Raw genomic sequence first — 57,671 nt, forward strand, 5'->3', positions numbered from 1 at the left:
TCACAAGAAACGCCGCCCAGTAATAACGGCTCAGACACATTTTCGCTCTGTCTTTTAATTCTGCCCTTGTCCACATACGCTGTTCCTCCTTCTGTTTTCATCATCAAAGTATGACCAGTTGCCAGATATTTTTCTTTTTCCTGTTGCTGTTCGGGGATTTTTCATTCATAAACAGCAACTTTTCTTACAATGATTGTACCATATTTGCAAATAAAAGACCTTACTTTTTCCTTGCAATATGGTATGATTTATTACAATATGTTACTGTTCCCGCCTTGCGCAGGCAGCAGCCGAAAATCCAGAAAGGACATAATTATGGAAATCGAACGCAAATTTCTTGTCATGACCCCGCCTGAAAACTATGAGTCTTTCCCCTGTCATGAAATCGAACAGGCCTACCTCTGCACAGAGCCGGTAATCCGGGTACGTAAGGAGGATGATACCTGCTACCTCACCTACAAATCCAAAGGACTTCTCGCCAGAGAGGAATATAATCTCCCACTGACAAAAGAAGCCTACACCCATCTTCTCACAAAAGCTGACGGAAATATTCTCACAAAAAAGCGCTACCTGATCCCGGTTCCGGGTCGTGAGGATCTCACTGTGGAATTCGATGTCTTCGAGGGAAAATTCGCCGGTCTCATGCTTGCGGAGATCGAGTTTACCTGCGAGGAGGATGCCAGAGAATTCCCGCCTCTCTCCTGGTTCGACCGGGATGTAACCTGGTCCGGGGAATACCAGAACAGCAGGCTCTCAAAAATGCCCTGAACTGTTCGTATTTTTATATGACAGGGAATTTCCTGTTACATGAAAAAGGCCACCGACGGCTCACAGAACCGCCGATGGCTTTATTAATTTTCCTAAAATTTTGCAGTTTCGGAGATGGATTACATCATTCCGCCCATTCCGCCTGCACCTGCCGGCATTGCCGGAGTCTCTTCTTTGATGTTTGCAACAACAGACTCTGTTGTAAGAAGTGTGGAAGCAACGCTTGTTGCGTTCTGTAATGCACTTCTTGTAACCTTAGCCGGATCAAGGATACCCGCTTTGATCATATCAACAAAAATCTCATTGTAAGCATCGAAGCCCTGGCCAACCGGGAGCTCTTTAACTTTGTTAACGATCACAGCGCCCTCAAGGCCTGCGTTGGATACGATATGGAATAACGGAGCTTCAAGAGCCTTTAAGATGATCTTTCCGCCTGTCTTCTCATCGCCTTCCATCTCATTTACAACAGCTGCAACCTTCTCTGCTGCGTGAACATAAGCAGATCCGCCGCCTGCGATGATACCTTCCTCAACAGCTGCCTTCGTAGCTGCAAGAGCATCTTCCATACGGAGCTTTGCTTCCTTCATCTCTGTTTCAGTAGCAGCACCTACGCGGATAACTGCAACGCCACCGGCGAGTTTCGCAAGTCTCTCCTGAAGTTTCTCTCTGTCGAAATCGGACTTTGTCTCTTCGATCTGGCCCTTGATCTGGGCAACTCTGTCAGCGATCTCTTTCTTGTCGCCGAGACCGTCAACGATGATGGTGTTCTCTTTCTGAACCTTAACGGATTTTGCACGGCCAAGCTGCTCCATTGTAGCATCCTTGAGGTCAAGACCAAGCTCATCGGAGATCACAGTACCGCCTGTTAAGATCGCGATATCCTTTAACATCTCTTTTCTTCTGTCGCCGTAGCCCGGTGCCTTAACACCTACAACGCTGAATGTACCTCTTAACTTGTTGACGATAAGAGTTGTGAGAGCCTCACCCTCGATATCTTCAGCGATGATAAGAAGCTTTGCGCCTGTCTTTACGATCTGCTCAAGGAGCGGAAGGATATCGTTGATGTTAGCGATCTTCTTGTCTGTGATCAGGATATACGGATCGTCAAGAGTTGCCTCCATCTTCTCCATATCTGTGCACATATATGCGGAAATGTATCCACGGTCGAACTGCATACCTTCTACAAGGTCAAGCTCTGTCTTCATTGTCTTGGACTCTTCGATGGTGATAACGCCGTCGTTTGTAACCTTCTCCATTGCGTCTGCAACCATCTCACCGACCTCATCGCTTGCTGCAGAGATTGCTGCAACTCTTGCGATCTGGTCTTTGCTGCTGATCGGCTCGCTCATCTCTGCGATTGCTTTGACAGCCTCGTCTGTGGCTTTCTTCATACCCTTTCTTAATACGATCGGGTTAGCGCCTGCAGCCAGGTTCTTCATACCTTCGTTTACCATCGCCTGTGCGAGAACGGTAGCTGTTGTTGTACCATCACCGGCAACATCGTTTGTCTTTGTGGCAACCTCTTTTAAGAGCTGTGCGCCCATGTTCTCAAACGGGTCTTCTAACTCGATCTCTTTCGCGATGGTAACACCATCGTTTGTGATCAGCGGAGCGCCGAAGGATTTATCGAGAACAACGTTTCTTCCTTTCGGTCCGATCGTTACGCGGACAGTATCAGCAAGTTTATTTACACCAGCTTCAAGAGCTTTTCTGGCTTCAACGCCATATTTAATTTCCTTAGCCATGTTAAAATTCCTCCAATCAAGATTTCCTGTAACCATTTTCTGGTTACTTCGTTCTGAATTCTGAATTTCAGACCGCCCTGAGCGCTTCGCACACGCGGTCCCGGATATAATTTCTCCGATTATTCGATCACTGCAAGGATATCATTCTGCTTAACGATGATATAATCCTCTTCCTCTACCTTTACTTCTGTTCCGGAGTACTTGGAGTAGATTACCTTATCGCCCGGTTTTACCTGCATCTTGATCTCTTTGCCGTCAACAACTCCACCAGGACCAACAGCGATCACTTCTGCCTGCTGCGGTTTTTCCTTTGCCTGACCCGGAAGAACGATACCGGATTTTGTGGTCTCTTCTGCAACTAACTGTTTTAAAACAACTCTGTCAAATAATGGTACTAATTTCATTACTGACTCCTCCTTGTCATTTTACAAGCTCTTGCGACTATCCTGTAATTTCAGTCACAATTCTTTTTCATTTTTATCTTCTTCAGTCTGACTCAGGTCTTTTCCCTGACCCCTCGTCACAAGTCATGTTATAGCACATGTTGTTAGCACTGTCAAGTCACGAGTGCTAATTATTTTATGAAAAATTTGTGAACCTCTCTGCGGGTCTGCATGCCGCTGTGCTGTCTAGTTCCCGTTTTCTGGTGAAATCCGGCAATTTACTTGAATAATTTATACATTTTTTTAACTTTTTTCATAATTATGTCTTTCATTTTCCCTGGAATTCGATTATGATTATAAATAGCAGACTGGCGGCTGCAGGCGGAATCCTCAGATTTTCGGAACCGCGTAATGCAGCGGAAAGGAGAATAAACCATGTCAAAAAAGAAATCAGGCCTTCTTATCGCATTTGGCGCGATGCTCGGCGGCGCAGTTGCGGCCGGTATCTCCTACTATCTGAAATTAAAATCCTTCAACGATGAGCTGGACCAGGATTTTCATGAATACGAGGAAGAGGAGACCCCTTCTGAGGAAACAGAAGAAAAGACGGAACCTGCTCCAGAGAGAACTTATATTACGATCAATTCCGGAAAAGACACAAACGCTGCGGATGATTCCGTAAAAAAAGAAGAGACTAAAGATTCCGAAGAGACGGCATGTCCGGAACCCACAGACGAAAAAGACTCTGTAAAAGAGGAAAACGTACCGGAAGAAAAAACATCCTCCGTTGTAGTTGAGGACGATACGGAGGAAGGAAAAACCGAATGATACAAAGTCTTCTCCGCTCCATGGAGCTATTGGAAGTCCTGAAAGAAAAAAACCGCAATTTCTCAATTGCGGAACTGGCGGAGGCGATGGATCTGCCCCCGAGCACGGTTCACCGGATTCTGCAGACATTCTGTGAGAAGAAATATGTGATCCGCGACGACAGATCCCACACCTACCGTCTTGGCCCGGCGCTGATTCCTCTGGGAAAAGCCGCTGCAAGAGGGATCCGTCTCCAGGATGCCGCCCACGGTATCCTGGCACAGCTGGCAAAACAGACAAAAGAAGACGCATACCTCGTAATTCCAGTGGGAAATAAGGGACTTGTGATTGAAAAGGTAGATGGTCCGAGCCACTTAAAAGTTGTTGAAGAGTTCGGCTATGAGATGTATATGCACTGCGGCGCGATCCGTAAGGTCCTCCTCGCATGGCAGACACCGGCCTTCATCGACGAATACTTCAAAAACATTATTCTCCACGATCAGGCTTTCCCTCATGTCCGCCCGGATGACCTGCGCGAGGAATTAAAAAAGATCCGCCAGGATGGCTACGCCATCACTCACGGAGAGTATGTCACCGACGCCCTTGGAATCGGGGCACCGGTCTTCAACTCCGACGGTGAACTCGCCGGTTCCATTGGAATCATCGCCCCGGAGATCCGGGTCGATACTCCGGAGTTTCTTGACACCCAGAAAGATCTCGTACAGTTCTACGCATCATCCCTCTCCGCCGATCTCGGATATGAGAAGCATGATGTGTTCCAGTAAACGGAATCAATCCTTGGGATACGCATTTTCGGATGCGTATCCCGTTTTTTTGCGCTTTGTTCCCATGCACGCCTGGTCACAAGCATATGCCCTGTCCCAATCTCTCCCCCAGTGCAGCTGTCTGTAAAACCTAATCTTGACTTAAGTCCGAAAAAAGCTGGCGCGCGTCTTTGCATACCAGCTTTCTTCTATCCAATCCGCTTATTCTTTACTCAAGAGCTTTCCGTAAAAGGTCTACTCCTTTTCGGATTTCCTCCTCCGTGAGTCCTGCATATCCGAGAACGATCGTACTCATCTCCTTCGCCTGCGCTCTCTCCATATAGAACCCGGAAAGTCCGTAGACGCGGACTTTTTTTTCTGCTGCTTTTTCTAAAAGCTGCTGTTCCGGCTCCTTCTTCCTGTCTTTTAAGAGCACATGAAGTCCCGCGAATTCTCCTGTGATCTCAAACCGCTTTTCCAGCGGCTTTAATTCCCCTAAAAGCGCGTCATGTTTTCCCTTATAGATCTCGCGCATCCTGTTCAGATGGCGCTCAAAATATCCGCCGGAAATAAATTTCGCCAGGATCCTCTGGTCGACCCTGGACACGGTGGAGGAATAAAATCTTCCTTTCGCCAGGTATACCGACAGCAGCGCCTCCGGCAGCACCATATATCCCACACGGATTGCCGGAGCAATGGCCTTCGAGAATGTTCCCATGTAGATGACACATCCGTTCTGGTCCATCCCCTGAAGTGCCGGGATCGGTTTTCCCTTGTAACGGAATTCACTGTCATAGTCATCCTCGATCAGGTATCTTCCGGGTTGCTCTCCCGCCCAGAAAAGGAGCTCCTGTCTTCTTCTCACCGGCATTACGGTTCCTGTCGGGAACTGGTGGGACGGCATCACATAGGCTGCCTGTACATCCTGCCCCTCAAGTTCCTTCACGCAGAATCCATTCTTATCGATCCCCACCGGCAGTACCTTATGTCCCACACCGGATAGCACCCGGTATGCCTGGCGGTAGGTGGGATTCTCCATGGCGATCACCGCGTCCCTTCCGATGATCTGGGAAAGCAGCATCAGAAGATATTCGTTTCCCGCGCCAATGATGATCTGGGAAACATCGCAGTTTACGCCGCGGGCTGCATGGAGATACTCCCGGATCGCCTCCCTGAGGATCAGATCTCCCTGGGGCTCTCCCTTCAAAAACAGCTCCCGGTCCTCTTCTTTTAAGACCGAGCGGCTGATCTTTCTCCAGGTCGCATAGGGAAATCCTTCCAGATCGATGCCTCTGGGAGAAAAATCGACTTCAAATTTTTCACGAAAAAGCTGCCCCCGGACACTTTCCTTTTTCATGCCCAAAGACAGCTCTTTTTTCTGATCCGGCCGGGCAGCAACAGACTGCGCCACCGGCGGAAAGATTCCGTCCAGTGACGCCGCAAAATAGCCTTTTCTCGGAACCGCCTCAAGGTAGCCCTCGGACACCAGCTGCTCGTAGGCGAGCTGCGTTGTGCTCCGGCTGACCTTCAGGCTCTTCGCAAGCTCCCTGGATGAAGGAAGCTGCTTTTCCGGCCTGATATTGCCCTTTCGGATCTCATCTTTGATATACTGATAGATCTGTTCGTACAAGGGTCTCCCCCCCTGTACGTTTAACGGTACGATCAATTCCATAAATCTTTATTTCGGAAGCTTGAAGGAGCTCTTTAAGGAAACGATACGGTTATATACCGGCTGTCCTTCCTTGCTGTCCTTGCAGTCTACGCAGTAGTAACCGTTTCTCATGAACTGGAAGCTGTCGTATGCCTTTGCTTCCATGAGTTTTGGCTCTACATAGGCAGTTGTGATTGTCTTGGAGTTCGGATTTAAGTTCAGGGTTCCGTCAGCGTTCAGCTTGCCTTTCTCCTCATCGACGATATTCTCGTAGAGACGGCACTCTACCTTTCCGGCTGTCGGAGCGGATACCCAGTGGATCGTTCCTTTTACCTTTCTGCCGGTAAAGCCGGAACCACTCTTTGTCTCCGGATCGTATGTGCAGTGGATCTCTGTCACATTTCCGTTCTCGTCCTTCTCGAAGCCTGTGCATGTCACGAAATATGCGCCCATGAGACGTACTTCGTTGCCCGGGAAAAGGCGGAAATACTTCTTCGGCGGATTCTCCATGAAGTCCTCACGCTCGATATAGAGTTCTCTGGAGAACGGAACCTCACGCTCGCCCATCTCTGGATTCTCAAGGTTATTCGGGATGCTCAACATCTCTGTCTGTCCTTCCGGATAGTTGTCAATGATCAGCTTTACCGGATCAAGGACAGCCATCATTCTCGGACGTTTTAACTTCAGATCCTCACGGATACAGTACTCCAGCATCGCGTAGTCTACGGAGCTGTTTGCCTTGGAAACGCCCACGAGTTCTACGAACATTCTCAGAGCTTCCGGTGTGTATCCTCTTCTTCTGAGGGCTGCGATCGTTACAAGACGCGGGTCATCCCAGCCGTCTACGATTCCATCCTCAACGAGCTTCTTAATATAACGCTTACCCGTTACCACGTTTGTCAGGTACATCTTCGCAAACTCGATCTGGCGCGGCGGGTTCTCGAACTCGCACTCTCTTACGACCCAGTCGTAGAGCGGTCTGTGATCCTCGAACTCAAGAGTACAGATAGAGTGTGTGATGTGCTCAACCGCGTCCTCGATCGGATGAGCGAAGTCGTACATCGGATAGATGCACCACTTGTCACCGGTATTGTGGTGTGTCATGTGAGCGACACGGTAGATGACCGGATCACGCATGTTGATATTCGGCGATGCCATATCGATCTTTGCGCGGAGAACCTTCTCTCCGTCCTTATACATGCCGTTCTTCATGTTCTCAAATAACTGGAGGTTTTCCTCGACAGAACGGTCACGGTACGGGCTGTTCTTACCAGGTGTTGTGAAGTCACCACGGTATTCCTTGATCTGATCAGCAGAGAGATCACAGACGAAAGCTTTTCCCTTTTTAATTAACTTTACAGCGCACTCGTACATCGTATCGAAGTAGTCGGAAGCAAAGAACAGTCTGTCCTCAAAGTCAGCTCCGAGCCACTTTACATCCTCCGTGATGGAGTGCACGAACTCCGTCTTCTCCTTCGTCGGGTTCGTATCATCAAAACGAAGATTGAACTTTCCGCCGTACTCTTTTGCGAGACCGGAGTTCAAGATGATCGATTTTGCATGTCCGATATGAAGGTAGCCGTTTGGCTCCGGTGGGAACCGGGTCTGGACATGGTCATATACTCCTTCCGCAAGATCTTTATCGATTTCCTGCTCGATAAAGTTTTTGGAAACTACTTCTTTTGTTTCCTCAGCCGGTGTCATATTCTCAGCCATATCAATTCCTCCATTTCGTTTTTTCAATAACATGCCCGTACATCTTTCTTCTATTATTTTAACTCCTGCCATTTTCCAGCAGGACCAGATATCGAACTGTTATATATAATATTTAATACTATCACACTTTTCCGAAGAATTAAAGGGGAAATTTCACATGTTTTTCTCATGTTTCCATCAAATTGATTCCTGCATCTGCATTCCGGTCGGTTCTTTCAGTTTTCTTGAAAATTATAGGCAAAAAACACTGAAAATCCTTTGACGAATTCCGTTTCTGGGATTATACTGTGAATATAGTATGCTAAAAATTTCACAAAACATATAGAACCCGGAGGAAATGATATGGATAAGAATTCTTTCGATCTGATCACATTTGGCGAGATTATGCTGCGTCTCTCCCCGCCGCGCCATGCCCGCATCGTCGATGGCGATATTTTTGAAAAACGTGCCGGCGGAGCAGAACTCAACGTTGCTTCCGGCGTTGCCCTTTTGGGACTTCGTACCGGTATCGTTTCCAAGCTTCCGCAGAATGAGCTCGGAACTTTTATCAAGAACAGGATCCGTTTTGTCGGAGTATCCGATGACTATCTGGTCTACGATGATACGCCGGACGCAAGACTCGGTCTCTACTACTACGAGATGGGCGCCGCTCCGAGAAAGCCTACGATCGTGTATGACCGCCACCAGGCTTCCGTCACAAGGATCAAGATGAGCGAGATCCCGGAGGACATCTACCACTCCGCGAGAATGTTCCACACAAGCGGAATCTCCCTGGCTCTCTGCCAGAACATGCAGAATGTCGCTGTGGAGCTGATCCGAAGGTTCAAATCTGCCGGAGCTACGATCTCCTTCGACGTAAACTACCGTGCGAACTTATGGGGTGAGGAGGAAGCGAGAAAAACCATCGAGGAGATCCTTCCGTTAGTCGATGTTCTCTTCGTATCTGAGGAGACAAGCCGCCGCATGTTCAAGAAGACCGGTGACCTGAAGGATATCATGAAGAGCTATGCCACTGATTACGGCGTAAAGATCGTTGCCACCACCCAGCGCACGGTCATCAGTCCAAGAAAACACAACTTCACCTCCATCGTCTACGATGCCCGCTCCGATAAATTTTACACGGAAGCGCCGTACAACGATATCGATGTGATCGACCGCATCGGTTCCGGTGATGCCTATGTCGCCGGTGTTCTCTTCGGTCTCTTAAAATATGGAGATCCGGAAAAGGCCATGCAGTTCGGAAACGCCACATCCAGCGTCAAGAACACCGTTCCGGGCGACCTCCCGTCCTCTGACTTCAAGGAAATCGACCGGATCATCCATGAGCATCATTCCACAGGACCTGTCAGTGAGATGAACCGGTAATTACAAATTTGCTCCGTATGAGAGAAAAGGTCTGAGTTTCAGCAGAAATCAGACCTTTTTCTTTTTCATCCAAATTTTTCTTTTTAAATCGATCTGATATACCGTTCTGATGCCGCTGAAAAATTGTTGCCAATAGTTTGTTTCGAGTACGCGACAACCGAAAAATGCCGTGAGAAGATTGCTTTTACCTCTCACGGCATTTTTATTATACTCTTTTACAGATCCAGATCGATAAACTCGAAGTCATCGTCATCCTCGTTCCTCTTCTCAGCCGGTGCCGCTTTCGGCGCTGCCTTCGCGGCCTCCTTCGCGAGGTTCTTTGACAGATCTTTTTCCATATCCGCCACATTCTTTCTCACCGGTCTCTCCGGAGTGTCTGTTCTCTCTGGAACATTCTCTGTCCTCACAGCTTCCCGTCTCTTCGCTGCCGGCCGGCATGTCTCGGCTGCCTCCGGTCTTCTTCGCGGGATCTGGATTTCTTCCTCTTCCTCATCGAAAAGCTCTTCCCCGCGGGCAGCCGGTCTGGACGCAGCTCTTCTCTCCGGCGCTTTCTCGGACTTTCCGGTCTTCTGCGCCTTTTTCGGCTCGGACTTTCTGTTTTTCCGTCCGCCCTCGTAGTCACCGTAATCGTCATCATATCCGCCGCGGCCCGGATTCTTCGGTGCCTTCGGCTTTCTGAGTAAGAGAACGATAATGATGATCACTAAGAGAATACTGAGTGCAAAAAGCCCGATCACGAACATTCCGCGGATCTCGTAATCCTTAAGCAGACTGTTGTAATCCTCAGCAACCTTTAAGTACTTGCTGCGGGCATCTGCTGCGTCCGGATCCTGGAAGTAACGCTGGAGCGTCATCTCCTTCTGATCGTAGCGGTAGAAGCCTTCCTCACCGTTCTCGTTACGTCCGTAAACGACACAATACTCCGGTGCGGAATCTCCGCTGTCTTTCCAGATCCAGCCGTGGACTGTGTGATCTCCGATATCAATGGTGCACTCGGCAAAACCGTCCGGGAGTGCTGTTCCCTCCGGGATGCACTCAGGCGGAAGCACTACGACTGTCTTCTCTGCCATCTTCACGACTACATAAGCAGATAAAGTGCCTGTCTCGCTGTTGTATACAAAGAAGTCCCCGTTGCCGGAATCATCTGTCATATAAAGTAAGGTCATTCCAGAGTCATCTGTAGCTGCCTTTACGCTTCTGCCCTCATACTCGATCTCCGTCGCTGTAAATCCTGACGGAAGTTCAGAATCATCAAAGGTATCCGCAACAGTCCAGCTGCCGTCCTCACCGATGACTCCTGCGTTTGTCTCTGCAGAACCCGCATCTGTCTCACTGTTGGAAGCCGCTGCATCGTCAGACTTTGTGACCATGATGGTGTAGGTCTTTGTTGTCTCCCCATCCTCCGCTGTTACGGTACAGGTGATAGTGTTCTCTCCGTCCTGGAGATCATCATTTCCGCTGACAGCCACCTTCGCGACGCCGTCCTTTGCCGGCGCACTGACCGTGATGGATGTCACATCACTGGGAACCGCAGCGGTATACTCGGTCACATCCGCGGAGAACGCAGGTTTTAAAGTACCCGGTGAGATCGTGAGGGACGCTAAGGACGCGTCCTTGGAAGAAGTATCCGCCGCATTGATCTTTACGGAAGAGCTTCCAATATGGTCGAGAGTCACTGCTTTGGAGTCGGCATCGTAAACTTCCTGGGATTTCACCGTGATAGAGGAAGTTCCAGCCTTTAAGGCATTAAATTTTAATGTAAAGCTGAACGTCTTCTGGTCCGCAGCCTCCGCAGAACCGATGACGCGGACAGATCCTGCTCCGCCATTGGAGTTCGTACCGCTGACAAATTCAAGGGCATCCGCATCATACTGAAGCATCACATCGGAGGAACCGAGTGCTGCGTCCGCGGCAATCTTCATCGTGACGGATATCTGGTCTCCCACCGAAGCGGTCGGGTCGGAAAACGAAAGTTTTCCGCTGGCCGCAAATGAAACCACCACGCCAGCCGGCAGCAGCATGACCATCAGCGCGAACGCCAACAGCCCCGCCGCCAGTTTTTTCATGTATTTATTCATATTTCTTTATCTCCTATTCCAGCTTTTTCCAGGCTGGGCATTATCTTGTTTTCATAATTTCCGCCTGTTCTTCTAAGCATAGTCTTTCCAGAAATGGATCTTATTATGACCAGATATTCCCATATCAGTTACCGATCACAAGTTTTCCGCTGCCGGTCGCGCCCTCCGGATAAGAACCACTCGTTCCCGTCGATGACGTCACTAGCTTTCCAGACCCGGATGCGCCTTCCGGATAAGAGCTCTGTGATCCGGAATTTGTGCTTCCAGGGCCAGTGGTGCCGAAACTGCTCCCGCTATTGGATATTCCGGTCGATCCGCCAGGGCCTACCGTAGATCCGGTCGTCGTAAAGCCCGAGGACGAAGAACCTGTGGAACTTCCCGTCGACGGGGAAACTACGGTGGTGCTGCCGTTTCCGTTTCTTTTCGCAATGGAAACCTGGTATGTGCGGACATCACCGTTCTCTGCCTTCACCTGAATCTTCACGATCGTCGTTCCGCTTCCGAGGCTGATCGCTCCCGCTCCGCTGACTGTTGACTTGGAGTCGATTGCCGTTGCACGGATATTTACAGAGGAAACAGAAGAGTCCACAACGAGATCATACTTCTCCGTATCTTTATTGAAGGTTGGTGTCAGGGAATATCCGTCGATGGTGATTCCTGACAGCTTGTTGTTCGGGCTTCCCGTTACGGTCGGCTTCGCGCAGGCAGTTTCCGGCATATTGTTGAATACCGGGATCTTGAACACGAGCGCCTGTTTCTTCATCTCATCTGTATAGGCCCTCGCGAGCTTCGCGCCCTCCCCGGCCGCTCCTTCCACGTTTGTCATATACTGATGCTTGTAGGGGCTGCTGCCCTGCACATTAAATTTCTTTAAATAGAAGGTATCCTGTCCATTTTTCAGGAAATTCTCACTGTAGTAGGTCGCGCCGCCGATGATGGACTTCTCGATAGAATTCCACGGTCTTCCGTAGCTTCCCGACTGGGACGCGTACCAAAGACCTCTCGTGACGGCTGACATGGAGCCGGAAGCGAAAGCGCCGATATTAAAGAAATTATAGTAGCCTTCATAGCCGGAGGTCTTTCCTGAAATACTTCCGGATTTACCCGTTCCCTGCTCCTGAAGGATCATAGCGCCGAGGACATACGGGTTGACGCCAGTCTGAGCCGCCGCCTTCATAATAATATCCACATAAGTCTGCCCCGTCGGTACCGGTGAAGTGTTTGATGCACCGGTATTGTCATCAGTGATGGCAGACGCGTCCATTCCCGGACCATACTCTACCTCCGGGAGTGCCGTCGTATACATCCTTCTCTGGCTGATCGTGGAACTCACCGTGGATCCAGGTCCCTCAAGGCTCACGCCCTGATTTTCGCTGCCAGAGCTTATGTTGCCGCTTCCATAAGGACTTCCGCCGGACGTTCCAGAACTCATTCCCGGTCCGTAGTTTTCCCCCTGCTGCAGGGAGCCGGAAGCTTCAGTATTCGTTTTACTGTTTATGACTGCCGCTGTACCGGACCCCGAAGTCTCCTGGATACTCTGGGCTGTCGTCGTCTCCTCCGGCGTCTTTTCCAGGAATGTTCCCGTGATCAGGCTCGTAAGTCCCGCTCTCGTCTGGGTATTGCTGTCGAAGGCGTGATGCAGAAACTGGAATACATAGGTATCGTTTAGGAAATTTCTCGGATCCATATAGTAGGCAACAATGTCCTTGGATGCCGCCACCCAGGAAGAACCGTCGAATCCGGTCCAGGTGCTTGTATTCCAGTCGTAAGCGCCGTAGTCTGTGGATTTCCAGGATGAAATGCTCGCCTTCGATACCAGATTCGTTCCGACTGCTCCTTCCGCCTCCATCACATCACTCCAGTTAAGCCCCGTCTTCTGGGCCTGGAAGACCCAGGTCGGATGTTCCGTGTGAAGGGTCCGCAGAGACGTCTTGTAGCTTTCCGGGAATCCCTGGCTGTTTAAATAGCTCTCAAAGTTCGCGTCATAGCTGTAGGATACCGGGAATTTGATATAGTCTGAACGGACATAGCCTCCCTGTGTCCCTGAACTGGAGGAAAACTGGATCTTATACCAGATCTTCCCGTCGGATCCCGTTGTCTCGGAAACCACGGTCACAGCAGCTCCGTAGGCAAGTTTTTTTACGATAGATCCCGTCGTCCCCGGTGTACTCCGCACATTCAGAGTCGTGGCATTTACTGTCGCCGAGCCTGTCGCCGCGTATACGGAAGACAGCCCGGATATCATCGTTCCGGTGTGAGCCGCACAATCTCCCAAAAGGACCGCCCCCAGCATCAGCGCCAGAAATCTTTTTTGTCTCTTTGTCATGTTTTTCTTCTCTCCCACTGCCGGTTTCGTGAAATTTTGCATAAAATCGACATCATATCCATTATAATGATAAAGGCACTTTTCTGTCAACCGCGCAGGAGAAACTTCACACAAATTCCAAATATTGCCGCATTTTCTTAATAAAAACTTAAAAAAGAAACGATAACCTGCAGAAGCTTCCACCGCCAGTTTCTTTCGAATGCATGACAGCACAAAAGCCCGGCATCTCCTCATGGAAACGCCGGGCCTCATGTTTTTTCGTCAATTACACTTCAGATTTACTGCAAAATTATACCGGGTAAGCTTTATTTGCTTTGTCTGCAGTCTTCTGGTCAACCTTCGTCTGCTGGGCTTCACGGTACTCGAAGAAGTCTTTTGCTACAGCCGGGAACAGAGCATAGGATAATACATCCTCATCCTGCTGCTTCCACTGTGCGCATTCCTTCTCGAATTTCGGCAGCTGCGGCTCGATCAGGTCTGCTGGACGACAGGTGATCGGAGTTGCATCGCCGATGATCTTCTTCTGGACTTCTTTGTTGAACGGTTTTACCGTCTTACCAAATTCGCCCATCATGATCTTCTTGGACTCCTTCGGAACCATCTTATATCTCTCGCCGGCAAGAACGTTCAATACAGCCTGTGTACCAACGATCTGGGAGGACGGAGTTACAAGCGGCGGCTCACCGAAGTCTTTTCTTACTCTCGGGATCTCCTCAAGCACTGCGCGGTACTTGTCTTCCTGGCCAGCTTCCTTTAACTGGGAAACAAGGTTGGAAAGCATTCCGCCCGGTACCTGATACTGGAGCGTCTTGATGTTTACACCGAGAACCTTCGGGTTCAGAAGGCCGCTCTTTAAAGCTTCCTCACGGATCGGTGTGAAGTAATCGGTGATCTCTGCAAGCAGATTCTGGTCATAGCCAGTATCATACTTGGTGCCGCGGAATGTCTCAACCATAACTTCAGTTGCCGGCTGGGATGTACCGAGAGCCAGCGGAGACATTGCGCAGTCAATGATATCGCAGCCTGCTTCCACAGCCTTTAAATATGTCATGGAAGCAACACCGGAGGTATAGTGCGTGTGCAGGTCGATCGGCAGCTTTGTACCCTGTTTTAATGCCGTAACAAGCTCAGTAGCCGCATACGGAGTTAACAGACCTGCCATATCCTTGATGCAGAGGGAATCAGCGCCCATGCTCTCGATCTCGGAAGCGATATTCTTCCAGTAATCAAGTGTATACGCATCGCCTAATGTATAGCAAAGGGCGATCTGGGCATGTCCGCCTTCCTTTTTTGTTGCCTTAACGGCAGTCTCAAGGTTTCTGATATCATTCAGGCAGTCAAAAATACGGATAATATCAATACCATTTGCGATGGATTTCTGTACAAAGTACTCAACCACATCATCTGCATAATGATTGTATCCAAGGATATTCTGACCACGGAACAGCATCTGGAGCTTCGTGTTCTTGAATCCAGCTCTCAGTTTTCTGAGTCTCTCCCACGGATCTTCCTTCAGGAAACGCAGGCAGGCATCAAAAGTAGCGCCGCCCCAGCATTCTACTGCGTGGTAGCCAACTTTATCCATTTTGTCAACGATCGGAAGCATCTGATCAGTCGTCATTCTTGTTGCAAGGAGAGACTGATGCGCATCACGAAGAACGGTCTCAACGATCTTAACCGGCTTTTTCTGAACTTCTGCCATTTTATTATCCTCCTACCGGGAGATCTGCCCGGGCAGACCTCCCTATATTAAAAGTTTCGGTTCCAATTAAACTCCGAAGATAGCCATGAAGGTACCTGCAGCAACTGCTGTACCGATAACGCCGGCTACGTTCGGTCCCATTGCGTGCATAAGAAGGAAGTTTGTCGGATCTGCCTCAGAACCAACCTTCTGGGATACACGGGCTGCCATCGGAACTGCGGATACTCCGGCAGAACCGATTAACGGATTAACCTTACCACCAGTTACCTTGCACATGAGCTTACCAAAGATAACGCCGGCTGCTGTACCGAACGCGAACGCGATAAGTCCAAGGATAACGATCTTGATAGTTGTAACTTTTAAGAATCTCTCAGCACTTGTTGTAGCGCCAACGGAAAGACCGAGAACGATTACAACGATGTACATAAGAGCGTTGGAAGCTGTCTCCTGTAACTGTTTAACAACGCCGGACTCACGGAAGAGGTTACCAACCATAAGCATACCAACGAGCGGAGCTGTTGTCGGAAGGATCATACAAACTACGATCGTAACGATAACCGGGAAGAGGATCTTCTCAAGTTTGGATACCGGACGAAGCTGTTCCATCTTGATCTTTCTCTCTTCTTCCGTTGTTAAGAGTTTCATGATCGGCGGCTGAATGATCGGAACGAGAGCCATGTAGGAGTAAGCTGCTACGGCGATCGGTCCCATGAACTCAGTCTGTCCAAGCTTACCTGCAAGGAAGATGGATGTTGGGCCATCAGCACCACCGATGATGGAGATCGCTGCGGCTGCCTTGTCATTGAAGCCCATGAAAATAGCCATAAAGTAAGCGGCGTAGATACCGAACTGTGCGGCAGCGCCTAAAAGGAAGCTCTTCGGGTTAGCGATCAGCGGACCGAAGTCTGTCATCGCGCCTACACCCATGAAGATCAGGGACGGAAGAATACTCCACTCATCCAGTAAATAGAAGTAGTGAAGAAGTCCTCCAACTCCGTTAGAAGAATCTTCAATGCTCAGCATAATATCCGGGTAGATATTTACAAGCAGCATACCAAAGGAAATCGGTACAAGAAGAAGCGGCTCAAATCCTTTTCCGATCGCAAGGTAAAGGAAGATACACGCAACTAAGATCATGATCAGGTTTCCTACGCTTAAATTCAGGAATGCTGTCTGCTGAAGAAGATTCAAAAGTGTATTTTGAATGTATTCCATGTTAATCCCTCCATGTGGAATCTGCAGTCAGCAGAAAATTAGTTTAATGTAGCGAGTGTAGCACCCGGCTCTACGGAATCACCAACAGCAACATTGATTGTTGCAACAGTGCCGTCCTGCGGCGCAACGATCTCGTTCTCCATCTTCATAGCTTCAAGGATCAGGAGAACCTGGCCTCTCTTAACAGCCTGACCTGCAGATGCCTTAACGCCAAGGATCTTACCCGGCATCGGAGCTGTAACTGCTACTGCGCCTGCTGCGCCAGCCGGAGCTGCCGGAGCTGCTGCCGGTGCCGGTGCTGCCTTCGGAGCTGCTGCCGGTGCTGCCTTCGGTGCCGGTGCTGCTGCCTTCGGTGTGGAAGCTGCGCCTGTGAAGCCCTCTTCTACTGTTACTTCATATACATTACCGTTTACTGTGATTGTATAATTTTTCATTGTGATTTCCTCCTGATAATATTAATTCCAGTTTCTGTTAGAAACACGTTTGATGGAGCGGACTACAAGTCCGTTGTCAACAGTCTCTTTTCCCTCGTAAGCTGCAATCGCTGCTGTAATCACGGAAACGAGCTCTGTGTCGTCGGTGAGGTTCTCCTCCTCAGCCGGTGCTGCTGCCGGTGCCGGAGCCGGAGCTGCCGGTGCTGCCTGCGGTGCTGCCGCCGGTGCCGGTGCTGCTGCAGCCTTCTTTGCCTTCATCTTTGCCTCAAATACGTTGATGTATTTGAACATGCTGATCAGCCAGCTGATGAAGATCAGGACTGCGAATACAACGCCCATACCCATTAAGGTATTCATTCCGGCTTTCGCCATCTTCTCGCCTGTTGTGTAAACCGGAGAGAAGGAAATTGTCTCAACCTTGTTGAGGTCCTCGTCTGCGATCAGAGTGAATTCCATCGCTCTCTTCTCGTAAACAGTGTTCATTCTTGCGACATAGCCGTCATCACTTTTTGTAACGACTGCTGTCTCGCTGGAAACGAACGCGCCAAGGTCATCCTTAATGGAATCCCAGGATTTTAACGCATTCTCCATAACAGTATCTTTGTTCTTTACGCTTGTTGCAAGGGCCTGTTCGATGGAAGCGTCATCCATCTGGTTGAACAGATCCAGGTACTGCTGGGAGCCGGACTGCATCGCCATTTCGATCTGCGGATCGATCGTTTCAGCGGTGTCAACGGCTGCAGAGCATCCTGCAAGCGCGAAGAGGCAAACTGCCATGCAGAGTGCAAGCCAGATTCTTCTAATTCTCTGTTTCATATTTCAGCCACCTCATATTAGATCGTTCCGTGCTTTTTGGACGGACGATCCTCTCTTTTTGTGAACAGCATCTCAAATGCAGCAGCTACACGCTGTCTTGTCTCGGAAGCCTCGATGATATCGTCTACATATCCTCTCTTTGCTGCCGCAAGTGCGCTTGCCTGCATCTCATTATACTGTGCTGCTTTTTCATTGATCAGGGCTGCCGCATTGTCAGCCTTTGTGATCTCGTCAGCATACATGATCTTCACAGCCGGTACTGCTTCCATGACACCGATCTTCGCGTTCTTCCATGCGTATACAATGTCAGAACCGATGGACTTGCTGTTCATGGTAAGACCTGCTGTTCCGTTTGCCTTGCCGACAACGACAGTTACCTTCGGAACGTCAGCGTTTGCGAATGCGTAGGTCAGGCGTGCTGCCGCCTTCGCGATCTTCTTCTCGTTGCATTTGCAGTTCTTGTAACCATCTACATTGACGAGTGTAAGTACCGGGATCTCGAAAGCGTTGCAGAAGTTTACAAATGCTGCTGCTTTCTCACATCCTGCTGCGGTAAGGGCTGCGTCATAAGTAGCAGTCTTCTCGCCGTCTGTATAAACTTCGCTGCGATTTGCAACACAGCCAACGGTAGCTCCGTTTAAGCGGATAAATGCCGTTACCATCTCCGGTGCGTAGTCCTTCTTCATTTCCATGTAGAAGCTGTCATCAGAGATCATGGACAGTGCGATGGATGTATCGCCTGCGCAGTTCTCGATATCTGTGCAGATTCTGTTTAAGTCATCCTCACATTCGCTGTAAGACATGTCATCCTCGTTGTTAGCCGGAAGGATGGAAACAAGGTTTCTGATCTCTGTGAAAATTTCTTTCTCGGAGCCAGTCGCGCATACGTTTCCTGTCTCTTTTGCCTGATACTCAGCGCTGGAATTATCAGCATCGTTCTCAGCGATTACAAACGGAGCATTCACAAACATTTTTGCGTCCTGTTCCATAAATGTGAAATCAGCCATTTCAGATGCCACAGCCATTCCGCCGCCGCAGTTTCCAAACACAGCCTGGATCTGCGGGATCACACCGGATGCCATTGCCTGGCAGACATAAAGTTTGCCGAAGCCGTCCAGGGCATCCATGCTTTCCTGGAGTCTGAATCCTGCACAGTCAACCAGACCAACAATGGGTGCGCCCATTTTCATAGCCATACTATAGAGCTTCTCGATCTTCTCTGCGTGCATTTCGCCGATGGATCCGCCCATTACGGACGCGTCCTGGCTGTACACATAGACGAGAGCGCCATTGATAGTACCATAACCGGTAACAACACCATCTGCAGGGGTTTCCTGAGACTGCATGTTGTAATCAGTGCTTCTGGCAGTAATATAAGCACCAACCTCAACAAAGCTGTTGTCATCAAGCAATTCATGAATTCTGTTGATTGCCGACGTTTTTGTCATTTTGCTGTCCTCCATTATTCCTTAAATTGACGAAAATCAAATTTCTGCCTAGTGTAATAATAAACGGATTTGATGTAAAATTCAAGGAGTTTTTCCCTGCCTTAACAATATTTTTATGCTTTTTCGTCAGAAAAAATTAAGAAACTTTTTTTCTAACGTGGTCCTGTAACTGCGCTTAATTTTTTAAACCAGCTGCTTCCAGATGGCGTTTCACATCCGTAAATCCGCGTCCCCGGACCTCTCCGACCTGATGAACGACCATGAAGGCCTCGCTGTCGATGTCCATGACGATGCGGTTTAATTTCTGAAGTTCCCTGCCGGAAACCACGGTGATGACGGCCATGGACGACTTTCTTAAATGCCCGCCCTCGATCTGGAACAATGTGGTTCCACGGTCAAGCTGTTCCTGCACCGCGATGTTGATCTCCGCGTATTTCTCGCTGATGATCTTCGCCTGTACCTGCTTTTTGCCCATCATAAGCATCTTGTCGAGGATCACGGTGTAAACCATGACCATGATGATTCCGTAAAGGATCTTTTCCCGGTCGCGGAACAAAAGCTGGGATAAGAGGATCGCCACATCGAAAACATACATGGACACGGATACCGGGAACTTAAAGCGTTTCTGCAGGACAAGCGGAGGGATGTCCATGCCGCCGGTGGAGGCACCGGAGCGGATCACGAACCCCAGAGCGAATCCGATCATGATCCCAGCAAAGATGGCACAGAGCATGGGATCCGTTGTGAATACGAAGTCTCCCGCCAGGGCGGTCAGGCGGTCAAGGATGAACGGGTAATAAAATGTCGCAAGCAGGGTCGTCGCCGCAAATTTTTTCCCCAACTCCAGCCAGCCGAGACCGAACATGGCGATATTGAAGACCGCCACGAAGCCGGAAAGAGGGATCCCGAAGAAATGCTGTGCCATAAGACCAAGTCCTGTGGTTCCCGCGGCGATCATGTCCAACGGCAGAATGAAGAGGACGACTCCCGCAGCGTAGACCGTGAGACCGAACAGGATAACCGCAGTCTGGATAACGACAGATGCCGCCTTGTTCTGTTTTGTTTCTGATGTTTCCATTTGTTTTGTTACCTTTCTCTTTGTGTGCTGTTTATTGTTGTCTATTATTGTTTGTATTGTTTATGTATTTTGTATTATTTGTATCTGTTCAGTAGGTCTGCGCACTTGCTGCGCTGACCGTAAGAAAACCTAGGCTAAAAGGCAAAAATCCATCGGCGTAGCCGATTTGGAATGGATTTTTGCATGTAACTGTGAAGGTACTGAACAGTTACTATTATTTAAATTTTCCGCCTTCGCAATTTTTCGCGTTTTCTGTTCTTTCCACTACCTCTTTATCACAGAAAAGCGCACAAAAAAAGGACGCCCGAAGGCGTCCTCATGAATTTTCCTTATTTGCCGAAAACTGCTTCATAGTCTTTACGGAATTTCTCAATTCCCTGGTCAGTTAACGGGTGATGTGTCATCTGCTCGATTACTTTGTACGGAACCGTCGCGATATCGGCACCTGCGAGTGCGCACTCTGTTACATGCATGGTGTGTCGTACGCTTGCCGCGATGATCTCCGTCTCAATATCATGGAGAGCGAAGATCTCTGCAACGGTGTCGATGAGGTCGATACCCGGCTGGGAAATATCATCGAGGCGTCCTAAGAACGGGGATACATAAGCTGCGCCTGCTCTAGCTGCGAGAAGCGCCTGATTTGCAGAGAAGATCAGAGTCACGTTTACCTTGATTCCTTCCGATGCAAGAACTTTTGTTGCCTTTAATCCTTCGATCGTCATCGGGATCTTAACGACCATATTCGGGTGGATCTTCGCGATCTCGCGGCCCTCCGCGATCATTCCCTCCGCGTCAGTTGTTGTTGCCTTTACCTCACCGCTGATCGGTCCGTCTACGATAGAAGCGATCTCTTTTAAAGTCTCAACATAATCTTTTCCTTCTTTTGCGATCAGGGACGGATTTGTTGTAACTCCGCAGATCACTCCCATGTCATTTGCTTTGCGGATTTCATCCACATTGGCTGTATCAATGAAAAACTTCATTGGTTCCCCCTCCTGTATTTCAAATAATCGTAACTGCCTGGTATTTTCACAGCTACAAATCGTCATATAAGTCCATTTTAACATGAGGATATGTTTTGTCAATGCATTTCGACGTTTTTCCCGGATTCCGCCCGTTCCTGAATGCGTGTTCGCGAAAAGTTGCAGATCACAGCAGGCGAGCGCGTTCGGTGTGGAAATTCACCATGACACATTCTTTTTATCCAGCATACGGGATAAATTCAAAACAATCCTCTTCATACACCCCGTCGATCTCGAATCCCCATCCTTTATCCGACTTTTTCACTGCCAGACGGCATCTGCGTCCATCGGAGAGCTCCATGTCCACAAAGTTTTCCAGATCTGTCGCCCGGACATAATACTTTGTTCCCGCTGGAAGCCTCTCCTCTTTTTCACTGCCGCCTGCTTCCAGCATCGTCACCGGAAGCTCCCTCGTGGATACCAGCGCCGCCTCGTCCTCCTTCGAGTCGCAGACATTGACTTTTGTATACACATCATTCTCTGCCACCGGCATCCCGCTCTCACCCACATGGAATTTCCGGTAAGCGTCGTATGTTCCCAAGGCGTCCACCCTGCGGGTAAGGTAAAATCCATCCGGATCATTTAAGAGGGCACCATGAGGACTGTCATTCGATGTACCAACATGACGGATCTCTTCTCCCTTCAGGTCAAAGACTTCCATGGTCCTCCAGTCATTCTCACTCTGAATCTCCGTGTAGAGATATGGGTGCCCGTCATCTGTCATGACGATCCAGCCTTCCTGGGGCTGTCCATAGAGTTCCATCGTGAATTCTTCCTTCTTTCCACCCTGTTCCCGCTCGATCGTGATATTTCTCGTGCCATACCCGTCCGCAGTATCATCAAAATGATAGCTCACCGACGTATCGGTTTCCCCCTTCTCATACGTCACAGTCTCCCAGGGACTGGTCTTTTCTGCCCAGCCTTCTGAGACTTTCCCTATATAGTCTGTCCGGAACATCGCTTCATTTCCGGCGAACGGAACCTCCACATCAACAGCTCCTGCCGCATATGAGGCGATAACATACTGGTCAAAATGAATGCACACACCTGTTTTTGTGATGCACCATTCCAATGGCCCATATCCATCCGTCCCCGCAAACAGACTGTCCACGGTCGTTTCATAATCTTCGAATAATCCTTTCTTCTCTTTCTGGTCAGAAAGCTCCTCCTTCACATATTTCCGGAATCCCGGAAGATCTTTTACTACATCGCAAAGTTCCAGCTCTTTTCCTGTCTGCGTATCGAAATTGTGGTATTCCGTCACAGAGCTTGGATGCGCGCCTCCCAGATCATAATATTTCAGCCAGTACATACTGACGACCGTATGGTCGAAGCGGACCGGATTAAATTCATAATTGCAGACATATGACTGCTTCATATCCGGGTAATTGTTCCGCATATCCTCAGCTTCTTTTTTATAGGAGGCATACTCCTCTTTATTCTGGCTGACCAGGTTTTTATTCAGGGAAATGAGCGACTGCTTCAGCGCATCATATCCGTCCCCCTGTACATAGACCTTGTCGCAGCGCGATGTGATGATCGGAGTCTGGTCTGCGTCATCCCATTCCCCGTCATATTCCCCGTTTACCGCGATGGGGATTGGGGCGAGACGGTCCGCCCTGGCATCCACGTCCGTATTCCCGTTCTGATCTGTGCCCGACAAGTTCTCCGCCGTGCTTTCCGGCTCACTTTCCGCCTTGAGTCCTGTCTCGCTGCTCTCCTGTGTCGTCTCCGCTGCCGTATCCACCGTCACTGTATCTTTTTTCTGGCAGCCAGTCATGAGACTCACCGCGATCAGAAGATATAATCCATATTTTCTCATACTTTCCCCCTCTTTATCAATTTTTATAACCTCTCGATTTTATTTGCGTCAGGCATGCGGCATTCATGTTCTGTTTCCCTTTGCAGCTGAAATTCACCTGTATCAGGACTATTTCTTTTTACATCCTTATCTTACCGCATACACTCAAAGGAATCCATTTCTTTTCCCTTACGAATTCTTAAAACAAAGCGGAAGAAAACAGAAAGTACAGCGGATCTCCCCTTTTCGCAAAAAATCTCAGCATATTCAGGCATAAAAATACCGGAAACAGGCAGCTTCCCATTTCCGGCATTTTCATTATATTCTCATATATCCATTTTATTCGCGCACCACGCCTCTACAACATCCAGTCCTTAAGGACATCGTGATCCCGCAGAAGTTTTCCAATGATCGTCTTATCGATCTTTCGGAGCAGCGGCTTTTTCAACATCTCAAACGGCATCGGAAGCTTCATCTCAAGCGGGGACTTTCCGTCCATGAGTTTCACCGTGCTGTCCAGGAGCTCTCTTACATCGTAGACACTGCCCCATACCTCCGGCACACCGCGGTCCACTCCACAGAGTCCGTATACTGCCTCCATGGCGGTACGGACAGAGTACTCTGTGGTGAAAATCGTATCTCTCGGAGTCTCTGCAAACTGTCCGAGGAAGGCGGCGTTTACAGATCCGTCCGGAATTACATCCGGGCGGTCTCCGGCAGCTCTCGGCATAAAGAACGCTGTGATATATGGCATCATGGTCGGCGTGCAGTTGCACTCTTCTCCTGCCAGTCTCCCGATGTCCTCCACCGGGATTCCGAGATGATACAGCCACTCGGCGGTGATCTCCTTACCGGTACACTCCTTCATGGGTTTCTTCACATAGTCGCCCGGGACATCGGTGAACAGGCTGTATACCCATACACACACCTCGTCCTTCTTCTGATTCTTGAACTGTCCCTGGCGGTTGATGGTCCAGCTCAAAAGCCACTTGGAATCGCGGCAGCTCACGATACCGCCGGTAACAACTTTGCCTGTCCTCGGGTCGCGCTTGCAGATTTTCTTGATCTGGTCGATGATCTCTTCATTTGCGGTGGTGACCGTCGCAGACTCCCAGTTCGTCTTCTCGATATCGGAGCAGAATTTTTCCGGATGACCGAAGGACGGATCCTGGGCTGCAATTTTCTTCCAGAGGCTCCAGCAGCCGCTGCTTCTCACTTCCGCGTCACCCACCGGCGCATGGTTCTGGTCACCGTAGATCGTCCCTTCTGTACAGCTTCCGTTTGTGATAAACACAAGGTCCTTTTCCGTCAGCGGGATCTCCGTGTCCCCGTTCTTCGTGCGGCACTCGATAGCGCGGGCCGTCTTCTTTCCGTCCGTGATCTCAAAGCGGACGTTTGTGACCTCTGTGCCGAACCGAAACTCCACGCCTGCCGCCTCCAGGTATTTCTGCATCGGCAGAATCAGGGATTCGTACTGGTTGTAGCGGGTGAATTTCAGAGCGGAGAAGTCCGGAAGGCCGCCGATATGGTGGATAAATCTCTGGAAGTACCGCTTCATCTCCAGGGCGCTGTGCCAGTTTTCAAAGGCGAACATGGTTCTCCAGTAAAGCCAGAATTGGGAGCCGAATACCTCATCATCGAACACATCCTCGATGGTTTTGTCATAGAGATCCTCATCCTTCGTGAAAAAGAGCTTCATGATCTCCATACTGCCCTTCTGGCTCAGACCAAACTTTCCGTCCGTATGGGCATCCTCGCCGCGGCGCTCTGTGGCACGACAGAGAGAATAGTTCGGGTCATGCTTGTTTAACCAGTAATACTCATCGAGAACGGACGCGCCTGGAACCTCCAGGGACGGGATGCTGTGGAACAGATCCCAGAGGCACTCGAAATGATCCTCCATTTCGCGGCCGCCGCGCATCACATATCCTCTTGTCGGATCATCGATTCCGTCGCAGGCACCTCCGGCGATATCCATGGCCTCTAAGATGTGGATGTTCTTTCCCGGCATCTGGGCATCGCGGACGAGAAAGCATGCCGCTGCCAGGGATGCGAGACCGCTTCCCACAAGGTACGCGGACTTCTCCTCGATTCCCGCCGGCTTCTCCGGGCGGGCGAACGCTTCGTAGTTTCCGTTTGTGTAGTAGATTCCCTTGCTGTTCTTATCATGTTTTCCGAGTTCTGTGTTGCGGTAATCGGATCTGCTTCCATGGGAAGTCTTTTTCATCTTATCCATTTCCATGTTTCCGCGCTTCTTCGCCGCGAGTACCGCTGTGATTCCAGCTCCGGCCGCCAGAACTGCTCCGGCTTTCCATCCTTTTTTGCTCATCGTTTCTGGTTTCCTTTCCTGTTTATTTCATTTCTACATTCCGTATCATGTAGTTTTCATAACTATATTGCTGCTTTTGATAGTAATCCTTTCCACGGGCTTTGTCAAGCTTTCCATTCAAATATTTTGAACGCAAAAGTTTTTTCTGCGCTCCCCGCCTTTTAGCTTCTCCTTTTTTCTGATTTTCATTCAAAAAATACCCCGCCCGCTGTCTCTATAGGGGCAGCGAACAGGGTACTAAAAAGGGGAGGATAAGTATTAATCTTTTTCTTTTGTACTGGTCATAGGATTGCCCGTTTTTCCGTTTTTATACATTCATCATTGATTTTCCATACACATTTTTTTATAATAAGCTTACGGAATACATTCAGATTGGAGAATACAGAAATCATGAAAAATCTTGTAATCGGACAGTCCGGCGGACCTACCGCCGTCATCAACGCGAGCCTTTATGGTGCGGTAAAAGCATTCAGGGAATCCGGCGCGGACGGACATGTTCTCGGAATGATCAACGGAATCGAGGGATTCCTCGCTGACCATGTGATGGACCTTTCCACGGACCTCTCTGACAAGGAACTTGAGCTCTTAAAGCTCACTCCGGCCGCATACCTTGGTTCCTGCCGTTATAAACTTCCGGCAGATTTAGACAGTGAAGTTTACCCTGCGATCTTCGATAACTTCCGTGAGATGAACATCGGATACTTCCTCTATGTGGGCGGAAACGACTCCATGGATACCGTGGACAAGCTCTCCCGCTATGCGGAGAAGATTGGAAGCGATGTGAAATTCATCGGAATCCCGAAGACCATCGACAACGATCTTGTCCTCACCGACCACACACCGGGCTTCGGAAGCGCCGCAAAGTATGTTGCCTCCACCGTCCGCGAGATCGTCCTCGACGCCTCCGTCTATCAGCAGAGATCCGTCACCATCGTCGAGATCATGGGACGCCACGCAGGATGGCTCACCGCTGCTTCCAGGCTTGCAAGAAAATATGAGGGCGACAACCCATGCCTTATCTACCTCCCGGAGACTCCGTTCTCCTTAGAGCAGTTCTATAATGACCTGGACGCTGCATTCAAGAAATCCCCGAACCTCGTTGTCTGCGTCTCCGAGGGAATTGCCGATGAGGGCGGCACCTTTGTCTGCGAGTACTCCGACGCAGCGAAGCTCGATTCCTTCGGTCACAAGATGCTCACCGGCTGCGGTGAGGTCTTGGAAAGCTTTGTCCGCGACAAGTTCGGCGTGAAAGTCCGCTCCATCGAGTTAAATGTCAACCAGCGCTGCAGCGGCATGATGGTATCTGAGACGGATATCGAGGAAGCTGCCATGGCAGGCGCTGCCGGTGTGAAGGCAGTTCTCGCCGGGGAGACAAAGAAGATGATCGCCTTCAAGCGTGACTCCGACATGCCGTACAAGATGCACTGCACACCGGAGGATGTAAGCCTCATCTGCAATCAGGAAAAGAAATTCCCAAAGGAATGGATCAACGCGGCAGGAAACGATATCACCGATGACTTCTCAGCTTACGCTCTCCCGCTGATCCAGGGCGAGCCGAAGCGCGTGATGGAGAACGGGGTGCCGAAATACCTGTACAGAAAGTAAGTTTGGTATTATCACCCATAACCGCGAATTTTAACAAAACTCTTCAACAAAAGCAAAAGCCCGTGAAAACATGCTTCCACGGGCTTTTTCCTTTTCTTTCCTTGGTAAGAACTCTCCCACTTCCTGTCCCAGACTTATTCAAGATCGAAACAGCCCTGCACCGCTGCCAAACGAAATCCACTTTTCCATTTAACTGCTGCACAGAGCTGTTTATTTTTCATATTCCATTAATTCACTTCACTAATATCCATCAGCCCGCACCCGTCATAGAAGAACTTTAAAATCTCCTGGCAGGTCTTTCCCTGCTTTGCCATGCCCTGGGCACCGTTCTGGCTCATGCCGACACCGTGTCCGAAGCCGCCTCCGTAGATTGTGAAGGTCGTCACCTGATTTTCATCGGTTCCGTTGTTCTCGATATAGATGAAACCGCTGGGAAGCGTATCCCATCCCGTAGATGTGGAACCGTCTTTCCTGTTGTATACAAGTGATACATTTCCGAGAATGCTGCGGATCCTGCTCTGCCCGGAAAATGTCTTGGAACCTTCCGTTCCAACGACCTTCAGGGTCTTCGCGTATCCACCCGCTCCCCTGGATGTGATCGTAAGTCCCGTGATCCTGCCGACCCCGCCGATCTTTTCGTCCAGGATCGTGCTGGTGGTCTTCGTGTTCCAACGGAACATCGGGAAGTCAGAGTCGTAGGCATCTGTGTTCTCGTCCTTGATAAAGCTCTCAAAGGCCTCGTTGGATGTCAGATCCAGCTTCTTCGCCTTGTTGTTGATCGTGACTGCCCTGAGGTACGGCGTGTTGGACGCATCCGCTCCCCACACACTTCCGTCGGTTCCATGCCCGTCAGATGTGGAGTAATAGAACGCCTCGATGGGATCCCCGTTGTATTCCAGAAGCTGACCAAAGGTCTCATTCACAGCGGTATCCGTGGAATCGAAGGTCAGCGTGTTGTTGTACACCTGGAAATTCGTGCTGTCATCCACATGGGCACCGTAGGTCGAGTAGGCATTGCCCTGAATCTGCCTCCATGCGTAGGTTCTCGCACAGACCGCCTGGGCCTTCAGCGCCTCCAGCTCATAAGTCGGCGGCATCTCGCTCGGTGTCACCCGCTTTAAATATTCCTCGAGATCCACCTCGTTTAAGAGAAGCAGGCCGTCGCTCTCCTCCGTGATCTCCATATGTCCCGGATAGACGGGCATTCCCTGAGCGCGCTCCAGACTGTGTACCGTGATCATTCCGCCTTCATTTGCGGAACGGAATGTGAGACGCCCACTTGCGAGCCTTGAATCTCCCGGTTTTATCGTCACCGTCTCCCCTGCTGCGATGGACTCCGTCTTTGCATCCTTCTCATCTCCGTACTCCAACACTGCCATGGAGTCGCAGGAAAGTGTGATCGTATCATGGAACAGTGACTTAAATCCGTTCGTCATGATAAGCACGCGGATCATGTCGATATCCGGTTTCTCCGTCGTCAGGGCCGCACAGATCTTTCCATCCGCCACCACAAATTCCTGCATGTGGTAGCCGACGAGAATATCCTTCTTCTGCTGTTCCCTGAGAACACCGTAGGTCCGATAGATCTTAAACTGATCCGCCAGCGGCACGCTGCCGTAGCCGTCGATCTCAATCTCTGTGTCGCGGACCGCAAGGACCGTTCCGGTGATCTTCTCTTTCTTCAGCACCAGTCGTTTTGGGGTTCCGCCCTTTAAGTACAGATCTCCGATCTGACCGGAGATCTCGCTCTCATCCTTTAAAACTCCCTTTACCGGAAATTCCCTCTGGATATTTCCGATAAAGACCGTCACTGTCTTTCCGGAGAATCCCGAGATCCAGGCATTCTCGTAGACGATCTCGTCCGAGACCATCTCCTCCACCTTTAAGATCTCATCGTCTCTCGCCAGAAACCGGATCTTCTGGTCAATATATCCGTCGAGGTAAAGTCCCTCAAACTGAAAAATACCGTCCCTCGTGTAGGCTGTCCATGCAGACGCACCATCCACATTGTCCGGTGTTCCGTAAAGGTCCGTCTCCACCTCGGCCACAGCTCTGTCCGGATCCACCGCCGCGAGGAACGCGTCATAGAACTTCCAGAAATTCTCACTGGAGACCGCCTTTTTCGCCCGGTCACCGGAATCCACATAAGAAAGGAGCGCATCTGTTTCCCCTTTTCCCTCTTCCGATGCCTTTTTCGCCCAGTCCGAAAGAACCGCGTATGTAACTGCGGACGTAGCGCTCCGCTCGTCCGCTTTGACCGATCCGCTGTCAAGATATCCCTGACCATAGAGGTAGTCCATATATTTCACATACCACTGGTCCGATAGATCTTCATCAAAATTCGACGTCTCCGGCGCATTTTCAAGAATTCCATTCCCCGACTCCAGTGTCAGTGCCACCGTCCGGGATGCCGCTGCCAGGGAGACTCCATCCTCTTCCCTGTCCAGAAGTACGATCACGATCAGCAGAACCACGATGAACGTCGTGACTCCCGCCATCCAGTTTATCAGTTTCCTTCTCTCGTTCATAATTCCTTTCCCGACCAGAACCAGCTACTGTTCGTCACCGTGTTTTTTATACTCGCCGTTCTGTTCGTCGATCCGCTTCAGATTTACATAGTCCTCTTCTTTTATGCTCAGACTCTTCTTTGAAAGGAGATATTCCTGAATCTGATTATAAATATGAATGATGACTGCCATCAACGGAACCGCAATGATCATTCCCACAAATCCGCACAATCCGCCGAACAGCAGGATCGAAAACAGTACACCAAAGCTGGAAACACCTGTGGAATTTCCCAGGATCTTCGGTCCTAAAATATTTCCGTCAAACTGCTGAAGCACAAGGATCAGCCCAATAAAGTACAGACACTGTTTCGGACTGATGAGGAATACGAGGATCGCGCACGGAGCTGCTCCAATAAATGGTCCGAAGAACGGTATCACATTCGTCACTCCGATGATCACGCTGATCAGCAGCTCATACGGCAGCTTAAACAGATGCATCAGGATAAAGCAGAGAATTCCGATGATCAGGGAATCGATCAGTTTTCCGATAATAAAGCCGGAAAACGCTTTTTTAATAAACTGGAATTCAGCCACAACGATATTGGCCGCTTTCAGTGGAAGAACGGAATAAATAAATTTTTTTCCCTGCGCTGATAGGGATTCCTTGATATTTAACAGATAGATCATAACGATCAATCCGATCAGCATGTTTTTTGTCAGCGTGATCACATTCATGACTCCGCTGGATACGCCGCCGACAATCTTCTCAATATTCTGGAAGTTCTGGAAATTGGAGAGATTCGACATTAAGTCCGTCTCCATCCAGCTCTGAAAATACTGGGCTGACTGCTCGTAAATATTTAAGATTGCCTGCTCCACCGGCGGGTTGTTCACGAAGAATTCCGTCAGCCAGTCATACACGTTCTGGAAATAAACCGGCATCATGTTGATGATCCCCACGATACTGGAATAGAGCTGCGGGATGATCATGCTGGAAAGGCTTACGACCACCACGATCAGAAACGCAAGGCTTATCACTGTTCCAACGGCTTTTCCAAGGAAATTGCCGAAGGATTCACTCTTGAACCGTTTCTTTGGCGCGATCTTCTTTTCCTCGTCCTCTTTTTTCTTGTCGTCATCATGCACATACACGACTGTATTGTAGCACCGGTTATAGACCGGAGACATTAAAAAAGCAAGTACAGCGCCGTAGATCACCGGTGCCAGGACAAACCGTACTTTTCCCAGAAAGGCAAACACTGCATTCCTCTCCAGAAACAGAAAGACGACAAACACCGCTGCGATCAGTACAAGGATTGCCGTCACCCCCATGTAAATGTATCGTTCGAACCGTTCATTTTTCATAAAAAAAGTTTCTCCTTTGCAGCAGCTTCTCTCACCCCTGCCACGGGTGGCGAAGCCTGTTTGCACCCATAATATCATACTTCGATCATTTAGAAAAGAGTATTAACAGAATCTGAACATTCCCCGCATTCCAAAACCGTCGTTTGGAAATCCTCGCAGGCGGTCTTTCCTATAAAGTGAAAAGAATGTGCCTTGGCGCATTCTCGCGCCTCGCGCGGTCGCTTGCGACAATCTATATCTTCGCGCGAGTGCGCATCACTGGCACGTTAGTGCCTTTTTATGTAACAGGAAATTTCTCGGAATTTCTTGTTACATGAAAAGAAGCAGCGATCTCTCGCTGCTTTTTTATCTTTCGCAATCCCAAAATGCCGTTTCCTGAATAATTGACGCCTAGCAGTGCTAGGTGGGCATCCGCACTTAAACATCTGCCTTCCACTCTTTGGAGGCCTGACATCCGTTCAAGAATATAGGAATCCCGTATGTCAAAATGTAGGTTCAAAATAGACAGGAGTGTCGAACATCCCAGGAATCACATTCCCTTTAACTGAGAACTATTATAGCGCATCACGGATCATTTTTCAAGTTCCATTTCCTGGTGTCATGTATTTTTCTGCGACTCATAATTACAACTCCCGACATAGCTGTAAACCGGATCTTCGATCCCTGCTGTACTGTCTGTCTTGTCTTTTACACAGACAAAGCATCCCAAATATCGGCTGATCTTTTTTTACATCATACCTTTTAAGAGCTTTGCTGTCTCCTCCGGTGTCTCACAGAGGTAATCTGCCCCGGCGCTCTGGAGTTCTTCACGGCTTCCATATCCGTAAAGCACGCCGATCACGGAAAGTCCCGTTTTCTTCGCACCGTATACATCATGTTCCCGGTCACCCACCATGATCACGGAAGGCTTCTCCTCCTCTCTGATGCAGTTTTCTTCCAGGACATAGCGGATCACATCGTCCTTATTCACACGCGCTTCATCCATGGACGCGCCGCCGATAAATTTAAAATACTCTGTCAGTTGGAAATATTCCAGGACTTTCTTTGCGGTCTCCTCCGGCTTCGATGTTGCCACATAGAGTTCGAGGCCAGCCTCCTTTAAGGTCTTTAACATATCTTCCACGCCATCGAACGGCGCACTATCCATCCAGCCTTTCACATCGTAGTATTCCCGGAACACATAGATCGCATCATTTGCGTCCTTATCTGAAAAATTATAATATCTCTTAAAGCTGTCGAAGAGCGGCGGTCCCACAAACGGTTTCAAGACCGAAAGGTCATCCACATGGATGCCGTAATGTTTCAGCGCATACTGAACACCCCTCGTGATCCCTGGCATGGAATCCGTCAGTGTGCCGTCAAGATCAAAAAATACTCTTTTTAACTTCATCATTTTTCCTCTTTCACGTATTTCCAATTTCATGAGTTTTATTATCCCATGCTCCCATTTAAATGTCAATTATAAAATCCTGTACTGCCCTTCCGCCAACCTCCACTATTTTCCATGGCTGTCGACTTTTCGTTTTCAAACCGACAGAATATATCACCTGTATTCTATTTCAGATCTGCAGCTGCAAAAAAGCGGCACCCACCAGAACCGCTTTTTTACGGTTCTGGCACATGCCGCCTTTCCCTTATCCTTTTTATCTGACCCGGAGTTTACCGGAAAAACTCGTGATTTCCATGTTTAAACAGGAATTCCAGATGTCTGTCAAACCAGCTGGCGTTCTTTTTTGATGACGCATGCCGGTTCATAAAATACAGGGCACCGTCCGTCAGGTCTTCACCTGAGAGCGCCCGCCCTACGGCCTCCACCGTCTCGGCTGTGACCCTGCATCTCTTGATGGAGCCGTTGGACACCGGTGAAAACTGGTGTTTCTGGTAGACAACTTTCGTGATCGTGTTCGGGAATGAGTCATTCTCCACACGGTTTAAGATCACGTTCGCCACCATGACACGGCCTTCCATGTCACAGTTTCCAGCTTCCGCCTGCACGATCCGTAGAAGAACATCGTAGTCGCTGTCAGAGTAGCCGGTGAAAACTTCCCTTGCAGGCTCCTCCGCCGCAGTCTCTTCCGCTTCCGCCTGTACCTCTGTCACAGGTGAGCCTTCTGCTTCCGCCTCAACCTGCACAGCTCTGGCCTCTGCGTTTCCCGCAGTTTCCACTTCCGGCCCCGCAGACTCATCCTGAGCCCCATTGCTCTCGTCTGCTTTTTCCGAAGCTCCTGCGTCCTCGGCGCTGTTCTTATCATTCGTCTCTGTATTTTCAGTTTCTTTCTCGATATCTGCTTCCGTCTCCGCGGATGATGCTTCATCCGCCGTCGTCTCATCCTCTAAAACATTTCCGTCTGTTTCCGGAAGAGCAGTATCTTCTGTCTCCTCCAGACTGTCTTCATCCGAACCTCCCTGCGTCTCTGCAAACGCTACGATCGCGTTTTTGCCTCCGCCCTGGAAGTCCACCGCTGTAAATGGAATCACTGCGATCAATGTTGCGCCCATCGTGAGAATTGCCGCATTCCGGTGCATCTTCTTTGTCACACCGGTGAAGAGTGATTTCACAAACTGAAAGACTGTCTGAAGAAATGAGTTCCATGGATTCATTTTGAATACCCTCTTTCTCCGTCCTGTCGCCGGTTGTTCATTCCGACCGTTTTCCGGCCGGTGTCTGTGATTATAGGAGAATGAGAGGGCAAATGTCAATAAGCCATGGCCAACTTTGTTACATTTTACAGCCCGTTTTTTAATGATTGTTACATTTTATTAATATCTTTTCCAAATATTATCGGCATAAAACCTAAATTTTTGGTGGTATTGGCAAGTATAAAATATTGCAAATGTTACAATTTTGTTAAATATTGATTCCCCACTTTCAGGTGGTTTCCGATAACTTTTTCATTTATGTTAACCATTTTGCTGCAAATCCAGCAGTTTTGCTCCCACATAGTCCGCGAGAGTCTGCGGGGAAAGCAGTACCTGGAATCCCCTCTGGCCCGCGCTGACAGCGATCGTTTCGTATTTTAACGCCGCCTCATCAATAAAAGTCGGGAACTTTTTCTTCATTCCGATAGGAGAACAGCCACCGCGGATGTACCCCGTTGTGGCTAAAAGATCCTTCATCGGAAGCATCTCCACCTTCTTATCTCCCGCCGCTTTCGCCGCCTTTTTTAAATCTACTTCACCGTCCACAGGAATACAGCAGACGAAAAATCCGGTGCGTTCTCCCTTCAGTACAAGGGTCTTAAACACGCTTCCATGATCCACACCCAGCATGTCCGCCGCATGGCTTCCGGAGAGATCGTTCTCATCCACCGGGTACTCCTTCGCCTCGTAAGGGATTTTCGCGGCATCTAAAAGCCGCATCACATTTGTCTTTGTTTTATCATTTTTTGCAGATCTGCTCATAAATATTTCCTCCTGAACACAGCCTTTTCCCTGCGCCGCATCTGCCCGCAGTCCGGTATTTAATCCTTTTAGGCTGCACATCATTTATACAACGGAATACGCAAAAAAGCAATAATAAAGAATGTGCCTTGGCACATTTTCGCGCCTCGCGCGGTCGCTTGCGACAATCTACATCTTCGCGCGAGTGCGCATCATTGGCACATGAGTGCCTTTTGTGTAATAGAGAATTCCTCGGAATTTCCTATTACACAAAAAACGGCAGCAAACTCTGCAATCTGCTTACAGATATCCGCTGCCGTTTATCTACTTTTCGACCTGTTTCTTCTATATATATGGCCCCTACGACAGGATCATACGGTCGTTCGCAAGTTCGCCGCCTGCAGCTTCCTCAAACTTCGCAAGAAGATCCTGGACTGTCAGGTGTTTCTTCTCCTCTCCGGCCACATCATAGATCACGTGGCCTGCGTTCATCATGATCAGACGGTTCCCGTGGGCGATCGCATCGCGCATGTTGTGAGTGATCATGAGTGTTGTCAGATGCTCACTGTTTACGATCTTGTCGGTTGTCTCAAGAACCTTCGCTGCCGTCTTCGGGTCGAGGGCTGCCGTGTGCTCGTCTAAAAGGAGAAGTCTCGGCTTCTTTAAGGTTGCCATGAGAAGGGTCAGCGCCTGTCTCTGTCCGCCGGAGAGAAGTCCGACTTTTGATGTGAGGCGGTCCTCAAGACCAAGGCCTAAGATCTTTAACTGCTCCCTGTAGAACTCACGCTCTTTTGCGGTGATTCCGGCCTTCAGAGAACGTGTCATTCCTCTTCTTGCTGCTAATGCCATGTTCTCCTCGATCTGCATGGTGGCAGCCGTTCCTGTCATCGGATCCTGGAATACACGTCCGAGATACTTCGCACGCTTGTGCTCCGGGAGCTTTGTCACGTCGATATCATCGATGGTGATTTTTCCCTCATCCACAAACCACGTTCCTGCGACCGCATTTAACATGGTAGATTTTCCAGCTCCGTTTCCACCGATGACAGTGACAAAATCGCCTTCGTTTAAATGAAGATTTAATCCGTTTAACGCAGTCTTTTCATTGACGGTTCCCGCGTTGAAGGTTTTATAAATACTGTGAAGATCAAGCACGAGGTGCACCTCCTCTTTTTACCGGTTTAGAGAAATATTTGCCTTTCATGTACGGGATCGCAAGGAATACCGCAACGACAAGAGCTGACAGGAGTTTTAAATCGTTGGAATTTAATCCCATCCAGAGTACGACCTGAAGGACCAGATAGTAAATGATCGCGCCGAAGGCAACGGAGAACAGCTTGAAGCCGAAGTTCTGGCTGATCTTTCCGAAAACGACCTCACCGATGATAACGGCTGCAAGACCGATCACGATGGCACCGCGGCCTGCGTTGACATCCGCAAAGCCCTGATACTGGGCATATAAGCCGCTCGCAAAGGCAACGATCCCGTTGGAGATCATAAGACCTAAGATCTTTGTGAAATCGGTATTGATACCCTGGGCACGTGACATATTCTGATTGGAGCCTGTGGCACGGATGGAACATCCGATCTCCGTTCCGAAGAACCAGTAGAGGACTCCGATCAGGATCACAATGATTAATGCCGTCACGAAGATCGTGTTCTTATAAAAAGCGACTCCCTTTACATAACGGAGAGACACTAAAAGATCATACTTATCCACGCTGATGGCCTGATTTGCCTTACCACCCATAATGCGAAGGTTGATGGAGTAGAGACCAAGCTGAGTCAGGATTCCCGCGAGGATCGCCGGGATCCCCATCGCCGTGTGAAAGATTCCGGTCACCAGACCCGCGATCATTCCCGCGATAAAGGCTGCAAACAGGGATACCCCTACGGAATGCCCGTTTAACATGAAAATGATGCAGACAGCACCACCCGTACACATGGTTCCGTCCACGGTAAGATCCGCAAGATCAAGGATCTTATATGTAATATAAACGCCGATCGCCATGATGCCCCAGATGAGTCCCTGTGCACAGGCACCCGGCAGCGCGTTGAACAGTGTCAAAAAATTCACGTTTCTTTCCTCCTATGGCTGATGATAGCAAACAGGGTGACAAAAGTTTTTGCTGTTTGCCACCCTGATGTCCTTATAATTTCAAGTCGTTATTATTCTTCGATCGCAACGTAGTCATCCGGAACCGTGATTCCAAGTGCCTCGCAGTTTGCCTTGTTATATTTCTTTGTTACCTCCGGTGCAAACTCGATCGGCATTTCCTTTACATCTTTGCCGTCCATCAGGATCTCTGCGCCCATCTCACCGGCTTTGTATCCGATATCGTAGTAGTCGATGGAAAGAGTTGCAACGCCGCATCCGGAGCAGATTCCCTCTTCACCTGCGATTACCGGAACCTTTGCCGGCAGGCAGATATTGTTTATGATCTCTGCATTGGAAGCAGCCGTATTATCGGTCGGAACATAGAGAACATCGTTCTCTCCTGCTGCTGTTGTTGTTACGGAAGCGATATCGTTGGAGTCTGCGAAGGTGTATTCCTTACAGGTATATCCAAGCTCCTCCAGAGATCCTTTTACGGTTGTTGCCTGATATTTGGAGTTCGGCTCTGCGGAACAGTATAATAAGCCGACATTCTTTGCGTCCGGGAACAGCTCGTTGAGCATCGCAGCCTGCTGGTCAAGCGGTGCGAGATCGGAGGTTCCGGAAATGTTAAGACCTGTCGTACCGGTCCAGTTATCGATGTCAAGAGCAGTCGCATAGTCTGTGATGGAAGTTCCGAGGATCGGGATCTCGCTGGTTCCTGCCGCTGCTGCCTGAAGAGCTGCAGTCGCGTTTGCAAGGATCAGGTCTACATCGTTGGATACGAACTGGTTGATGATCGTTGCGCATGTCGCGGAATCGCCGGATGCGTTCTGAAGATCAAATTTTACATTGTCACCGAGCTTATCTTTTAATGCAGCCTCGAAGCCTTCTGTCGCCGCATCAAGAGCCGGATGCTGGACTAACTGGCAGATACCTACGTTATAAGTCTTGCCGTCCTCTTTTGCCGCCTCAGTGGAATCTGCTGCCGCAGCTTCTGTTTTTGCCTCTGTGGCTGCTGCTGTTGTCTCTGCTGTGGAGCTGGATCCACAGCCTGTCAATGCGGAAGCAGCGACAACGGCTGCCATTGCAAATGCTGTTACTTTTTTCATAATATCGATCTCCCCTTAATTTTTCTCTTTTCGGAATCCTTTCCTTCATGCGGAATCCCGTTCTTAAATGCGTTGTTGCGTTACGCTTTAACGCGTGTGAGTGAAACTGTCATTATCATACACCCGTTTCTGTGATTCGTCAAGTCGATTTCCTATTTTTATCTATGCAAAAAGCGCATAAATTTCGATATTTCGAAACTTTCTGCGCTTTTAAATTTATAATTCCCCACTCAAAGAGTCCCTGATTTTATCCAGGAACCTCTCCCCGTACTTCTCAAACTTAAACTCTCCGACGCCGGAAACCTTCAACATTTCCTCCTTATTTTTGGGTTTTACAAGGCACATATGTACCAGCGTCTTGTCGGAGAATACGATGTAGGGCGGGACTTTTTCTTCCCTTGCGATCTCCCTGCGAAGTTCCTTTAAGAGGTCGAAAAGCGTCGTCTCCTTCTCTGTAAAGTTCTCGTTTCCGGCCGCCATCTTTGGCTTCTTCGCACCGGAAGTCTTCCCAGTCTTCATTCTCTCCTGCTCCTTTGGGAGCTTCATCGTGACTTTCTCATCTTCGCCGTTTAAGAGGGGCGCCGCGTTCTTTCCGAGTTTTACGATGGCGTACTCGTCGGATGTCACCACAAGATATTCCTTCACCTGGAGGAAATTTAAGACCTGGCGCAATCTGTATGTGGGAACCTTCGATAACTCTCCGTAATGGGAATTCTCATCCATGTGGTAGTTTCGGATCTTCACCGTCGCTGCCCCGTGGACAGTATCCAGGATCACCGTGGTTCCATACCGCTCCCGGCACTCTGCGACGCAGCCCACGATAGCCTTCGCAATCTCCGTCACATCCATCTCCTCAAACTGTGTCTTGCAGTTCGAGCAGTTCCCGCAGTATCCGCTTCCATACTCCCCGAAATACCGCAGGATATACTCTCTCAGGCAGTCGTTCGTAAAGCAGTAGAACGTCATCTTTTTCAAGCGATCCCGGTCTCTCTCCGCAACGATCGCTCTCGTCACATCGTCAAGCTCCTCATTATCCCGGTTGTTGTCGATAAACATCTGGTTTGTCACCACATCTCGGCCGCCGTAGAGCAGCAGGCAGTCCGCCGGTTCCCCGTCACGCCCCGCGCGGCCGGCTTCCTGATAATAGCTCTCCATGTTCTTCGGCATATTGTAGTGGATCACAAAGCGGACGTTCGACTTGTCAATTCCCATGCCGAAGGCATTGGTCGCCACCATGATCTGCGCCCGGTCGAAGATGAAATCCTCCTGATTCTGTTTTCTCTCGCTGTCGGAAAGTCCCGCGTGGTATCTCGTCACGGAAAAGCCGTCCTTCATCAGCTTCTCCGTCACCTCCTCCACGAGTTTTCTCGTCAGGCAGTAAACGATGCCGCACTGACCGGCGTGTTCTTCGATATATGTCTTTACCGCCGCATACTTGTCCTTCGGGCTCTGGACCTCGAAATAGAGGTTTGGACGGTCGAATCCTGTTGTCGTCACCACCGGATCCTGGAGTTTCAGGAGATCGATAATATCATCCCGAACCTCCGCCGTCGCCGTTGCCGTGAAGGCGCTGACTACCGGACGTTTCGGGAGTGTACACAAAAATTCTTCTATTTTTAGGTAACCGGGCCTGAAATCCTGCCCCCACTGGGAGACACAATGGGCCTCGTCCACCGCCACCATAGCGATCTTCGCGTGGACGGCAAAATCGAGAAATTCCGGTGTCAGAAGGCGCTCCGGCGCGACGTAGATGATCGGATATCGACCCTCGCGGGCATATCCCAGCGCTTTATAATACTGCCCTGGCGTCAGGGAACTGTTTAAATAGGCCGCATGGACTCCCGCCTGGTTCAGCGCGCTGACCTGGTCCTTCATTAAGGAAATTAACGGTGAGATCACAAGCGTAATTCCCCCGTTCTCCCCTGCCATCAACGCCGGGATCTGGTAACAGAGCGACTTTCCCGCACCCGTCGGCATGATTCCAAGTACGTCCCTGCCGGAGGTGATCGCGTCGATCATCTTTTCCTGTCCGTCCCGGAAAGCGTCATAGCCGAAATACTGTTTTAATACCTCATATTTATCCATAAAAGCATAATACCTTTCCAAATCTGATAAAGTATCGAGCAAAGTCTGCTATTGAAGCATTATTCAAATGGAACATAAAGAAAAACGATGCCGCAGCGCAGCTAAGAGCATATCGAATATCAGATCATTCAGAATCAAGAATTTATTGTTGTTCCATAATATCACGCTCCTGCTCTCCGTGCAAGCCCGCAGTCCATAAACTTTTATAAAAGATGTCGCTTTTCCATCCCTGTGCCCATTCATCTTCCCCGACTTTTCATCTTGTAATCTCCCCCCAATATTGCTATAATTGGATACAATACAGATACACCCGAAAAGGGGAATTACGGAGGAAAGAACATGAACTTTTTAGAAGAGCGTATCGCGAAAGACGGTGTTGTAAAAGAGGGAAACGTATTAAAAGTCGACAGCTTTTTAAACCATCAGATGGATATCGAACTTTTTGACGAGATGGGCGCAGAGTTCAAGCGCCGTTTTGCAAATGAAAATATCAACAAGATCCTGACCATCGAGGCATCCGGCATCGGTATTGCCTGTATCGCGGCAATGCACTTCCATGTGCCGGTCGTTTTCGCGAAAAAATCCCAGAGCGTAAACCTTGACGGCGAAATGTATGTTGCTGAAGTAGAATCCTTCACCCATAAATGTAAAAATCAGGTCATCGTTTCCAAGAAATTCCTTTCCCCGGATGACCATGTTTTAATTATCGATGACTTCCTGGCGAACGGTTATGCCCTTCAGGGACTGATCTCCATTGTCCATGAGGCGGGCGCTACAGTTGAAGGAATCGGCATCGCGGTAGAAAAAGGATTCCAGATCGGCGGACAGGTCATCAGAAATCTGGGCTACCACTTAGAGTCCTTAGCGATCGTTGAATCCATGGATCCGGCTGCCGGCACCGTAAAATTCCGCGAGCAGGACTAATGTAAAAACGGATACTTTCGCTTCCGGCAGGGATGCCGGAGTGCAAAGTATCCGTTTTTTATTTCTTCTTTCTATTTCTTCTCTTCTTTCGGTAACGGAATCGCAAGAACCGTCTGGATCACCTTGTTCTCCACTTTCATGATCTTTAACAGATAGTCCCCGATCCGGACACTTCCCTTCTCTCCCGCTTTCGGGATATGTCCAAGTCTTGACACCATGAAACCGTTCAACGTGTCAAAGTTATCCTTATCTTCCTTATCAAACTCCACCCCAAGAGTCTCCTCCACATCATCTAAGAGTGTGAGACCGGTAAGCTCATATGTACCATTCTTTCTGGAAACGATATCCGGCTCTTCCTTATCATACTCGTCCAGAATATTTCCGACGATCTCCTCTAAGATATCCTCCATCGTGACGATACCCGCAAGCTGACCATACTCATCCACGACCAGCTCGATATGGATCTTCTGGGACTGCATCTCCTTAAAGAGTGCGTTGATATTCTTCGTCTCCGGAATAAAGTGTGGGCTTCTGAGCAGACCCTTGATCTTTTTGATCGGTGTATTTAAATGTTCTTTCGAGTCTGTGTAATGAAGCATGTCCCGCATGTGGAGAATACCGATGATATTGTCGATATCTTCCTCATAAACCGGGAATCTCGAGTAGTTTGCTTCCTTCACAACGAAATCCAGCGCTTCCTTAAGCGTGATCTCCCCGTCCAACGCAAGGACAGCCGTGCGGTGCGTCATGATATCCGCCGCCACTTTATCATCGAACTCGAAGATATTCGTGATCATCTCCGCCTCACTGGCCTCTAAGACCCCCTGCTCATGACCTTCATTGACCATATACATGATGTCTTCCTCGGTCACATTGTCATCTTTTTCGCGGATATTGATTCCCACCGCCTTCAGGGAGATATAGGCGAACTGATCCATCAGCCACGCGAACGGAAACAGAAATTTCGCCACAAGCTCCACCAGTGGAAGCACCTTATAGCAGAACCGGATCGGACTTTTCGCAGCGATACGCTTCGGGATCACGATCCCCAGTCCCGTGAGCAGAAATGAGATTCCCACAAGTCCCGCGACATATGAAATTCCAACGGCTGCCAGATGCGGCATCTTCGTGCGCACTCCGAGCAGTGCCGTCAGATTTCGTACCACAAACAGCAGGGAAGACGCTCCCATTGCCAGTGTCAGGATACTCGTCGCCAGCTGGTTTGTGCGGATAAAGAGATACGGATCCTCCTGGATCTTCAGAAGCTTTTCCGCTCTCTTATTCCCCTCATCGCGCTCATCCTCCAGTGCACTGGTGTTCAGCGCCTGAACCGCCGCACCGAATCCGTACATCACCGCAAACAGGATCACCGATGCGGCAAATAAAACAATTCCTATCCACGAATTGCCATCGTCCATGAGAATTACCTACACTCCTTTATCATTTTCAGTACTGCATCCAGCAGTTTCCAGATCCACGGCTGAATTGTTTCAAAGATCCATTCCAAATCGGCTGTGCCGATAGGATTTTTGCATTCTAGTCTAAGTTTTCTTACGGCTAAGTTTTCTTACGGTCAGCGCAGTAAATGCGCAGACCTACTGAACAGTTACTATTTGTCCACTATAGCATTAAATCCATGCCCCGTCAAGGAATACACCCGCGATTATGTAACAGGTTCCGCCACTTTCACAGGCATTTTCCTAATAGCATCCAAGCTCCAGGCTGACCTTCAGCGCCTCGTCCACCCGGTCTAACAGCTCCCCGTCGATATGACAGATCTTTTCCCTGAGCCTCTGCTTATCAATGGTCCGGAGCTGTTCTAAAAGGATCACAGAGTCCTTCACCATGTCACAGTCTCTGGCGGAAAGCTCCACATGGGTAGGAAGTTTTGCCTTATTCATCCTTGATGTGATCGCCGCGCAGATCACCGTGGGACTATGCTTGTTCCCCACATCGTTCTGGATCACGAGCACAGGCCGCACGCCTCCCTGCTCCGAACCGACTACCGGTCTCAGATCCGCATAATAGATATCGCCCCGTCTGATAATCACAAGTCTCACACTCCGCCTGAATTTCTATGCGGTCAGCAGATCCGGGGCTGTGCCTGCACCTGTCCCCGGCGGCTGCCGCGCTCCTTCAAGAAGCCTGTCGCGCATGCTTCTTATAGTCCAGAGTATTTCCCACTTATGATATTTTATTCAGACGTACCGGTTTTCGAGCCTGACCGTCAAAATCCTTCGTACTCTTCATCCCTGCACATCATGCCGCCCACTTCTTTTCCATTCTTCACATACCGCCGCGGCACACGTTTTCCGATCAGGCACGGGATCTCGTAATGGAATCCGCCGGAAATATTTGCCAGCTCCTCCATAGTGATCTCCTGATCCCCGTCCATGCCCACAAGTGTCACGGGATCTCCCTCTTCGGCCTCCGGGATTCCCGTAAGATCCGCCATAAACTGGTCCATGCAGATCCGTCCTAAGATTTTTGCCCGTTTTCCATGGATCAGCACCTCTCCTTTTCCGGAGAGATTTCTCGGATAGCCGTCCCCGTAACCTGCAGAGACCGTAGCGATCCGCATCGTCTTCTCCGCCTTAAAGGTTCCGCCGTAGCTGACCTCCGTTCCCGGTCCGATCTCTTTGATGTAAGTGATAAAGCTCTTTAACGCCATCGCCGGTTTCAGAGAAATGATATCCTGTTTTACCTCATCCGACGGATACATGCCGTAGATCGTGATTCCCGCGCGGACCGCGTCCATGTTAAAATCCGGGAGCTCCACGATTCCTGCGCTGTTGGAACAGTGACAGACTGGGACAGCCACACCGGCTGCCTTCACATCATCGCAGAACTCGCGAAACCGTCTGTACTGCTCCCCTGCATTCGTCTTATCTGCCTCGTCTGCCCGTGCAAAGTGGGTAAACATACCGGCGATCCTGAGAGCCGGAAGCTCTGCGATCTCCTTTACGATCTCCACGGATCCCTCATCCGGGAAAAGTCCGATACGGCTCATTCCCGTATCCACCGCGATATGGATCTTCGCGGTCTTTCCCTCTGCCACAGCGGCATCTGATAATTCTTTTGCTCTCCGGTATTCAAACACCGGCAGACTGATGTCATTTTCAAGACATTCCTGATAGCGGCCGGCTGAAACCGGACCAAGACTCAGGATCTCTTTTTCAATTCCATGTCTCCTGAGCTTAAGCCCCTCATCCACCGTTGCCACCGCGTACCCACAGACAAAACGGTCGATGGTCCTCGCCACCGGGACTGCCCCGTGTCCGTATGCGTCCGTCTTTACCACGCCGTACATCTTCGTTCCCGGACGAAGATGCTCCTTCATGGCCTTCATATTTTCTTCAATACGCCCGAGATCCACCTCTGCGTAGATTCTGTCAAATTCCATCTCTGTATACCTCCGGAAGGCAATCTGCGATCTCCCCTGCTAACACTCCGTGGACTCCAAAATGTTGCTCAGCGGCCTCGCCGGCGAGACCGTGTACATAAACGCCAAGGGCCGCCGCGTCACTCTCCTCCAGTCCCAGCGCTACGAGCCCGGCGATCACGCCCGTAAGCACATCACCGGAACCGCCTTTGGCCATAGCCGGAGTCCCGCTTCCGTTCACGAACGTCTTTCCGTCTCTTCCGGCGATCACCGTCGCCGCATCCTTTAAGACGCAAACTACGCCGTACTGATCCGCGAACTCCCTAGCAGTGCGGACCGGATTCTCCTTCATTTCTTCTATCTGAATTCCTGTGAGCCGCGACATCTCCTTCATATGCGGCGTCACAATAATATTCTCCGTAAAATAACCGGTCAGTTCCCGGTATTCCGCCGCAAGATTCAGGGCATCCGCGTCAAGAATGATCGGAACATAGGCGTCCTTCAGGACATTTTCCACCATGCATCTGGCATAATCTTCCATCCCGATCCCAGGTCCCAGAACGATCACATCCGCCCATTCCGTCTCCCTCGCGATCTTTCGCGCAAAGTTTTCCGGGTCTTTCTCGGCCTCCTTCGTGTCGTAGGTAGCTAAAATGGCCTCCGGAAGCTTTTCCTGTACGATCAGCCGGTTCTCCTCCGGGGTAAAGACCTTTACGAGGCCGGCTCCCATCCGGTATGCCGCTCTGGCGGAAAGCAGGGAAGCCCCCGCCATGTTCTTCGCTCCGGCCATCACAAGGACCTTTCCGTACGTTCCCTTATTAGAGTCAGCCATGCGGGCCGGGATCCTCAAAAGATCTTCCCGATCCAGCATCTGGACATGTTTTTCCCGTTCTGCGCTGCTCTCCGGCACAAAGCCCACATCTTTCACGAGAAGATGTCCGCAGAGCTCCCGCCCCGGAAACAGCACCTGTCCAAGCTTCTTTTCTCCGAACGTGACCGTCACATCCGCGCGGACTGCATCTCCCATCACGCTTCCGTTATCGGAGCTGATGCCCGACGGGATATCGACAGCAATGACTTTCATGTCTTCCTGTCCATTGATCCACCGGATCAGCTTCCGGTATGCGCCCTCCACATTTCTCGAAAGGCCGATCCCGAAGATTGCGTCCAGGATCACGCCCCGGCAGCTTCTTTTTCTCTCCCCGGCCTTTCTAAACGGCTGCGCCGGGATCTTCTTTTCCACCAGGTCCGACAGATCTTCCGCCGTCATCACCGGAATTCCCAGCCGTTTTACGACATTCAGCTGGGCTTCCAGTTCCTCGCTTCCTTTTCCGTCCCGCTGCGGGAAAACGATCTTCACATCGTACCCCTTTAAAAACAGCATTCTGGCGGCGGCAACTCCATCCGCCCCGTTATTTCCAAAGCCGCAGACGGACCAGACGGTCCCTGCCCGTTCTTTCTCCAGTATCTCCTCTGCTTTCTCTGCAACTGCCATCGCTGCCCGTTCCATCAGGACTAAGGATGGAATCCCATACCCTTTGATGGACCTTGCATCGAACTCTTTCATTTCTTTTCCACTGAGAACTGCTTTCATCCGGCCTCCCCCTCTCCGACGGCAAACGCCATCGCATGGTCCTTCGTGTCTGAGATCGACACTTCGATCTTTGTGATCCCGAGATCTTCTGCTGTTTTTGCGGCTCCCTCATGAAGCTCCACATAGGGCTTTCCAAGAGGGTCTCTTAAGACCTCCACATGAATCGGCATAAACTCCCGGAATCCCGTTCCAAACACCTTCGCCACTGCTTCTTTAACGGCAAAAGTGCCGGCAAGGACCCGGGGATCTCCCTTTGCCTGCCGGCGCTCACGCTCGGTATAAATACGCGACAAAAAAGCCTCTTTATCACAGGCTTTTTTTACGCGCTCAATTTCGATCAAATCACAGCCAACTCCAATCAACATGTCTCATTGGTTCCCGTCTGTTCTGCTTTTTCCTTTGCTTTCCGCTCCCGCTCATCCTGCATGCTGCAGACACGATAGGAAAGTCGCATCAGGCTCTCGGAAAGGTGGACATTCTCAACGACCACATCATCCGGAACATTTAGGTCGGTATGGGCAAAGTTCCAGATCGCCTTGATTCCGGCCTTTACCAGGCGCTCTGCGATCTCCGGAGCCTTGGACTTCGGGATCGTGAGGGCTGCGATCTGCACCTCGTTATCGATAATAAACTGTTCAAGGTCATCGATCCCGCGGATTTCCACACCACGGACCACGAGACCGATCAGCCGCGGATTGGTATCGAACATTCCCTTGATCATAAATCCGCGCTTCTCAAAATTTGTGTAATTGGCGATGGCCTGTCCAAGGTTTCCGGCTCCGATGATAATGAGGTTGTGCTGTCTGTCGATTCCTAAAATCCTTGCGATCTCCGTGTAGAGATACTTAACATTATATCCGTATCCCTGCTGGCCGAAGCCGCCGAAATTGTTAAGATCCTGACGGATCTGGGACGCCGTCACCTTCATTCTGGCGCTCAGCTCATTGGAAGAAATCCTTTCAATCCCCTCCTCCATCAGCTCACCCAGATATCTGTAATAGCGCGGAAGTCTGGAAATAACCGCCTTTGAAATCTGTCTTTCGTCTGTCATTTTCTGGTTTCACCTTCTCAAAACTTTCATATAACGATGGAATCTATTATACTCATATCTATATTATTTGTCAAATCCTTGTCAAAGAATTTAGGCGAATTGGGGCTGGAACTGCCCTATCCCATAAAAAAGAAAATGTCCCGCCCATGATCTCCCCGATCGGACGGAACATTTTTCTTTTGAGTATATCGATATCTGTTTGATCAATCTATGCAGATGCACAGATCTGCCGGATCGTTACGCGTACTGTACAAAGTAACCGAAGATCAGGATCGCAGATCCTAAAAGCATCCAGATTCCGAACAGCTTGCCCATAAATTTCATCCAGCGGTCATAACCGATACCGGTAGCACCGAGGAATCCCATAAGGGCAGACGCATGCGGAAGAATGTAGTTACAGAAGCCGTCACCGAACTTATATGCAAGAACTGCGGTCTGTCTTGTCACGCCCGCTACGTCAGCAAGCGGAACCATAACCGGCATAACAACTGCTGCCTGACCGGTACCTGATGTTACGAAACCGTTGACGATCACGTTCATGACGAGCATAACCGCCGGTTTTAAGAAGTTCGGGAACAATGACAGCATATTTGCAAGTCCGTAAACAACCGTATCAAGAACCTTCGCGGACTGAAGGATCAGAGCAACTGTAGCGCCGAGACCAACGATCAGGGCTGCGGAAGTCATGTTCTTCGCGCCTTTCACAAAGTTTTTTGCGATCGTGCTTGGATCGTATCCGTAAATAAGTCCGCCGATGAATGCCATCCAGAATAAGCAGACAGCTGTCTCAACAAGACCCCAGCCACGAGTGATGCAGCCATACATTAAAGTACCGAAGGAAATTATAAATACTGCTAAAACATACGGATGACGCTTGTCTACCTCGACCTGTGTACCGGATACATCAAAACTGCTGACACCTTCCACACCGTAAATCGCGCTCTTTGTCGGGTCCTTTTTGCAGCGCTCGCCGTACCAGATGATATAAGCGGCTGTCACAACATAGAAGAGGACGAAGCTCACAACGCGGAGCCACATTCCGGAATAGGCCGGGAGCTCTGCGAGATCCTGTGCAACGGCTGTTGTCGGCGCAAGAATACCTGTTGAGAAACCAATGCCGACACCAAGAAGAACGATCGCCACACCAACGATCGCGTCATAACCAAGCGTTGCAGCAAGCATAACTCCCAGCGGAGCAAATCCGATGAACTTATTTGTGGACTGTGTAATACCGATAAAGGCAAAAATCAACAGGATCGCAGGTATGAATATTTTCTCCTTACCTTTGCACTTCATTGCCATCTTTCCACAGTACGCATGGAACATTCCTGTGGATAAGATCACCTCAAGGCAGCCGGCGATCACGATCAACGGGAAAATAATGTCAGCCTGTTTGGAAAGTCCCTTCATGACAAAGTTCGGGATTTTCCAGACCGGGACCGGTTCGCCCTCAACTTCATGATAAGATTCTACAATAACTGTGGTGTTGCCTGCCTCATTCTTCTCGCGGTCATATTCATGTGCCGGGATCAGGTATGTCATGATCGATACAAAGATCAGAAGCATAAAGATAATAACATACGAATGCGGCATTTTAAATTTCTTTTTTTCCATAGTAATCCCCTGTTCTTAGGTTCCGGCAGTTTTTGTTCTGCCGGTGTGTCTGATGGTATCTGTTTTGCTTTTAAACTTCGGAATTCTCTTTTGCCAGATTTTTCCTGAATTCCTCTTTCGCCTGTTTTAAAAGCTCCGGATTTTCGATGAGCTCCAGTGCAGTCCCTGCGAGGATCTTTGCCCCGTAGATCACTGCGTCATGGGCAGCTTCCGTCTTACCGGCTTCGATGTACTCCTGAGAATGGGCTGCAGCCCCCGGTGCCACAAACGCGATTCTCGCACATGTTCCCGGAACACGTCTCATGACATTTCCGAAATCCGTGGAACCCGTCTTCTCCCGCGCCGGAGCAATCTGCGGAGCATGGATTTCCTCAGCCTGCTTCATCACAAGATCATTTAAGGTGAGAACCGGAATCTTGTTGTCTACCTTCTTCTCCTCGATGATCTCCACCTCAGTCTCTGTCATCATGGCAGCACCCTTTAAGACCTTCTCAAACCGTTTACATACGGTATCAAGATACGCGCGGTTGTAGGAGCGGACATACACACTCGCTTCCGCGTAAGCCGGAACCACATTTGCAGGAGTTCCACCGCAGTTTACGACCGTGTAATGGATCTTTACGTCAGAATTGACATGCTCTCTCAGGAATTCGATTCCCTGAAATGCAAGGATCAGAGCGTCAAGAGCACTTCTTCCTTTCTCCGGCTTGATCGCCGCGTGGGCGCTCACCCCGTGGAAGATCACTTTGTACTTGGAATTTGCCAGAGACTTCACATCCACCTGGGTTGCCGGACCGCCGTGCATCATAAGTGCCGCATCCAGTTCCTCAAATGTACATCCATTCTGGATCATTCTGATCTTTCCGCTGACGCTCTCCTCCGCCGGAGTTCCATAAACCGTGATCGTATACGGTTCCCTGATCTCTGCGTCCTTCAGAGCCTTAGCGGCAGCCAGGATCGATGGTCCCTGCATATGATGTCCGCAGGCATGTCCGATTCCCGGAAGAGCGTCATACTCACAGAGCAGTCCGATATTCGGTCCGCCCTCACCTTGACGGTAGACAGCCTTAAACGCGGTCTCGACACCGGCAACTCCTCTCTCTACCGCGAAGCCTTCCTTCTCCAGCCAGTCCGTAAGAACTTTCTGCGCATGAAACTCCTCCAGCCCGATCTCCGGATGGTCAAAAATATCATCCGCCATAGCCGTCATTTCATTCCGGATCCCATCAATATCCCGGAACATGACTTCTTTCAACATAAAAAGCACCTCCGTTGTTTGATACCACAATGATACCAGACATCGGAGGTGCCCGTGAAATATATAAAACTTAAGATTACTATTGGCAATCATGATTTTCTATCGTTCAAGATAGTCCTGTCCAAATTCTTTCAGGATCTCTACCAGACCTTTCATATAGGCCGGAAGTTCACCATTTTTTTTGAATGCAACGACCACGTCGCGTTTATGGCGTTCGATATCCAGAATATAATAGTTTACCGGCTTCCTGTAATGGAAATTCACCGCATACGCTTCCCGGATAAAGGTAATCCCAAGACCTTCCGCCGCCATCTGGACCGCAGTCTCCATGCTGCGGATCACACGGACCTTTCCGGGCGTCACGCCATGTTGCCTCAGGATCGCGTCCTCGATCTTCCTGCTGCTCTGCCAGGCCGTATGTAAGATCAGAATCTCCCCATTCAGATACTCCGGCTTGAGCTTTCGGAAACGGCTTCCGGGTACATACTCCGACTTTTCATTGATCTCATGACAGACCGGAACCGCCACAAGGAATTCTTCCTGAAACAAAAGCTCCGTGTCCATATTTTCCTTCACATCCATCCGGTTCAGAATGACCATATCAAGCTCACTGTTCCTAAACATCTCCCCGAGATCCGTAAGGTTTCCCTCCCGTACCACCAGATCGATCTCCGGCCAGCGCCTCTCATATTCGGCAATCACCGGAGGCAGGAAAAAGCAGCCCCGCCGCTGGGAGATTCCAAGACGGATCCTCCCTGCCGTCTCCCTGGAGATCTTTTCGATCTCCTCGTTGAATTCCCGCTCCAGCTCGAGCATCTTTTCCGCTCTCTTCACATACTGTTCCCCCGCATAAGTCAGTGTAAACTTCTTTCCGCTCCTGTCAAACAGAGGAGTCCCAAGATTTTTTTCCAGATTTGTGATATAAATGCTGAGGGCCGGCTGAGAAATATAAAGTCTTTCTGCCGCTCTCGTCAGGTTTCCAAGCTCTGCCAATGTGCAGACATATTTCTGTTCCCGAAGATCCATGAATATCGCTCCTCTCAGGTGCACCACTTCCGGGATTGAACGATCCTATATCTTTTTCAATCTGGAAAGCCATGTGCTCCGACTCTGACTGTCGTAATTTCTTTCATCATTATATTCATTATTGTATCATCTTAACAAAACTTTGACAAACTGTCCCATGGAATAGCAGCTATATAAAAAACTTAATTCGATTATTTGTTTTCCTTATTGAGAATTTTTCTCAAATTATCGTTCTGTCATTCACGCAGAAAAAGAGCCGGCCTATTCAGCCAGCTCCTCCCATTTTTCATAAAGAGTCTCAAGTTTCCCTGCGATCTCCTCTTTTTCTTTATTTAACTCCATGAGCTTCGCCACATCGGAGAAGACGCTCTCATCGCAGAGAAGTCCGTCGATCTCGCCGTCCCTGGTCTCAAGCTTGTGGATCTCATCCTCGACTTTCTTCAAGTCATTCTGGCGCTTTCTCTGGCGGGCCTGCTCTTCCTTCTGGGCTTTCCAGTCAAGCTTTCCGCCTGCGTCCGCCGCGCTGCCCTGTGTCGCGTTATTGGAAACATCGGCTGCAGCCCCAGTCTTTGACGCGCCGAATCCTACGATTCCGCCGGTATTTTCCACGTTTTCGGTCCCGAAATGGGCGTTCATCATCGCCTCATGTTTTTCCAGATAATAATCGTAGTTACCGATATAATTCATCATCCGTTTTCCGGTGAGATCCAGGATCCTCGTTGCGGTCTTGTTGATAAAATAACGGTCATGGGAGACGTAGAGCACCGTACCGCCGTAATGGCTTAAGGCATTCTCCAGAATCTCCTTCGAAGTGATATCCAGGTGGTTCGTCGGCTCATCGAGGATCAGAAAGTTCGCCTCCGAAAGCATAAGTTTCGCGAGGGAAACACGTCCTCTCTCACCGCCGCTCAGATCCCCGATCCGCTTAAACACATCGTCACCGGTGAAGAGGAATGCTGCTAACGTACTTCTGATCTGGGTGTTGGACATTCCCGGGTAGGCGTCGGAGATCTCCTCAAACAACGTCTTCTCCATATGAAGGACCTGATGATCCTGATCATAATATCCGATGTGGACTCTGGAACCAAGAATGATCTCACCGTCATCCGGCTCCACAAGACCGTTGATGATCTTTAAGATCGTGGTCTTTCCCGTTCCGTTGTCACCGATAATAGCGACCCGTTCCCCGCGCTTTACATCGAAATTCAGGTCTGTAAATAATGTCTGGGAACCAAAGGACTTCGCCAGACCGTTTACTGTCAGCACATCGTTTCCGCTTAAGATATTCGGCTCCAGGCGGATATCCATGGCATCATTGACCTCCGTCGGCTTCTCCAGAACTTCGATCTTATCGAGCATCTTTTCCCGGCTCTCCGCTCTCTTAATGGACTTTTCCCGGTTGAAGGATTTTAACTTTTCGATGACCGCTTCCTGGTGCTTGATCTCCTGTTGCTGGTTTAAGTATGCCTTCATCTGGATCGCGCGCATCTGCGCTCTCTTTTCGCTGTAGGCCGTATAATTTCCGGAGTAGACCACAGCATGTCCATTATCCAGTTCGATGACCTTCGATACGATCTTATCAAGAAAATACCGGTCATGGGCAACGATGAGAACGGCACCGCGGTAGTTTAAGAGATATGTCTCCAGCCATGCGATGGAGGACATGTCCAGATGGTTCGTCGGCTCATCGAGAAGAATGATATCCGGGTTTGTGAGAAGAAGCTTGCCCAGAGAAACTCGTGTCTTTTGCCCGCCGGAAAGCGTGGAGATCTGCTTGGAGAACTCCTCCTCCGTAAATCCAAGCCCCTTTAAGACACCTACAATCTCACTCTTCCAGGCATAGCCGTTAATGAGTTCAAACTCATGGCTTAAACGGCTGTACTGATTCATCATGGTCTCCAGCTCTTCCCCGGATGCCGTCTTCATGGAATTTTCCAGATCCCTCAGACGATTTTCCATGGCGATGACAGATTTTTTTGCGTCAAGCATCTCCTCGTAAATGGTCCTGTGGCTTAAAAGATCCTGGTTCTGTGCCAGGTAGCCCAACGTCTTTCCGCTTCCCAGCACCACCTCACCGGAATCAGGCTGCAGTTCACCTACGATTATTTTTAAAAGCGTCGATTTTCCCGCGCCGTTGATGCCTACGATCGCCGCCTTTTCATGGTCTTCAATATGAAAGGAAGCGTTCTTGATAATATCGTCGCTTCCGAATGATTTGCAGATATTGCTGCAGGATAATATCATAAAATCCTCCTGTTTCTATCACTGTAACAGCTTCACAGCCGCATACTTTTTGTACACCGCAGTTATTTTTACAACTGCTCTTTTATCTTTCAACCGCAAATACAGACTCTGTATTTGCCAGCATTTACTTTTTTATTTAAGCCCAGGGAAAATACGGCCACACCGACGTTTATGATCGTTCCAAGTCCAAACAAGTATAACACATATCTCCCATCAGCGCAACGAACACAAAATCAAAAATCCGCTGCCGTTTTCCATGACATTCCGTTCATGTTGAACCAGGCAGCGGACATCTCTATTCATTTTATGCTTCTTTCTCCACCTGCTCTTCCCATCTGCTTCTCTTATAGTAAAAGTAGGAGATAACCGCGCACACGATCCAGCCCACCGGGTAGCCGAGGCCTACGGTGTACTCGTTGAAGGCGATCTTTGTCACGAAGAACAGATAGATCTGTCGGCAGACAACGAAGCTGAAGAGCATGATGCACATCGGACCCTTCGCGTCACCGGAGCCTCTTAAGGAACCGGCAAGGATCTGGTTGAAGGAGCTGCAGAAGCGGAACGGCACGGTCATCAGGATAAACAGGGTTCCGTAATGCAGAACCGACGGATCCCTGTTAAAAAGTGATACCAGGGATCGCGCGGAGAGCGCCATGGCAATGGAGATGCAGATCAGCACGCCGACTCCCATGAACACCGCCTGTCGGACACCTTTTCTGGCACGCTTTACGTTCTTCGCGCCGAGGTTCTGTCCCACAAAGGTGGTTGCCGCCTGTCCCATGCTCTGGGCCGGCAGGATCGCGAACTGGTCGATCTTCGAGTGGCAGCTCCAGCCCGCCATGATAACGGAGGAACCGAGGCCGTTGACATACGCCTGTACCAGAGCATTTGAGAAAGCCGTGAGCCCCTGCTGGACACCGGCAGGAAGTCCGATCCGGAAGATCTCACCGAGACATTTTTTATTGATATGTAAGTCTTTTAAGACAAGTTTATGGACTCCATCTGTTCTTGTGAGTGTCAGGCAGGCCAGAAATGCGGAAACTGTCTCCGCCATCACCGTGGCAATCGCCACACCGCTGATTCCCCAGTGGAATACCGCCACAAAAAGGATATCCAGGACAATATTTAAGCAGCTGCTGATGATCAGGAACAGGAGCGGACGTCTCGTATCCCCCACCGCCCTTAAGATCGCACTTCCCATATTGTAGAGGAACAGCACCGGGACTCCGACAAAGTAGATTTTTAAATACTCACCCGCCGGTCCGACCACATCATCCGGCGTGGACATCCACTTTAACATCACCGGAACGACCCCGATAGAGATCAGGGAGACAAAACATCCGACGATCACCGCGAAGAGGATCGTCGTCTCCACCGCCTCGTGAAGCTTCTCGTGGTTTTTCGCGCCGAAACTCGTGCTGATCACCACACCGGCTCCGATGGAGATTCCGTTAAAGAAGTTCACCAGCGTGTTGCAGATCGCCGTGGTAGCTCCCACAGCCGCCAGGGCCGACGTTCCGAGATAATTTCCCACAACGATGCTGTCCACGGTATTGTAGAGCTGTTGGAATACGTTTCCCATGATCAGCGGGATTGCAAACAGCACCAGCTGTTTCCAGATCACTCCCTCCGTCATATCAATGTTTGTTTTTCGTCCACCTTGAGGTCTCGGCATCCACATTGCCCCTTTCTGACTGTTATTTCTGTTTTAACTCGTTTTTTATGTAAAATTTACCATTAAAATGTAATATCTATGTAAATCATACGGGATTTCGGGAGAAAAAGCAAGCAGTTCCATGACGTCGCTGTCACAGGAAAACCGTTGTCTGTTTCACAAGAAAATTTTGTGAATTCAAGTAACTATTCACCAGGTCTGCACATTTGCTGCTCTGACCGTAAGAAAACATAGACTAAAAGTCAAAAATCCCATCGTCGTAGCCGGTTCGGAATGGATTTTTGCTTGTAATTATGAAGGTACTGAATCGTTACGAATTCACGTAAAAGAAGCAGGAAACCCGCAAGTAAACGGGATATCCTGCCTCTTTGGCCATTCGTACTATTTAAATTCTAAAGATTACTCCCATGTTGGAATGTAAGCGCCCTTGTAAGTCTCCTCGATCACTTTCGCAACTTCCGGTGTGCGGAAATAATCTACAACTTTCTTGTAAAGCTCATTGTCCTTGTCCGCTGTTCTCGCAACGATGATGTTTACATACGGGTTGTCGCTTCCCTCTTCAACACTCTCAAGGAAGATCGAATCTTTCTCCGGGTTTAAACCGTTGTCAACCGCATGGCCGCCGTTGATGACTGCCGCTGCGACGTCCGGAAGAAGGCTTGCTGTGTTTGCTGCCTCAACCTCTTTAATGTCAAGGTTTAACGGATTCTCTGTGATGTCCTTCTTCGTCGGTGTGTAACCAGCCTCCGGATCAACCTTGATGAGACCTGCGGACTCTAAGAGCTTTAACGCACGGCCGCCGTTTGTAGCATCGTTCGGGATCGCGATGATATCGCCGTCCTTGATCTCGGAAACGTCTTTGATCTTGTTGGAGTAAAGTCCTAACGGAGCGATGATGGTCTCACCGATGATGGAAAGATCATATCCGTTGTTCTTGCAGTCATCCTCAAAATATGCGATGTGCTGGAAAGAGTTTAAGTCGATCTCGCCGTCGTTTAACGCACGGTTCGGAAGCGGATAATCCGCAAATTTTACAAGTTCAAGATCAATGTTCTCCTCGGCAAGTTTCTCAATGACCGGCTGCCACTGCTCATTGTTCTCGCCGACTACGCCGAGCTTGATCACTGTCTTCTCGCCGGATGCCGCTGTGGTATCTGCTGCTGTCTCAGAACCAGCTGCCGTAGTGTCTGCTGCCGCTGCTGTTGTCTCTTCTGTCTTCTGGCTGCTGCCGCATGCTGTTAAGGATAATGCTAAAACTGCTGCGGTGCTGAGTGCTAAAATTCTTTTCTTCATAATGTGTCTCCTCCTAAACTATATTTGTCTCTTCCCGGTTTTCTCCGTGTTCGCCGCACGGACCGATCAGATCCTTTTTATTGATACGGGACAGATCCTGTCCGCCGCCGTTTCAGGCTATGTTGTTTTTCCGGTCCTTATCTAATGTGTTGTCTTCTTAATAACGTACGAACCGGTGCTCTGGATCAGGCTTACCATGATCAGGATGATGATAACTGTCGCATACGTGACATCTGTCTGTCCTCTGGAATGACCGTAGCGGATCGCGAAATCTCCGAGTCCGCCGCCGCCGACAGCACCTGCCATCGCGGTAAGTCCTACCAGGCTGATGAATGTGATCTGCATCGCTCTGACGATTCCCGGTACGCTCTCCTTTAAGTATACACGGAAAATGATCTGCCACGGGCTGTCTCCCATGCTCTCCGCCGCCTCAATGAGACCGTAGTCCACTTCAGCGAGCGCGCTCTCGATCTGTCTCGTAAAGAACGGCACTGTACCAAAGATCAGCGGTAAGATCGCACCCTTTGTGCCGATAGCTGTTCCGATGACCATACGGGTCAGCGGGATCAGCGCTGTCAAAAGGATTACAAACGGGATCGAACGGAAAATATTTACTAACTTATCTAAAATATTGAAAATAACCTTATTTTTCAAAACGCCCTTCGGGGAAGTTGCGGTGAGGATGATTCCGAAGAAAAGTCCAAATACCATGGAGATAGCGCCCGATACAATTACCATGTAGACCGTCTGCCCGAAGCTTTCCCATAACTCATCCGGCTTCGTCATAACATTGGGGATGATCGTGTTTAAAAAATCAGCCATTCTCAAGCACCTCCACTCCTACATTCTTCTCTTTCAGATACTCAACCGCAGTCTCAATATCTTCTTTCTTCCCGCTGGCGATCGCTACGGTACCGCCGATCGGCGCGTCCTGAACGATCTCCAGGTCCGCAAAGATGATATTTAAGTTGATGTTGAATTTTCTGGAAGTCTCGGAGATCAATGCCTCCGATGTGTTCTTCTTGATGTAATTCAACCGCAGGATCTTCTCACCCGGCTTTAATGCTACAAGCGGTGACTTATCCTCGATGAGCTTTTCGATCTTCTGAAGGTTTGAGGTGGTGCGGATGAAGTCTCTCGTGATGCCCGCCTTCGGTGCCGCGAAGATGGAGAATACATCGCCTTCCTCGACAACATTTCCGTGCTCCATGACGGCAACTCTGTCGCAGATCTCCTTGACAACTGCCATCTCATGGGTGATGATCACGATGGTGATCCCAAGCTTCTCGTTTAAGTGTTTCAAGAGCTGTAAGATCGCTCCTGTGGTCTGCGGGTCCAGGGCACTTGTGGCCTCGTCGCAGAGGAGAACCTTCGGGTCGTTCGCAAGGGCTCTCGCGATAGCGACTCTCTGTTTCTGTCCTCCGGAAAGCTGGCTCGGATACGCGTTTTCCTTCTCCGAAATATCAACAAGCTCCAGGAGCTCCCTGACTTTCGCCTTGATCTGCTGTTTTGTAAGTCCGCTTCCCTTTAACGGGTAAGCGACGTTCTCGCCTACGGTTCTGGAACGCATCAGATTGAAGTGCTGGAAGATCATTCCGATCTTCTTTCTCGCTTCCCTCAACTCTTTTGCCGGCAGATCTGTGAGAACTTTTCCGTCAACCGTGACGGTTCCGCTCGTCGGTCTCTCTAGCAGGTTGATGCATCGAACCAGTGTGGATTTTCCGGCTCCGGAGAATCCGATGATACCGAAGATCTCGCCGCTCTTGATATGAAGCGTTACATCGGAGACCGCGTGGACTTTATCTGCGCCGGTATCGAATGTCTTTACAATGTGGTCTAACTGAATCAATTTTATCCTCCCATGTACGTATGAGACGTACATTCTCTAATCTCTGTGTGTGCTAATAAGATATCACTTTTTAGCTTATTCGTCCAATATAGATAAGAAATAAGTTGTTATAGGTTTTACCTATATCAAAGTCTTTTTTATGAATTTTTCCGGCTGTGGCATT

General features: G+C 49.6%; 46 protein-coding genes and 1 other RNA gene (1 of these 47 only partly in view). 6 read left to right on the forward strand and 41 right to left on the reverse strand.

Annotated features, from left to right (window positions below; all coding sequences use genetic code 11):
- Positions 1-76: the start of a DUF975 family protein gene (locus GPK83_RS08885; protein WP_117471850.1), read on the reverse strand. Its footprint begins 1,217 nt before the window's first position; only the first 76 of its 1,293 coding nucleotides appear in the window; the start codon lies at positions 74-76; the stop codon falls past the left edge of the window.
- A gap of 239 nt (positions 77-315) precedes the next feature.
- On the opposite strand from GPK83_RS08885, the gene GPK83_RS08890 reads away from it, so the two are divergent.
- Positions 316-768: a CYTH domain-containing protein gene (locus tag GPK83_RS08890; RefSeq protein WP_117471849.1), complete on the forward strand. Its 453-nt coding sequence runs from the start codon at positions 316-318 to the stop codon at positions 766-768.
- A gap of 119 nt (positions 769-887) precedes the next feature.
- On the opposite strand, the gene groL is transcribed toward GPK83_RS08890, so the two are convergent.
- Both groL and GPK83_RS08900 read right to left on the reverse strand, forming a co-directional pair.
- Positions 888-2,513 (reverse strand): chaperonin GroEL, encoded by a 1,626-nt coding sequence (groL, locus tag GPK83_RS08895; RefSeq protein ID WP_015554835.1) that lies wholly within the window; start codon positions 2,511-2,513, stop codon positions 888-890.
- 119 nt (positions 2,514-2,632) lie between these two features.
- A complete protein-coding gene (locus GPK83_RS08900; protein WP_015554836.1) occupies positions 2,633-2,917 on the reverse strand; it encodes a co-chaperone GroES in 285 nt (94 codons plus the stop codon).
- Positions 2,918-3,331: 414 nt separating this feature from the next.
- Here GPK83_RS08900 and GPK83_RS08905 point away from each other — a divergent pair, with 414 nt between their 5' ends.
- Positions 3,332-3,724 (forward strand): hypothetical protein, encoded by a 393-nt coding sequence (locus tag GPK83_RS08905; protein ID WP_015554837.1) that lies wholly within the window; start codon positions 3,332-3,334, stop codon positions 3,722-3,724.
- On the forward strand, positions 3,721-4,488 hold the full coding sequence (locus tag GPK83_RS08910) for an IclR family transcriptional regulator (protein WP_015554838.1): 768 nt from the start codon (positions 3,721-3,723) through the stop codon (positions 4,486-4,488). The genes GPK83_RS08905 and GPK83_RS08910 overlap by 4 nt, the downstream gene beginning before the upstream one ends.
- Before the next feature lie 208 nt (positions 4,489-4,696).
- On the opposite strand, the gene GPK83_RS08915 is transcribed toward GPK83_RS08910, so the two are convergent.
- Both GPK83_RS08915 and GPK83_RS08920 read right to left on the reverse strand, forming a co-directional pair.
- Positions 4,697-6,097, reverse strand: coding sequence for a PLP-dependent aminotransferase family protein (locus tag GPK83_RS08915; RefSeq protein WP_345941791.1), 1,401 nt, complete (start codon positions 6,095-6,097; stop codon positions 4,697-4,699).
- A 48-nt stretch (positions 6,098-6,145) separates the two neighbouring features.
- A complete protein-coding gene (locus GPK83_RS08920; protein WP_021906026.1) occupies positions 6,146-7,834 on the reverse strand; it encodes a glutamine--tRNA ligase/YqeY domain fusion protein in 1,689 nt (562 codons plus the stop codon).
- Between the two features lie 342 nt (positions 7,835-8,176).
- Here GPK83_RS08920 and GPK83_RS08925 point away from each other — a divergent pair, with 342 nt between their 5' ends.
- The gene (locus GPK83_RS08925; RefSeq protein ID WP_015554840.1) at positions 8,177-9,199 is read left to right on the forward strand and encodes a sugar kinase; all 1,023 of its coding nucleotides are present in this window, start codon (positions 8,177-8,179) and stop codon (positions 9,197-9,199) included.
- 215 nt (positions 9,200-9,414) lie between these two features.
- On the opposite strand, the gene GPK83_RS08930 is transcribed toward GPK83_RS08925, so the two are convergent.
- From GPK83_RS08930 to GPK83_RS08985, 12 genes are all read right to left on the reverse strand, one after another.
- Positions 9,415-11,277 carry a cadherin-like beta sandwich domain-containing protein gene (locus GPK83_RS08930; RefSeq protein ID WP_215704576.1) on the reverse strand — a complete coding sequence of 621 codons (1,863 nt, stop codon included), beginning with the start codon at positions 11,275-11,277 and terminating at the stop codon, positions 9,415-9,417.
- Positions 11,278-11,401: 124 nt separating this feature from the next.
- Entirely contained in the window at positions 11,402-13,603 is a 2,202-nt protein-coding gene (locus GPK83_RS08935) for an SH3 domain-containing protein (RefSeq protein WP_215704577.1), read from the reverse strand.
- A 289-nt stretch (positions 13,604-13,892) separates the two neighbouring features.
- Positions 13,893-15,305 carry an oxaloacetate decarboxylase subunit alpha gene (locus GPK83_RS08940; protein ID WP_117502951.1) on the reverse strand — a complete coding sequence of 471 codons (1,413 nt, stop codon included), beginning with the start codon at positions 15,303-15,305 and terminating at the stop codon, positions 13,893-13,895.
- A gap of 66 nt (positions 15,306-15,371) precedes the next feature.
- Complete coding sequence (locus GPK83_RS08945) at positions 15,372-16,520, reverse strand: sodium ion-translocating decarboxylase subunit beta (RefSeq protein WP_015554843.1); 1,149 nt, start codon at positions 16,518-16,520, stop codon at positions 15,372-15,374.
- A gap of 38 nt (positions 16,521-16,558) precedes the next feature.
- Positions 16,559-16,954, reverse strand: a complete 396-nt coding sequence (locus GPK83_RS08950; RefSeq protein WP_215704578.1) for a biotin/lipoyl-containing protein — start codon at positions 16,952-16,954, stop codon at positions 16,559-16,561.
- Positions 16,955-16,975: 21 nt separating this feature from the next.
- Positions 16,976-17,770: an OadG family transporter subunit gene (locus GPK83_RS08955; protein WP_117469843.1), complete on the reverse strand. Its 795-nt coding sequence runs from the start codon at positions 17,768-17,770 to the stop codon at positions 16,976-16,978.
- 17 nt (positions 17,771-17,787) lie between these two features.
- Positions 17,788-19,218, reverse strand: a complete 1,431-nt coding sequence (locus GPK83_RS08960; protein WP_242994043.1) for a carboxyl transferase domain-containing protein — start codon at positions 19,216-19,218, stop codon at positions 17,788-17,790.
- A gap of 175 nt (positions 19,219-19,393) precedes the next feature.
- Positions 19,394-20,296 carry a YitT family protein gene (locus tag GPK83_RS08965; protein WP_215704579.1) on the reverse strand — a complete coding sequence of 301 codons (903 nt, stop codon included), beginning with the start codon at positions 20,294-20,296 and terminating at the stop codon, positions 19,394-19,396.
- A gap of 329 nt (positions 20,297-20,625) precedes the next feature.
- Positions 20,626-21,279, reverse strand: a complete 654-nt coding sequence (gene fsa, locus GPK83_RS08970; protein WP_021906017.1) for a fructose-6-phosphate aldolase — start codon at positions 21,277-21,279, stop codon at positions 20,626-20,628.
- Between the two features lie 217 nt (positions 21,280-21,496).
- A complete protein-coding gene (locus GPK83_RS08975; RefSeq protein WP_215704580.1) occupies positions 21,497-23,140 on the reverse strand; it encodes a DUF3298 and DUF4163 domain-containing protein in 1,644 nt (547 codons plus the stop codon).
- 337 nt (positions 23,141-23,477) lie between these two features.
- The gene (locus tag GPK83_RS08980) at positions 23,478-25,448 is read right to left on the reverse strand and encodes an oleate hydratase (RefSeq protein ID WP_015554851.1); all 1,971 of its coding nucleotides are present in this window, start codon (positions 25,446-25,448) and stop codon (positions 23,478-23,480) included.
- A 22-nt stretch (positions 25,449-25,470) separates the two neighbouring features.
- Positions 25,471-25,641 (reverse strand): hypothetical protein, encoded by a 171-nt coding sequence (locus GPK83_RS08985; protein ID WP_215704581.1) that lies wholly within the window; start codon positions 25,639-25,641, stop codon positions 25,471-25,473.
- A gap of 197 nt (positions 25,642-25,838) precedes the next feature.
- Between GPK83_RS08985 and GPK83_RS08990 the strand changes: the two genes are divergently transcribed.
- On the forward strand, positions 25,839-27,053 hold the full coding sequence (locus tag GPK83_RS08990) for a 6-phosphofructokinase (RefSeq protein WP_252196285.1): 1,215 nt from the start codon (positions 25,839-25,841) through the stop codon (positions 27,051-27,053).
- 227 nt (positions 27,054-27,280) lie between these two features.
- On the opposite strand, the gene GPK83_RS08995 is transcribed toward GPK83_RS08990, so the two are convergent.
- The 10 genes from GPK83_RS08995 to recQ form a co-directional block, all read right to left on the reverse strand.
- Positions 27,281-29,581: a SpoIID/LytB domain-containing protein gene (locus GPK83_RS08995; RefSeq protein WP_215704582.1), complete on the reverse strand. Its 2,301-nt coding sequence runs from the start codon at positions 29,579-29,581 to the stop codon at positions 27,281-27,283.
- Between the two features lie 24 nt (positions 29,582-29,605).
- Positions 29,606-30,925: an AI-2E family transporter gene (locus GPK83_RS09000; RefSeq protein ID WP_117469850.1), complete on the reverse strand. Its 1,320-nt coding sequence runs from the start codon at positions 30,923-30,925 to the stop codon at positions 29,606-29,608.
- 354 nt (positions 30,926-31,279) lie between these two features.
- Positions 31,280-31,457, reverse strand: a non-coding RNA gene (ssrS, locus tag GPK83_RS09005) — 6S RNA.
- A 195-nt stretch (positions 31,458-31,652) separates the two neighbouring features.
- Entirely contained in the window at positions 31,653-32,315 is a 663-nt protein-coding gene (locus GPK83_RS09010; RefSeq protein ID WP_117513169.1) for an HAD family hydrolase, read from the reverse strand.
- A gap of 269 nt (positions 32,316-32,584) precedes the next feature.
- The gene (locus GPK83_RS09015; protein WP_215704583.1) at positions 32,585-33,526 is read right to left on the reverse strand and encodes a cell wall hydrolase; all 942 of its coding nucleotides are present in this window, start codon (positions 33,524-33,526) and stop codon (positions 32,585-32,587) included.
- 300 nt (positions 33,527-33,826) lie between these two features.
- Positions 33,827-34,327, reverse strand: a complete 501-nt coding sequence (ybaK, locus tag GPK83_RS09020) for a Cys-tRNA(Pro) deacylase (protein WP_117484314.1) — start codon at positions 34,325-34,327, stop codon at positions 33,827-33,829.
- A gap of 339 nt (positions 34,328-34,666) precedes the next feature.
- Complete coding sequence (locus GPK83_RS09025; RefSeq protein WP_021906008.1) at positions 34,667-35,461, reverse strand: ABC transporter ATP-binding protein; 795 nt, start codon at positions 35,459-35,461, stop codon at positions 34,667-34,669.
- Positions 35,454-36,383 (reverse strand): ABC transporter permease, encoded by a 930-nt coding sequence (locus GPK83_RS09030; RefSeq protein ID WP_215704584.1) that lies wholly within the window; start codon positions 36,381-36,383, stop codon positions 35,454-35,456. The genes GPK83_RS09025 and GPK83_RS09030 overlap by 8 nt, the downstream gene beginning before the upstream one ends.
- A gap of 92 nt (positions 36,384-36,475) precedes the next feature.
- A complete protein-coding gene (locus GPK83_RS09035) occupies positions 36,476-37,513 on the reverse strand; it encodes an ABC transporter substrate-binding protein (protein ID WP_215704585.1) in 1,038 nt (345 codons plus the stop codon).
- Positions 37,514-37,729: 216 nt separating this feature from the next.
- The gene (recQ, locus tag GPK83_RS09040) at positions 37,730-39,598 is read right to left on the reverse strand and encodes a DNA helicase RecQ (protein ID WP_215704586.1); all 1,869 of its coding nucleotides are present in this window, start codon (positions 39,596-39,598) and stop codon (positions 37,730-37,732) included.
- Between the two features lie 339 nt (positions 39,599-39,937).
- On the opposite strand from recQ, the gene GPK83_RS09045 reads away from it, so the two are divergent.
- Positions 39,938-40,522 (forward strand): xanthine phosphoribosyltransferase, encoded by a 585-nt coding sequence (locus GPK83_RS09045; protein ID WP_021906004.1) that lies wholly within the window; start codon positions 39,938-39,940, stop codon positions 40,520-40,522.
- Between the two features lie 71 nt (positions 40,523-40,593).
- Here the strand turns inward: GPK83_RS09045 and GPK83_RS09050 are convergent, their stop codons facing one another.
- From GPK83_RS09050 to GPK83_RS09115, 14 genes are all read right to left on the reverse strand, one after another.
- The gene (locus tag GPK83_RS09050) at positions 40,594-41,940 is read right to left on the reverse strand and encodes a hemolysin family protein (RefSeq protein ID WP_215704587.1); all 1,347 of its coding nucleotides are present in this window, start codon (positions 41,938-41,940) and stop codon (positions 40,594-40,596) included.
- 282 nt (positions 41,941-42,222) lie between these two features.
- Positions 42,223-42,573, reverse strand: a complete 351-nt coding sequence (locus GPK83_RS09055) for a type II toxin-antitoxin system PemK/MazF family toxin (protein ID WP_215704588.1) — start codon at positions 42,571-42,573, stop codon at positions 42,223-42,225.
- Positions 42,574-42,749: 176 nt separating this feature from the next.
- Positions 42,750-43,925 carry an alanine racemase gene (gene alr, locus GPK83_RS09060; RefSeq protein WP_215704589.1) on the reverse strand — a complete coding sequence of 392 codons (1,176 nt, stop codon included), beginning with the start codon at positions 43,923-43,925 and terminating at the stop codon, positions 42,750-42,752.
- A complete protein-coding gene (locus tag GPK83_RS09065; protein ID WP_215704590.1) occupies positions 43,915-45,498 on the reverse strand; it encodes an NAD(P)H-hydrate dehydratase in 1,584 nt (527 codons plus the stop codon). Before GPK83_RS09065 ends, alr begins: the two co-directional genes overlap by 11 nt.
- A complete protein-coding gene (acpS, locus tag GPK83_RS09070) occupies positions 45,495-45,863 on the reverse strand; it encodes a holo-ACP synthase (protein ID WP_015554865.1) in 369 nt (122 codons plus the stop codon). Before acpS ends, GPK83_RS09065 begins: the two co-directional genes overlap by 4 nt.
- Positions 45,857-46,549, reverse strand: a complete 693-nt coding sequence (locus tag GPK83_RS09075) for a redox-sensing transcriptional repressor Rex (protein WP_015554866.1) — start codon at positions 46,547-46,549, stop codon at positions 45,857-45,859. Before GPK83_RS09075 ends, acpS begins: the two co-directional genes overlap by 7 nt.
- A gap of 237 nt (positions 46,550-46,786) precedes the next feature.
- Positions 46,787-48,163 (reverse strand): AbgT family transporter, encoded by a 1,377-nt coding sequence (locus GPK83_RS09080; protein WP_215704591.1) that lies wholly within the window; start codon positions 48,161-48,163, stop codon positions 46,787-46,789.
- A 70-nt stretch (positions 48,164-48,233) separates the two neighbouring features.
- Positions 48,234-49,421, reverse strand: a complete 1,188-nt coding sequence (locus tag GPK83_RS09085; protein WP_215704592.1) for a M20 family metallopeptidase — start codon at positions 49,419-49,421, stop codon at positions 48,234-48,236.
- A 99-nt stretch (positions 49,422-49,520) separates the two neighbouring features.
- A complete protein-coding gene (locus tag GPK83_RS09090; RefSeq protein WP_215704593.1) occupies positions 49,521-50,447 on the reverse strand; it encodes a LysR family transcriptional regulator in 927 nt (308 codons plus the stop codon).
- Between the two features lie 261 nt (positions 50,448-50,708).
- The gene (abc-f, locus tag GPK83_RS09095; RefSeq protein ID WP_215704594.1) at positions 50,709-52,691 is read right to left on the reverse strand and encodes a ribosomal protection-like ABC-F family protein; all 1,983 of its coding nucleotides are present in this window, start codon (positions 52,689-52,691) and stop codon (positions 50,709-50,711) included.
- Positions 52,692-52,995: 304 nt separating this feature from the next.
- Positions 52,996-54,366: an MATE family efflux transporter gene (locus GPK83_RS09100; protein WP_252196286.1), complete on the reverse strand. Its 1,371-nt coding sequence runs from the start codon at positions 54,364-54,366 to the stop codon at positions 52,996-52,998.
- A gap of 399 nt (positions 54,367-54,765) precedes the next feature.
- Positions 54,766-55,659, reverse strand: a complete 894-nt coding sequence (locus GPK83_RS09105) for a MetQ/NlpA family ABC transporter substrate-binding protein (RefSeq protein ID WP_215704595.1) — start codon at positions 55,657-55,659, stop codon at positions 54,766-54,768.
- Between the two features lie 141 nt (positions 55,660-55,800).
- Complete coding sequence (locus GPK83_RS09110) at positions 55,801-56,481, reverse strand: methionine ABC transporter permease (RefSeq protein ID WP_215704596.1); 681 nt, start codon at positions 56,479-56,481, stop codon at positions 55,801-55,803.
- On the reverse strand, positions 56,474-57,508 hold the full coding sequence (locus tag GPK83_RS09115; RefSeq protein ID WP_215704597.1) for an ATP-binding cassette domain-containing protein: 1,035 nt from the start codon (positions 57,506-57,508) through the stop codon (positions 56,474-56,476). The genes GPK83_RS09110 and GPK83_RS09115 overlap by 8 nt, the downstream gene beginning before the upstream one ends.
- Positions 57,509-57,671: the final 163 nt, after the last annotated feature.

Origin of the sequence: Clostridium sp. MCC328 (genome assembly GCF_018785465.1) — a bacterium.
GTDB classification, from domain to species: domain Bacteria; phylum Bacillota; class Clostridia; order Lachnospirales; family Lachnospiraceae; genus Pilosibacter; species Pilosibacter fragilis.

What these genes read in the sequence shown, in the direction of transcription:
- GPK83_RS08950 (WP_215704578.1), bottom strand. Translation starts at nt 16,954, where the DNA reads ATGAAAAATTATACAATCACAGTAAACGGTAATGTATATGAAGTAACA.
- GPK83_RS09065 (WP_215704590.1), bottom strand. Translation starts at nt 45,498, where the DNA reads ATGAAAGCAGTTCTCAGTGGAAAAGAAATGAAAGAGTTCGATGCAAGG.
- GPK83_RS08900 (WP_015554836.1), bottom strand. Translation starts at nt 2,917, where the DNA reads ATGAAATTAGTACCATTATTTGACAGAGTTGTTTTAAAACAGTTAGTT.
- GPK83_RS08930 (WP_215704576.1), bottom strand. Translation starts at nt 11,277, where the DNA reads ATGAATAAATACATGAAAAAACTGGCGGCGGGGCTGTTGGCGTTCGCG.
- GPK83_RS09090 (WP_215704593.1), bottom strand. Translation starts at nt 50,447, where the DNA reads ATGGATCTTCGGGAACAGAAATATGTCTGCACATTGGCAGAGCTTGGA.
- abc-f (WP_215704594.1), bottom strand. Translation starts at nt 52,691, where the DNA reads ATGATATTATCCTGCAGCAATATCTGCAAATCATTCGGAAGCGACGAT.
- GPK83_RS09015 (WP_215704583.1), bottom strand. Translation starts at nt 33,526, where the DNA reads ATGAATCCATGGAACTCATTTCTTCAGACAGTCTTTCAGTTTGTGAAA.
- ybaK (WP_117484314.1), bottom strand. Translation starts at nt 34,327, where the DNA reads ATGAGCAGATCTGCAAAAAATGATAAAACAAAGACAAATGTGATGCGG.
- GPK83_RS08890 (WP_117471849.1), top strand. Translation starts at nt 316, where the DNA reads ATGGAAATCGAACGCAAATTTCTTGTCATGACCCCGCCTGAAAACTAT.
- GPK83_RS08945 (WP_015554843.1), bottom strand. Translation starts at nt 16,520, where the DNA reads ATGGAATACATTCAAAATACACTTTTGAATCTTCTTCAGCAGACAGCA.
- GPK83_RS08935 (WP_215704577.1), bottom strand. Translation starts at nt 13,603, where the DNA reads ATGACAAAGAGACAAAAAAGATTTCTGGCGCTGATGCTGGGGGCGGTC.
- GPK83_RS08980 (WP_015554851.1), bottom strand. Translation starts at nt 25,448, where the DNA reads ATGAGCAAAAAAGGATGGAAAGCCGGAGCAGTTCTGGCGGCCGGAGCT.
- GPK83_RS09045 (WP_021906004.1), top strand. Translation starts at nt 39,938, where the DNA reads ATGAACTTTTTAGAAGAGCGTATCGCGAAAGACGGTGTTGTAAAAGAG.
- GPK83_RS09075 (WP_015554866.1), bottom strand. Translation starts at nt 46,549, where the DNA reads ATGACAGACGAAAGACAGATTTCAAAGGCGGTTATTTCCAGACTTCCG.
- GPK83_RS08925 (WP_015554840.1), top strand. Translation starts at nt 8,177, where the DNA reads ATGGATAAGAATTCTTTCGATCTGATCACATTTGGCGAGATTATGCTG.
- fsa (WP_021906017.1), bottom strand. Translation starts at nt 21,279, where the DNA reads ATGAAGTTTTTCATTGATACAGCCAATGTGGATGAAATCCGCAAAGCA.
- GPK83_RS08920 (WP_021906026.1), bottom strand. Translation starts at nt 7,834, where the DNA reads ATGGCTGAGAATATGACACCGGCTGAGGAAACAAAAGAAGTAGTTTCC.
- GPK83_RS08910 (WP_015554838.1), top strand. Translation starts at nt 3,721, where the DNA reads ATGATACAAAGTCTTCTCCGCTCCATGGAGCTATTGGAAGTCCTGAAA.
- GPK83_RS09010 (WP_117513169.1), bottom strand. Translation starts at nt 32,315, where the DNA reads ATGAAGTTAAAAAGAGTATTTTTTGATCTTGACGGCACACTGACGGAT.
- GPK83_RS09000 (WP_117469850.1), bottom strand. Translation starts at nt 30,925, where the DNA reads ATGAAAAATGAACGGTTCGAACGATACATTTACATGGGGGTGACGGCA.
- GPK83_RS09050 (WP_215704587.1), bottom strand. Translation starts at nt 41,940, where the DNA reads ATGGACGATGGCAATTCGTGGATAGGAATTGTTTTATTTGCCGCATCG.
- GPK83_RS08995 (WP_215704582.1), bottom strand. Translation starts at nt 29,581, where the DNA reads ATGAACGAGAGAAGGAAACTGATAAACTGGATGGCGGGAGTCACGACG.
- GPK83_RS09035 (WP_215704585.1), bottom strand. Translation starts at nt 37,513, where the DNA reads ATGAAAAAAGTAACAGCATTTGCAATGGCAGCCGTTGTCGCTGCTTCC.
- GPK83_RS08955 (WP_117469843.1), bottom strand. Translation starts at nt 17,770, where the DNA reads ATGAAACAGAGAATTAGAAGAATCTGGCTTGCACTCTGCATGGCAGTT.
- GPK83_RS09110 (WP_215704596.1), bottom strand. Translation starts at nt 56,481, where the DNA reads ATGGCTGATTTTTTAAACACGATCATCCCCAATGTTATGACGAAGCCG.
- GPK83_RS09100 (WP_252196286.1), bottom strand. Translation starts at nt 54,366, where the DNA reads ATGCCGAGACCTCAAGGTGGACGAAAAACAAACATTGATATGACGGAG.
- GPK83_RS08905 (WP_015554837.1), top strand. Translation starts at nt 3,332, where the DNA reads ATGTCAAAAAAGAAATCAGGCCTTCTTATCGCATTTGGCGCGATGCTC.
- GPK83_RS09080 (WP_215704591.1), bottom strand. Translation starts at nt 48,163, where the DNA reads ATGGAAAAAAAGAAATTTAAAATGCCGCATTCGTATGTTATTATCTTT.
- GPK83_RS09105 (WP_215704595.1), bottom strand. Translation starts at nt 55,659, where the DNA reads ATGAAGAAAAGAATTTTAGCACTCAGCACCGCAGCAGTTTTAGCATTA.
- GPK83_RS08990 (WP_252196285.1), top strand. Translation starts at nt 25,839, where the DNA reads ATGAAAAATCTTGTAATCGGACAGTCCGGCGGACCTACCGCCGTCATC.
- recQ (WP_215704586.1), bottom strand. Translation starts at nt 39,598, where the DNA reads ATGGATAAATATGAGGTATTAAAACAGTATTTCGGCTATGACGCTTTC.
- GPK83_RS08960 (WP_242994043.1), bottom strand. Translation starts at nt 19,218, where the DNA reads ATGACAAAAACGTCGGCAATCAACAGAATTCATGAATTGCTTGATGAC.
- GPK83_RS09085 (WP_215704592.1), bottom strand. Translation starts at nt 49,421, where the DNA reads ATGTTGAAAGAAGTCATGTTCCGGGATATTGATGGGATCCGGAATGAA.
- GPK83_RS08975 (WP_215704580.1), bottom strand. Translation starts at nt 23,140, where the DNA reads ATGAGAAAATATGGATTATATCTTCTGATCGCGGTGAGTCTCATGACT.
- acpS (WP_015554865.1), bottom strand. Translation starts at nt 45,863, where the DNA reads ATGTTGATTGGAGTTGGCTGTGATTTGATCGAAATTGAGCGCGTAAAA.
- GPK83_RS08940 (WP_117502951.1), bottom strand. Translation starts at nt 15,305, where the DNA reads ATGGCAGAAGTTCAGAAAAAGCCGGTTAAGATCGTTGAGACCGTTCTT.
- groL (WP_015554835.1), bottom strand. Translation starts at nt 2,513, where the DNA reads ATGGCTAAGGAAATTAAATATGGCGTTGAAGCCAGAAAAGCTCTTGAA.
- GPK83_RS08965 (WP_215704579.1), bottom strand. Translation starts at nt 20,296, where the DNA reads ATGGAAACATCAGAAACAAAACAGAACAAGGCGGCATCTGTCGTTATC.
- alr (WP_215704589.1), bottom strand. Translation starts at nt 43,925, where the DNA reads ATGGAATTTGACAGAATCTACGCAGAGGTGGATCTCGGGCGTATTGAA.